Source organism: Pedobacter sp. Leaf41 (assembly GCF_001422545.1).
GTDB lineage: Bacteria > Bacteroidota > Bacteroidia > Sphingobacteriales > Sphingobacteriaceae > Pedobacter.
Genome location: NZ_LMLE01000006.1, coordinates 692,058 through 749,728, shown reverse-complemented (window position 1 = coordinate 749,728; position 57,671 = coordinate 692,058). Strand labels below are relative to the sequence as shown.

General features: G+C 38.6%; 27 protein-coding genes (2 of these 27 cut by a window edge). 10 read left to right on the top strand and 17 right to left on the bottom strand.

The genetic code is table 11. The features are described from left to right. Positions 1-22,951, bottom strand: part of the annotated coding region (locus ASE92_RS21155) for a Calx-beta domain-containing protein (protein ID WP_235527335.1) (this coding region is incomplete at its 3' end). 5,552 nt of the annotated region lie to the left of the window's left edge; 22,951 of its 28,503 annotated nt are in view. Positions 22,952-23,511: 560 nt separating this feature from the next. On the opposite strand from ASE92_RS21155, the gene ASE92_RS10375 reads away from it, so the two are divergent. The 5 genes from ASE92_RS10375 (at position 23,512) to ASE92_RS10355 (ending at position 26,846) form a co-directional block, all read left to right on the top strand. Then, positions 23,512-23,874 carry a hypothetical protein gene (locus ASE92_RS10375; protein WP_056850012.1) on the top strand — a complete coding sequence of 121 codons (363 nt, stop codon included), beginning with the start codon at positions 23,512-23,514 and terminating at the stop codon, positions 23,872-23,874. Beyond that, positions 23,865-24,668, top strand: a complete 804-nt coding sequence (locus ASE92_RS10370; protein ID WP_056850011.1) for an ABC transporter permease — start codon at positions 23,865-23,867, stop codon at positions 24,666-24,668. The genes ASE92_RS10375 and ASE92_RS10370 overlap by 10 nt, the downstream gene beginning before the upstream one ends. A gap of 4 nt (positions 24,669-24,672) precedes the next feature. Next, on the top strand, positions 24,673-25,443 hold the full coding sequence (locus tag ASE92_RS10365; RefSeq protein WP_056850010.1) for an ABC transporter ATP-binding protein: 771 nt from the start codon (positions 24,673-24,675) through the stop codon (positions 25,441-25,443). Positions 25,444-25,445: 2 nt separating this feature from the next. Further along, positions 25,446-26,417 carry an MlaD family protein gene (locus tag ASE92_RS10360; protein ID WP_056850009.1) on the top strand — a complete coding sequence of 324 codons (972 nt, stop codon included), beginning with the start codon at positions 25,446-25,448 and terminating at the stop codon, positions 26,415-26,417. 249 nt (positions 26,418-26,666) lie between these two features. Further along, a complete protein-coding gene (locus ASE92_RS10355; RefSeq protein WP_056850008.1) occupies positions 26,667-26,846 on the top strand; it encodes a hypothetical protein in 180 nt (59 codons plus the stop codon). Positions 26,847-26,864: 18 nt separating this feature from the next. On the opposite strand, the gene ASE92_RS10350 is transcribed toward ASE92_RS10355, so the two are convergent. From ASE92_RS10350 to proS, 9 genes are all read right to left on the bottom strand, one after another. Continuing rightward, positions 26,865-27,512, bottom strand: coding sequence for a response regulator transcription factor (locus ASE92_RS10350; RefSeq protein WP_056850007.1), 648 nt, complete (start codon positions 27,510-27,512; stop codon positions 26,865-26,867). Positions 27,513-27,645: 133 nt separating this feature from the next. Next, positions 27,646-28,617 (bottom strand): type IX secretion system membrane protein PorP/SprF, encoded by a 972-nt coding sequence (locus ASE92_RS10345; protein WP_056850006.1) that lies wholly within the window; start codon positions 28,615-28,617, stop codon positions 27,646-27,648. Between the two features lie 14 nt (positions 28,618-28,631). After that, positions 28,632-29,963, bottom strand: a complete 1,332-nt coding sequence (locus ASE92_RS10340) for a gliding motility-associated C-terminal domain-containing protein (RefSeq protein WP_056850005.1) — start codon at positions 29,961-29,963, stop codon at positions 28,632-28,634. Continuing rightward, positions 29,963-31,417, bottom strand: coding sequence for a CshA/CshB family fibrillar adhesin-related protein (locus tag ASE92_RS10335; RefSeq protein ID WP_056850004.1), 1,455 nt, complete (start codon positions 31,415-31,417; stop codon positions 29,963-29,965). Before ASE92_RS10335 ends, ASE92_RS10340 begins: the two co-directional genes overlap by 1 nt. A gap of 1 nt (position 31,418) precedes the next feature. Then, on the bottom strand, positions 31,419-37,178 hold the full coding sequence (locus ASE92_RS10330) for a hypothetical protein (RefSeq protein WP_056850003.1): 5,760 nt from the start codon (positions 37,176-37,178) through the stop codon (positions 31,419-31,421). Between the two features lie 519 nt (positions 37,179-37,697). Continuing rightward, positions 37,698-38,312, bottom strand: coding sequence for a Crp/Fnr family transcriptional regulator (locus ASE92_RS10325; RefSeq protein ID WP_056850002.1), 615 nt, complete (start codon positions 38,310-38,312; stop codon positions 37,698-37,700). Positions 38,313-38,425: 113 nt separating this feature from the next. Continuing rightward, positions 38,426-39,274 carry a TIGR02757 family protein gene (locus ASE92_RS10320; protein WP_056850001.1) on the bottom strand — a complete coding sequence of 283 codons (849 nt, stop codon included), beginning with the start codon at positions 39,272-39,274 and terminating at the stop codon, positions 38,426-38,428. An 88-nt stretch (positions 39,275-39,362) separates the two neighbouring features. Beyond that, complete coding sequence (locus ASE92_RS10315; protein WP_056850000.1) at positions 39,363-40,502, bottom strand: cystathionine gamma-synthase; 1,140 nt, start codon at positions 40,500-40,502, stop codon at positions 39,363-39,365. 124 nt (positions 40,503-40,626) lie between these two features. Then, positions 40,627-42,099, bottom strand: coding sequence for a proline--tRNA ligase (gene proS / locus ASE92_RS10310; protein ID WP_056849999.1), 1,473 nt, complete (start codon positions 42,097-42,099; stop codon positions 40,627-40,629). Between the two features lie 198 nt (positions 42,100-42,297). Here proS and ASE92_RS10305 point away from each other — a divergent pair, with 198 nt between their 5' ends. Continuing rightward, a complete protein-coding gene (locus ASE92_RS10305) occupies positions 42,298-43,305 on the top strand; it encodes a hypothetical protein (RefSeq protein ID WP_056849998.1) in 1,008 nt (335 codons plus the stop codon). A gap of 24 nt (positions 43,306-43,329) precedes the next feature. Then, positions 43,330-44,853: an OmpP1/FadL family transporter gene (locus ASE92_RS10300; protein ID WP_056849997.1), complete on the top strand. Its 1,524-nt coding sequence runs from the start codon at positions 43,330-43,332 to the stop codon at positions 44,851-44,853. A 50-nt stretch (positions 44,854-44,903) separates the two neighbouring features. On the opposite strand, the gene ASE92_RS10295 is transcribed toward ASE92_RS10300, so the two are convergent. The 3 genes from ASE92_RS10295 to ASE92_RS10285 form a co-directional block, all read right to left on the bottom strand. Continuing rightward, the gene (locus tag ASE92_RS10295; protein WP_056849996.1) at positions 44,904-47,270 is read right to left on the bottom strand and encodes a hypothetical protein; all 2,367 of its coding nucleotides are present in this window, start codon (positions 47,268-47,270) and stop codon (positions 44,904-44,906) included. A 102-nt stretch (positions 47,271-47,372) separates the two neighbouring features. Continuing rightward, positions 47,373-49,208, bottom strand: coding sequence for a UbiD family decarboxylase (locus ASE92_RS10290; RefSeq protein ID WP_056850048.1), 1,836 nt, complete (start codon positions 49,206-49,208; stop codon positions 47,373-47,375). Positions 49,209-49,314: 106 nt separating this feature from the next. After that, a complete protein-coding gene (locus tag ASE92_RS10285) occupies positions 49,315-49,794 on the bottom strand; it encodes a Dps family protein (RefSeq protein WP_056849995.1) in 480 nt (159 codons plus the stop codon). Positions 49,795-50,076: 282 nt separating this feature from the next. Between ASE92_RS10285 and ASE92_RS10280 the strand changes: the two genes are divergently transcribed. Together ASE92_RS10280 and ASE92_RS10275 are read left to right on the top strand one after the other, a co-directional pair. Then, positions 50,077-51,618, top strand: a complete 1,542-nt coding sequence (locus ASE92_RS10280) for a LysM peptidoglycan-binding domain-containing protein (RefSeq protein ID WP_056849994.1) — start codon at positions 50,077-50,079, stop codon at positions 51,616-51,618. 2 nt (positions 51,619-51,620) lie between these two features. After that, positions 51,621-52,265, top strand: coding sequence for a uridine kinase (locus ASE92_RS10275; protein WP_056850047.1), 645 nt, complete (start codon positions 51,621-51,623; stop codon positions 52,263-52,265). A gap of 57 nt (positions 52,266-52,322) precedes the next feature. Here ASE92_RS10275 and ASE92_RS10270 read toward each other — a convergent pair whose 3' ends face one another. The 4 genes from ASE92_RS10270 to ASE92_RS10255 form a co-directional block, all read right to left on the bottom strand. Then, a complete protein-coding gene (locus tag ASE92_RS10270; protein ID WP_056849993.1) occupies positions 52,323-52,982 on the bottom strand; it encodes a CoA transferase subunit B in 660 nt (219 codons plus the stop codon). Between the two features lie 38 nt (positions 52,983-53,020). Next, positions 53,021-53,725 carry a CoA transferase subunit A gene (locus tag ASE92_RS10265; RefSeq protein ID WP_056849992.1) on the bottom strand — a complete coding sequence of 235 codons (705 nt, stop codon included), beginning with the start codon at positions 53,723-53,725 and terminating at the stop codon, positions 53,021-53,023. Between the two features lie 473 nt (positions 53,726-54,198). Further along, positions 54,199-56,577 (bottom strand): endonuclease MutS2, encoded by a 2,379-nt coding sequence (locus ASE92_RS10260; protein WP_056849991.1) that lies wholly within the window; start codon positions 56,575-56,577, stop codon positions 54,199-54,201. Position 56,578: 1 nt separating this feature from the next. Next, positions 56,579-57,136 carry a DUF4296 domain-containing protein gene (locus ASE92_RS10255; RefSeq protein ID WP_082455008.1) on the bottom strand — a complete coding sequence of 186 codons (558 nt, stop codon included), beginning with the start codon at positions 57,134-57,136 and terminating at the stop codon, positions 56,579-56,581. A gap of 70 nt (positions 57,137-57,206) precedes the next feature. On the opposite strand from ASE92_RS10255, the gene ASE92_RS10250 reads away from it, so the two are divergent. Beyond that, a protein-coding gene (locus ASE92_RS10250) for a YggS family pyridoxal phosphate-dependent enzyme (protein WP_056849989.1) crosses the window boundary here: on the top strand, positions 57,207-57,671 show its 5' portion. It continues 234 nt past the right edge of the window; only the first 465 of its 699 coding nucleotides appear in the window; it begins with the start codon at positions 57,207-57,209; its stop codon lies off the right edge, out of view.

Genomic DNA, 57,671 nt, shown 5'->3' with positions numbered 1-57,671 from the left:
TTCCTGCATTTTCGTTAATTGTTGGCGTGGTAGAAATACTAACTGTTGCCGAATTATTATCTAAAATATTTATGCTAGCCGGAGTACTGTTTGTGGTAATGGCAGCATTTTTAGATGAAACTAAAGCTATTACGACTGCTTCAGTTCCCTCGACAATTGCATCTGTTATCACTGGGATAATAATTGTTCCGGTAGTTTGACCTGCTGGAATAGTAATTGTTTTAGCGATTAGACTATAATCAGCACCTTCTGTAGCAGAACCGCCGGTGGTATATGTAATTTCAGTATCAGTTGATGATGGATTACTTAACGTTACCGTAAATGTGCCACTTACATTTCCGTTTTCATTACCGGTTGTTCCTGCTGTTATTGTCGCAACTCCGGTATCATTATCAGTAATATTTATAGTGGCAAGAATTGTACTTGCAGTAATTGCAGTATTATTTGTTGCAGCTACCATAGTTAAAACAACTTTTTCTATTCCTTCTACAATGTTATCTTCCAATACTGGCACCTGAACTGTAGCTGTTGTTTGTCCTGCCGGAATAGTTACTGTAGTACCGATTGAAGTATAGTCAGCTCCACTTGTTGCCGTTCCATTTACCGAATAAGTAATTTGAGTATCAGTTGTAGAAACATTACTTAACGTGAAAGTAAACTGACCTGCAATAGTTGGCTCTGCACCATTTGAAGTAGCGGCTACCGTTACCGTTGCAAGTGTATTGTCAACAATATTGATACTTGCTGGCGTATTACTTACCTTTACCAATGTTTGGTCTGTACCTGTTAAAGTAATTTTAACTGTTTCGTTTCCTTCTACAATTGCATCGCTTAGTACAGGAATTGTAATCGTTCCAGTAATCTCTCCTGCCGGAATTGTGATTGTTTTAACAATTGTTGTGTAATCGCTTCCTTCAGTAGCAGTTCCGTTAACTGTATAACTAATTACTGTTGGCGTTGTAGATGGATTACTTAATGTTACAGTGAACGTACCATTTCCCGGTCCGTTTTCATCTCCTGCAATACCTGTTGTAATGGTTGCAATTGCAGTATCGTTATCAGTAATATTTACTATTGCTGGTGTTGTGTTAGCAGTAATTGCATTATTGCTTGTACCAGAAAGCATAGTTAATGCTACATTTTCTAATCCTTCAATTAGGTTATCGTCTAAAACTGGCACTTGTACTGTTGCAGTTGTTTGTCCTGCCGGGATAGTTACCGTTGTTCCAATTGAGGTGTAATCCAATCCGCTTGTTGCTGTTCCATTTACCAAATAAGTAATTTGCGTATCCGTAGTTGATACATTACTCAACGTGAGAGTGAACAATCCAGCTGTTGTTGGCTCAGCCCCATTTGTGGTAGCTGCAACGGTTACTGTTGCAGTAGTATTATCAACAATGCTAATGCTAGCAGGCGAATTACTAAAGGTTACCAATGGATTTGCAGATGCAGTTAAGGTAGCAATCACCGTTTCAGTTCCTTCTACAATTGCATCAGCTAAAACCGGAATTGTAATTGTTCCAGTCGTTTGTCCTGCCGGAATAGTAATTGTTTTAGTAACGATGTTACTGTAATCAGTTCCCTCAGTTGCCGTTCCGCCCAAGGTATAAGTAATCTCCGTTGGTTGAGATGATGGATTACTTAAGGTTACAATGTAAGTTCCACTAATTAATCCGTTTTCATTACCAGTTGTACCAGCTGTAATTGTAGCAATTGATGTATTACTATCACTAATATTTAAAGTTGCTGGAGTGGTGTTGGCACTAATTGATGTATTATTAGTATTGGCAACCATCGTTAATATTACCGTTTCTAATCCCTCAACGATGTTATCTACTATTACTGGCACTTGTACAGTTGCAGTTGTTTGCCCTGCCGGGATGGTTACTGTTGTTCCGATTGCAGTATAATCCAGGTCGCTAGTTGCAGTTCCGCTTACCGCATAAGTAATTTGGGTATCAGTTGTAGCGACATTACTTAAAGTGAAAGTAAACAATCCAGGTATCGAAGGTTCAGCACCATTAGTGGTGGCTACAACGTTTACGGTTGCTGTTGTTTGATCTATAATATCAATGCTTGCTGTTTGGTTAGGTACTGTTGGTGTAATTGTTACCACCGCACTATTTGTAGCAACAAGTGTAGCTACTATGGTTTCAACACCTTCAACAATCACATCTGTTTTTACAGGAATAGTAATTGATCCGGTTGTTTGCCCTGCCGGGATGATGATGGTTTTGGTATCAATAGCAGTATAATCATCTCCTTCTGTAGCCGTACCACCGAGTGTATACGTAACAACAGTTGCGGTTGATGATGGATTGCTTAAAGTAACGGTAAATGTGCCGTTAACTGGTCCATTTTCATTACCTACAATCGCTGGTACAATTGACACCGTTGCTGCATCATTATCTACAATGGTAGCTGTAGCGGTGGCGTTTGCGATTACCACTACTCCACCAGTAATAGTACTTAAACTGGCCGTAAAGGTTTCAGCAGCTTCCGCAATATTATCATTGTTAATTGGCACTGTAAAAGTTAGCGTTGCACCTGCAGGTGAATTACCAGGAAAATCTAACCTGCCGGTTGTTGCTGTAAAATCAGATCCGCTTAATGCTGTTCCACCATCTGCAGAATAGTTTACGCTAAACGCATCCTGAACCGCATTGTTTAAGGTTACGGTAAAGGTTGCAGTTCCTGCAGCTTCGTTAACCGTTGGTGTGGTAGAAATACTAATACTAGCAGTATTTGCATCGAGAATATTGATGATTACTGGCAATATACCCACCGTAATTTTAGGATTATTTGAACTGACCAAAGTAGCTACAACTGTTTCAACACTTTCTGTAACGGCATCAGTTACAACGGGAATAGTAATTGTTCCTATTAACGAACCTGCCGGAATGGTAATCGTTTTTGTTGGAATTGCAGTGTAATCACTTCCTTCGGTTGCATTGCCACCTAAACTATAGGTGATTTGTGTATCAGTAGCAGATGGATTACTTAACGTTACAATAAATGTTCCGCTCATCGGACCGGTTTCACTACCGTTAATGCCACTAGCAATTGTAGCAATGGCATTATCATTGTCAGTAATTGTTACTGCTGCTGTACTTGTAGCAATAGTTACCAATCCGCCTGTTACATTACTAATTGTTGCATTAAAGCCTTCACTGGCTTCAACCAGGTTATCATCATTTACAGAAACGGTGAAAGTTAAAACGGTACCTGCAGCAGCCCCAGCTGGGAATGTTAAAGTGCCATTTGCAGCAATATAATCTGTTCCTGCAGTTGCAGTACCATTACTCGTAGCATAATCTACTGTAAATGCATTTTGAACAGCTGTATTTAAAGTTACCGTAAAGGTTGCTACCCCATCAGCTTCATTTATACTAGTTGGTGTTGCAGCAATACTAATTGTTGCCGTGTTGTTATCTAAAATATTAATGGTTGCCGTTTTATCTGCAGCTGTTGGCGTTAAGCTTACTAAAGGATTGTTACTAGAAATTAAAGTAGCCACCACATTTTCAGTTCCTTCTACAATTGCATCGGGTACTACAGGAATTGTTATTGTTCCTGTTGTTGCTCCTGCCGGAATAGTGATTGTTTTAGTAGTAATTGCAGTATAATCACTGCCTTCTGTTGCAGTACCATTTAAAGTATAGGTTATTACTGTTGGTTGTGATGAAGGATTACTTAAAGTTACAGTGAAAGTTCCTGCAACTGCTCCATTTTCATTTCCATTAGTGCCAGCAATAACAGTCGCTATCGAAGAATCATCATCTGAGATGTTGACAATTGCTGGTGTAGTAAGCGCAGTAATTGCAGCATTGTTGGTTGCGGCAGCCATTGTTAAAATTACTGTTTCATTTCCGTCAGCAATGTTATCTTCCAATACCGGAACATTAATTTTAACAGTTGTTTGTCCGGCTGGAATAGTTACCGTTGTACCAATTGAAGTATAATCCAATCCACTAATTGCGGTTCCATTTACAGCGTAAGTAATTTGAGTATCGGTAGTGGATACATTACTTAACGTAAAGGTAAACTCGCCAGCAACAGTTGGTTCAGCACCATCTTTTGAAGCGGTAACCGTAACAGTTGCAGTTGTATTATCTGCAATATTAAGGGTTGCTGGTAAACTGTTTACGGTTCCAGCAGTATTTGTGGATGCTGTTAAAGTTGCGATAACTGTTTCTGTTCCCTCTACCAATACATCGCTCAATACAGGAATAGTAATGATTCCTGTAAGTTCGCCTGCAGGGATTGTTATGATTCGTGATGTTATTGTACTATAATCTGTTCCTTCAGTTGCCGTTCCGCTTAAAGTATAGGTTATGGTTGTTGGTGTTGATGATGGATTACTTAAAGTCACCGTAAATGCGCCATCAACAGGACCATTTTCATTACCTGAACTTCGAGGTGTAATGTTAGCGATTGAAGTATCATTATCAGTAATGGTTAATGTAGCTGAATTAGTTGCAATAGTTACCAAACCACCAGTTACATTGCTAATAATTCCTGTTAAGGTTTCACCAGGCTCTACCAGATTATCATTGTTAATTGGAACTGTAAACGTAAGTGTTTGGCCCGCAACAGAACCTCCCGGGAATGTTAATGTCCCACTAGTTGCTGTATAGTCAATACCTGAGCTTGCAGTACCATTCGAAGTTGTGTAATCAACGTTAGTTTCGCTTTGAACTGCGTTATTAAGGGTTACAGTAAAAGTAGCCGTACCCACAGCTTCATCAACACTTGTTGGTGTGGCTGATATACTAACTGTTGCAAGGTCGTTATCGTTAATGGTTCCGATTCCCTCATCCTGTGTAATCGTTACCGGAGCAGTTGCACCACTTAGCGTTACTTTAAAGCTTTCTGCAGCTTCTGTAACATTATCATTATTGATAGGAACAACAATAGTTTGAGTTGCACCAGTTACAGAACCAGCAGGAAAAGTTACTACACCAGTTTTTGCGGTATAATCTGCGCCAGCAATTGCTGTATTGTTTGATGTTGCATAGTTAACCGTTAACTCCTCCTGAACATTTCCTGTTAAGGTAACTGTAAACGTTAGGTTACCCGCACTTTCTAAAACAGCTACACTATTGATGGCTACACTTGCCGCATCATTATCTGTAATAGTTGCAGTTCCGGCAGCTCCAACAACTGGTATCGTTACCACAGAACCAACACTTACACCTGTCAAGGTTGCAGTAAATGTTTCTCCAAGTTCAGTAAAGTTATCATCAATTATTGGAACAGTAAATGTTTGAGTTGATCCTGTTACAGCGCCAGCTGGGAAAGTAACAGAACCTGTTGTTGCGGTATAGTCTGTTCCTGCTAAGGCTGATAAATTTACAGTAGCAAAGTTAACCGTGAACGCCTCCTGCACATTTCCTGTTAAGGTTACTGTGAAAGTTGCATTACCAGCACTTTCGGCAACGGTGATATTGTTTATTGCAACGGTTGCAACATCGTTATCTGTAATGTTTATGGTAGAAGGCGTGGTGTTTGCGGTTATTAAAGCATTGTTAGTTGCAGCAAGCATTGTTAACACTACTGTTTCTGTAGATTCTGAAATCGCATCTTCTAAAACTTGCACTTGAACAGTTGCCGTAGTTTGTCCCGCCGGGATGATAACCGTTGTACCGATAGCGGTATAATCAGGTCCGCTGCTTGCAGTTCCCGTTACACCATAAGTAATTTGCGTATCTGTTGTTGATACATTACTTAAAGTGAAAGTAAATGAACCTGCCGTTGCAGGCTCCGCCCCATTGCTGGTTGCAGAAATAGAAACAGTTGCTGATGTATTATCAAGAATATTAACGGTTGCTGTTTTATCTGTCGGACTTGCCGCAACCGTAACTAAAGTACTATTTGTAGCAATTAAAGTTGCAATTACATTTTCAACCCCTTCTACTATAGCATCAGTTTTTACTGGAATAGTAATCGTGCCAGTTGTTGAACCCGCTGGGATAATTATTGTTTTGGTTGTAATTGAAGTGTAGTCATCTCCTTCGTCGGCAGTGCCACCTAATGCATAGGTAATTTCCGTATCGGTAGACGATGGATTGCTCAACGTAACCGTGAATGTACCTGGTACATTTCCACTCTCATTTCCATTTACACCTGCGGTAATTTTGACCGTTGCTGCATCATTATCAATAATTGTTGCCGTTGCTGTGGCATTGCTGATGATCACCACACCTCCGGTAATTCCACTTAAGGTAGCGCTAAAGGTTTCTGAAACTTCAGCAATGTTATCTACTGTAATTGGAACTGTAAATGTTAATACTGTTCCTGCCGGCGAATTGGCAGGGAATGTTAACGTTCCGTTAGTCGCGGTATAATCTAATCCAGCAGTTGCTGTACCATTACCTGTTGCATAATTAACACTAAAAGCATTTTGAACAGCATTATTTAAGGTTATACTGAAGGTTGCTGTTGCAGCCAATTCATTTACAGTTGGTGTGGTAGCAATACTTACACTTGCAGTATTGGCATCTATAATATCAATTGATGCCGTTCGATCTGCAGGTAAAGTGGTAAGCGTTACCAGAGTACTTGTAGTAGATACAAGATTTGCAATAACGGTCTCTGTACTTTCGGTAAGTGCATCTACTTTTACCGGAATTGTAATTGTTCCGGTAACCTGACCTGCTGGGATAGTAATTGTTTTGGTAGTTATCGCATCGTAATCATCACCTTCTGTAGCTGTTCCGCTTAAAGAATAAGTTATTGTTGTAGGTGTTGATGATGGATTGCTTAATTTAACAATGAATGTTCCATTAACCGCACCAGTTTCATCACCATTTACACCAGAAACAATTGAAGCAACAGCAGTATCATTATCATTAATGGTTACCGTTGTGCTTGCCGTTTCAATGGTTACCAAACCTCCGGTAATATCGCTTAAAGCAGCACTGAAACTTTCATCGATTTCAACTGTGTTATCATTATTAATTGGAACAATAAAGGTTTTGGTTGTTCCAGCGGCAGAACCTGCATCAAAGGTAAATGTACCAGAAGTTGCAGTATAATCTAAACCTGTACCAGCTTTTGCAGTTCCATCTACAGTAGCATATCTAACTGTAAATGAACTTTGAACCGCAGCATTTAAAGTAACTGTAAAAGTAGCCGTACCCGAATTTTCATTAATCACAGGTGTTGTAGAAATGCTTACCGCTGCTGCATTATTGTCGAAAACATCTATACTTGCGGTTTTATTTACCGCACTTGGCGTGATGGCAACAAGTGCATTATTAGTTGCTACTAAAGTTGCAATTACAGTTTCAGTGCCTTCAACACTTGCATCCGCATTAATTGGAATGATAATCGTTCCCGTTGTAGCACCTGCAGGTATAATGATTGTTTTAGTACCGATGATGGTATAATCATCACCCTCTGTTGCAGTACCACTTAAGTTATAGGTTACCTCTGTATCAATAGATGATGGATTGGCTAAAGTAACTATAAATGTTCCATTTGCTGGTCCGCTTTCATTTCCATTTGTACCAGCAGTAATGGTTACTACCGAAGCATCTGTATCTGTAATTGTTGCGGTAGTGGTCGCATTGGCAATAGTTACCAAAGTACCAGTTACATTAATGATGGATGCAGTAAATGATTCAGATTGCTCAACTACATTATCATTGAGAATAGGAACCGTGAAAGTAAAGACTGTTCCCGCTGGCGAACCAGCAGCAAAAATATGATCATTGGTTGTTGAGGTATAATCTGAACCTGCTTTTGCAGTTCCATCTGCCGTTGCATAGGTAACGGTGAAGGCATCTTGAACAGCATTATTCAACACAATGTTAAATGTTGCAGTTCCTGCAGCTTCATCATAACTAATAGGTGTAGCAGAAATACTTACGCTTGCGCTATTGTTATCTAAAATATTAACCGTTGCAGTTGCAGGATTAACCGTAATAGCTCCAGTTGATGGCGTTAATAATTGTGCGATAACCGTTTCTGTTCCTTCTGTCAATAAATCAGGTTTAACATTAACTGTAATTGTGGCGGTAGTTTCACCTGCCGGAATGGTTATCGTTTTAGACGCAATGGCATCGAAATCTGAACCTTCGTTTGCGGTTCCTGTTAAGGCGTAGGTAATTTGTGTATCAGTCGATGATGGATTATTTAATGTAACTGTAAATGTTCCGTTAATTGGTCCATTCTCGTTGCCTTGTATACCTGCTGTAATAGTAGCAATTGAAGTGTCATTATCGGTAATCGCTGTAATTAATGTACTTGTTCCTAAAGAAGCAGGACCAGTGAGCGATCCAATATTAATGGTATAGGTTTCTGCAGTTTCAACGATATTATCATCTGCAATAGTAACTGGGAAATTGATTATTCCACTTGCAGCCCCAACAGTTGCCCCTATTGGGAATGTGATTGTTGATGAAGTGAAGGTGTAATCCGCACTACTAGCGGTATTAGGTGTAATTCCGGTTTGTACGGTAACTGGCGCTGTTAAAACTGTTCCAGGAGTTCCTGTTAAGGTTACCGTGTAATTTACTGTCCCAGCGTTTTCGTTCACTGTTGCCGGACCAGATAATACTACCGATGGAGCAATACTTACATTTACAGTAATTGGATCACTCACAACACCATCTGGCGTACTTAAAGTATAAGTGTAACTATCCAATCCGGTATAACCGGTATTTGGTGTGTAGGTTACTTTTCCACTTGCGTCTACAGCCGTGGTTCCGTGCGCTCCATTTGTCGCAAGAACGCTCGCGTTGCTTGCTGTTGCACCATCATTAGCTTTTACATCAGTATTCACTGGTGTATTGGCCAAAGTAGTCACATCATCAGTTATGCCAACTGGTTTAATTGAGATTACAAAGGTTTGGGTATCACTTTGGTCTACTCCACCATTTGTTACGCCTCCATTATCGTGAATAGCTACGGTTACCGTTGCTTTACCTGCAAAATTACCAGCTGGATTATAGGTTAATGTACCATTTGCAGCAATTGCAGGCTGAGTTGTAAATAAGCTGTTGTTATTATTTGATACAATGAAGTTTAGCGTTTGGGTAGCTACTTCATCTGCCGGACCAGCACTTATTTCACTTGCCCAGGTAGTTAAAGTTTGTGTACCAGCTGTTGCATTTACAATCTGGTCTGCACCTTTAGTAAATGATGGCACATCGTTTACTGGCGTAATGGCTAAGTTCACAGTCGCAGTTGCAGTTCCACCATTTCCATCTGATATGGTATAAGTGAAACTAGTGTTTCCATTAAAATTAACTGCAGATGTGAAACTTACCACACCATTTGCCAAGCTAACCATACCTCCTGTTGCTGGTTGTGTGATAGACGTTACTGTTAACGTTTCGCCTGTATCAGGTCCGCTATTATCATTGGCAAGAACATTGATTAAGGTTGCATTACCATCTTCCAATATTGTTTGGCTATCGTTAGTCGCAATTGGGTTGTCGTTAGTTGGGGTTACACTAACAGGAATGATAACGTTTGTACTTCCACCATTTCCATCACTTACTGTAATGGTAAAGCTATCGTTTCCATTGAAGTTGGCATTTGGTGTATATGTGTATGTTCCGTTTGTATTTACGACTACACTTCCGTATGCAGGTGGAGTTGTAAGGATATAAGTTAATACATCGCCATCAACATCGGTTGCTGTTACAGTTCCGTTTTTTGATGTGTCCTCAGCAGTAGTAATTGCAGGAGAACTTGCCACTGGCGCATCATTAACAGGGGTTACATTTACCGGGATAGTAACTGTTGTACTACCACCGTTACCATCACTCACCGTAACTATGAAACTATCCGCACCATTATAATTAGCAACTGGTGTGTAAGTATATGTTCCGTTTGCATTTACAATTACCGTTCCGTGTAATGAGGCCGTAGTTACCGTATAAAGTGGTGTATCTCCATCAACATCAGTTGCTGTAATTACACCGGTTTTAGGGGTATCTTCACTCACAATAATTGCAGGTGAACTTGCTACAGGTGCATCATTTACAGGTGTTACCGTAATTAAAGTGGTTACGCTAACAATTCCACCATTGCCATCACTTACCCTAGTTACAAAACTATCTGTACCATTGTAATTCGTATTTGGCGTGTAAACATAAGTACCATCTGCATTTACAATTACTGTTCCCTTTGTTGGTACTATAGTTACCGTAAATGTTAATGGGTCGCCATCAGCATCCGTAACAGTAATTGCTCCATTTTTAGGGGTATCCTCAAGCGTTGATACCGCAGGAGAATTAACTACAGGAACATCATTAACTGAAGTTATTGTAACTGGAATAGTTACGGTTGTTGTTCCCCCTTTTCCATCAGAAACAGTTGCAGTGAAGCTATCGCTACCATTATAATTTACATTTGGTGTATAGGCATAAGTACCATCTTGATTTACCACTACGATACCATTTGTTGGCGGTGTCGTAATCGTTATCGTTAATGCGTCTCCATCAGCATCTGAAACGGTAATTAATCCACTTTTAGGGGTATCTTCTGCAGTAGTAATTGCAGGCGATGTTGCTACGGGAATATCATTAACTGCTGTTACCGTAACTGGAATATTTACTGTTGCAATTCCGCCATTGCCATCGTTTACCGTAATGGTGAAACTATCAGACCCGTTATAATTTGCGTTTGGTGTATAAGTATAAGTGCCATCAGTATTTACTACCACAACACCATTTGTTGGAGGCGTGCTCAGGGTATATGTAAGTGAGTTTCCTTCCACATCACTTGCTGTAACCATACCATTTTTAGGGGTATCTTCTGCAGTTGTAATTGCAGGAGAACTGGCAACTGGCGCATCATTAACAGGTGTTACGGTGATAGGAACAGTAATTACCGCTGCTCCGCCGTTACCGTCACTTACAGTTATGGTAAAGCTATCCGGACCGTTGTAATTTGCATTCGGCGTATAAGTATAATTTCCGTTAGGATTTAATAAAATAGTTCCGTTAGCTGGAGGTGTTGTTAAAGTAAATGTTAATGGATCGCCGTCTGCATCTGCTGCATTAATTAATCCATTTTGTGGGGTATCTTCTGGTGTTGTGATAGATATTGGTATGGCAGAAGCAGTTGGTGCATCATTCACAGAAGCAATATTTATTGATAACGATGCTGTGGCTGTTGCCCCATTTGTATCACTTACTGTATAAGAGATAATTGGAACCGCACCAAAGTAATTTGCTGCAGGTGTGAAGGTGAAACTACCATTTGCCAAAATGCTGATTGTACCAACAGCTACACCGCCTTGACCAGTGATTGCGACAGGCGTTGTACCTACAGCCTGAACACCAGCCATACCAGCAATGGTAAAGCTAGTTACACTAAATGCATCCCCGTCAATATCTAAATCATTTGCCAATAATCCATTGGCAGCTGTTCTGGTTAAAGTCTCATCCTCGTTAATGTTAGCTGCATCATTTGTTGCAGTTGGGGCATCGTTTACAGGTGTTACCGTAAATATTAAAGTTGCCGAAGCCGTTCCGCCATTACCATCGCTAATGTTGTATGTAATTGTTGGTGTAGTTCCATTATAGTTTTGAGCAGGTGTAAAACTATAACTACCATCTGCACTGATCGTAATGATACCTACATTCGGAATTTCAAATGGTCCATCTACAGGTTGAGTTCCGACAATTCCCGCTACTGTAAAACCAGTAACAGTTAAAGTTTGACCTTCTGCATCTGTATCGTTAGCTAACAATCCATTATTTGCTGTTGTAATAACAATAACATCTTCTAACAATGTCGCTGTATCATTTGCTGCAACTGGCGCATCATTGATTGCATTAATAGTTAAGGTAAGTGTTGCAGTTGCGGTTAATGTGCCATCAGTTAAAGTGTAAACGATTACTGGTACAACTCCGCTATAATTAGCTGCTGGTGCAAATACATAACTACCATTTGCATTAATCGTAATGTTACCCACATTCGGAATTGTAAATGGAGTACCAATAATTGGCGTACCTGTTACCCCGGAAACTGAATAAGCGGTAACGGTATTTGTTGGTCCATCTATATCTGTATCGTTTTCTATTAAACCATTGTCTGCTGTTACCGTTAAGGTAGCATCTTCATCAACATTACCAGTATCATTATCGGCAACTGGTGCATCATTTACCGCAGTAACGTTAATGGTTAAAGTGCCCGTTATAGTTGAGTTTAGCTGACCCTGACCATCTGTAACCGTATAAGTAATTACCGGAACTGAACCATTATAGTTCGCCAGTGGAGCAAATGAATAACTTCCATCGCCACTAATATTAATTGTACCTACATTTGGAATAATAAATGGCGCTCCCAAAGTTGGAGTTCCAGTGCCTGGATTACCAGCAATGGTATAACCTGTTATCGCAAGTGAATTACCATCCACATCACTATCGTTAGATAAAAGTCCGTTTGCAACAGTTTTAACAATACCGGTTTCATCTTCTAGAATAGTCTCAACTTCATTATTAACCAAAGGCTGGTCGTTAACCGGAGAAATGCTGATGTTTACATTTGCATCAACCACTGCATATAATGTGCCATCAGAGCCGTTCCATTTAAAGCTTGTAGAACCATTAAAATTAGTATTAGGTTCAAATGTGATGTTAGCTAAATTTGCAGCACTAATTACTTGATTTGCAGTGATCGCTATTCCGCTCAACTTCAATGTTCCGCTTGCAGGCAAAGTAATTACTTTAATTTCGGCTAATGGATTAGTATCTACATCACTAAATTGAGCGGTGAAATCTGCTGCTGCAAAAGTAATAACTGCATCCTCTAAACCAGATTTAGCTATATCAGCTACTATTGGAGCATCATTAACTGCATTAATCGTAATATTTAATGTACCACTTGCCGTTGCATTTCCTGTTCCACTTTGGTCGCTTACGGTATAAGTTATAGTTGGTACAGTACCATTTTTATTGGCATCTGGCACGAAAGTATAATTACCGTTTTGGTTAATGGTGATGATCCCAAAATTAGGAATAGCGAAAGTTCCAGGAGTTGCTGTTACCGGAATTGTATTTCCGTTTACCACGAAGCTGGTAATTATTAAAGTGGTTCCAGCATCAACATCACTATCATTGGCTAATAAATTTTTAGAAATACCCGGAGAATCTTCTTCGGTTGTTTCTGTTTCGCCAACAATTACAGGTGTATCATTTACAGGAATAACCGTAATTTTTAAAGTTGCAGCTGTTTCTGCGGCAGTTGCCGAAGCATTTCTTGGCAATGGATTATCTACCAAAGTATAAGTTATGGTAGGTACAATTCCATTGAAATTAGTTATTGGTGTGAAAGTATAACTTCCATCAGCATTGACTACAATTTGCCCAACGTTTGGAATAGTTGCGGTATTGCCCGGTAAATATAAAGTCGGGCTTCCATCAATACTAAAGTTTTTAATTGAAACTGGGTCGTTGTCTGGGTCAGAATCTGGCGTACCATCCGTTCTTACATTTCCAGTTGCAACTACATCTTCATTTGTGATTTTTGTATCGTTTGTCGCAATTGGTGCCCGGTTATCTATCGCTACAGAAATAGATAATGTAGCTGTAGCTGATAATGAACCATCGGTTACTGTGTAGGTAATTAATGGAACAGCACCGCTGTAACCTGGCAATGCCATAAACATTAAACTGCCATTTGTATTGATGGTAATGCTTCCCACGCCCGGAATAATTACTGCATTTCCTGGAGTTTGCGTACCTGCAATGCCTGCAATAGTATAACCGCTAATGGTTAGGGTTTGTCCGTCTACATCAATATCATTTGATAATAACCCTGGCGTTGCAATGGTTAATTGTTCACCTTGTTTAATACTGGCAACGTCATTACCTGCAATCGGGGCATCATTTACTGGCGTGATGGTGATGTTTACATTTGCATCTAAATCTGCATAGGTTGTGCCATCAAAACCATTCCACTTAAAAGCTGTATTTCCATTAAAATTAGCAGATGGCACAAAAGTGATATTCGCTAAATCGGTAAGATTTATTTCCTGGTTTACGGTAATGTTAACACCCGCTAATTTTAAATCGCCATTGGCAGGTAAACTCACGATCTTAATTTTTGTAAGTGAATTACCTTCAACGTCTATATATTTGCTTATAAAATCTGTGGCAACAAAGCTGATGGTTGCATCTTCTGCCCCTGTTTTAGGCACATCAGAAACAACTGGCGGATCATTTACAGGAGTAACCGTAATGGTTAAAGTTGCTGTTGCTGTTCCGCCGCTACCATCACTTATAGTATAGGTAATTACTGGAACTTCACCATCAAAATTAGCAACTGGAACAAATGTGTAGCTACCATCTGCATTAATGGTAATGCTCCCTACACCTGGAATTGAGAATTCAGAACCAATAGTTGGCATACCCACGATTCCTGTATAGGCAAAGCCTGTAACTGCCAAAGTTGTTCCAGCATCAACATCACTATCGTTTGCCAGTAATCCATTTACAGCTGTTCTTGCTAAGGTTGCATCTTCTAAAATAGTGGCCGCATCATTAACAGCTATCGGATTATCATTTACCGGTGTAACTGTTAAAGTTAAGTTTGCTGTAGTACTTAATGAACCATCTGTAACTGTATAATTAATTATTGGAACTGTGCCATTAAAGTTGGCTACAGGTATGAAAACATATCCACCATTTGCCGAAATATTAATACTACCAACATTTGGAATAATTACTGGTGTTCCTAAGATTTGTATACCTGAAATACCTGCAATTGTATAACCAGTAACTGTTAATATATTTCCATCAACATCTGTATCATTAGCCAATAAACCTGTTGTTGGCGATGCCGTAACTGTTAAAGTTGCATCTTCCGGAATAGCGTTTGTATCATTAACCGCAACTGGCGCATCATTTACGGGAGTAATTGAAATGGTTAAAGTCGCTGTCGCTGTTCCGCCGCTACCATCACTTATACTATAGGTAATTACTGGTACTGCACCACTGTAGTTCGCTAACGGAGTAAATAGATAACTTCCATTTGCATTAATGGTAATTGAGCCAATGCCTGGAATAGTAAATGGTGTACCAACTGTTGGTGTGCTCGCTATGCCTGTATAGGTATAACCAGTAACTATTAAAGTTGTTCCTGCGTCAACATCACTATCATTTGATAACAGACCAGCGCCAGCAGCAACATTTAATACATTATCTTCTACAACTGTGGCGATATCGTTTGCCGCAACCGGTGCATCGTTAACCGGGTTGATGGTAATATTTACATTATCAGTAGCAACTGCATAAGTTGTTCCATCAAAGCCATTCCATTTAAATGTTGCTATACCATTATAGTTAGCATCTGGTACAAAAGTAATATCAGCTAAAGCTGCCAAAGCAATTTCCTGACCGGCGGTAACATTAACGCCACTCAATTTTAGCAAGCCATTTGCTGGTAAGGTTACAACCTGGATTTTAGTTAAAGTATTACCATCAACATCTGTAAAACTATTGGTAAAATCTGCGGCAGTAAAACCAATGGTTGTATCTTCATTTACGGATTTTGCAACGCTTGTTACAACTGGTGCATCATTTACCGGGGTAATTGTGATGTTCACGTTTGCAGGCATGGTATAACCAATTCCGTCATTTGCATTCCATCTGAAAGATGTACTACCATTAAAATTACTACCCGGTACAAATACCAAATTCGGAATATCAGCAGCTTGTATTTCTTGTCCGGCAGTAACCAAAGCTCCGTTTAATAATAAAACACCTTGCGCTGTTGGTGGTAAATTGCTAATCTGGATTTTATTTAATGCATCCCCCTCTGGATCTGAATAATTATTGGTAAAATCATTTAAGGTGAAGGTAATTTGAACATCTTCTGCGGTAGTTTTATTAATTGGAGAAATTGTAGGCAAATCGTTAACAGATGTTAAAACGATGTTTACATTGTTATTAGTTGCCGCATATTCAGTTCCATCATTTCCGTTCCACTTAAAGGTAACCGGTCCGTTGTAATTAGCGAAAGGCTCAAAAGTAAGCTGAGCTAAATTAGCTACCAGGATTTCTTGATTTGCAGTTACTGCAACGCCATTCAATTTTAAAATACCTTGCGAAACCGGAGGCAATGTTTCAATTCTAACTTTGGTTAGTGCGTCTCCGTCTGCATCGGTAAATTGACTGGTAAAATCTGTTGCTGTAAAGGTTAAAATCACATCTTCCGCTCCTGTTTTGCCAACAACCCCAACCAGCGGTTTATCATTAACAGCCGCTATCGAGAGGATAATATTTGCAGGCGAAGCAGCGTAATCCACGCCATCATTTCCATTGTAACTAAACGTTACATTACCATTAAAATTAGCGGTTGGTACAAAAGTGATCAGCGCTAAATCGGCAACTGATATTTCCTGATTAGCGGTAACATTTACGCCATTCAGTTTTAATAAACCTTGGGCTGGCGTTGGTAAAGTATTGATCCTAACTTTAGCCAAAGTACCATCTACATCTGTGAATTGATTGGTAAAATCTGCAGCTGCAAATGGAACCGTCGTATCTTCTGTTCCTGTTTTATTGATATCTGCAACTACTGGAATATCGTTAACTGCCTGAATATTTAATGTTGTTGTTTTGATATCTGTTAAAGGTGCACCACCTGTATTGCCTAAATCATTTATCAACGTAGTTAAAGCAATGTTTCCATTTAGGTTGGCAAACGGGGTAAATGTTACTTTATTGGCAGCAATAAAGGCGTTAATATTTGCAATGGTTCCAGTAATGGTAACTGACCTTGTACCCGCCCCTCCGATTACAATACCTGTTTCACTTGTTGCAGCAAAGGTACCCTGATTTGCAGGAACGCTTAGTGTAGCTGTTACTGAATTATTACCCGCATCACGATCTACAAAACTAATTCCTGTGATTGCTTTTGGCGTATCTTCCGTTAGAACAATAGTTGCTGGTACGGTTGCTACCGGAGCGATGTTATAATCTTCTCTCCAATCTCTTTGTGGTGTACCAGGTGTGTCTAAATTTGGGAACGAAGTAGGCGTTTGTCCGTTAGTTGGATTAAATGCGGCATCGTTGTTATCGAAGTTATTATCTAAACCATCTTTATCAGCATCAGCACCTGATGCAACAATATTTGCTACACCATCATTGTCTGTATCGTATGCTTCAATGGTATCGCTATCGCCATCGTTATCAGAATCTAAGTCTAAATAATCTGGCTGATCTGTGCCATCACTATTTACCGGAGTTAAACCATTTGTTGCTTCATAAGCATTATCCAAACCATCACCATCTGAATCAATTCCAGTCGGCGCGATATAGTTTGCTGTAGCTTGTGCCTCGATGTTATCGGGAATACCATCACCATCAGAATCTAAATCTAAGAAATTAGGGATTCCATCTCCATCAAGGTCGCCGGCACCTTCAACAGTATCCAAAATACCATCATTATCAGAATCGATATCTAAATAATTCGGAATGCCATCACCATCCGCATCTTTCACTGTCATTGGTGTTCCAGAAGGTTCACCAGTTAAACTACCCGTATTGTTATTATAATCATCAACCAAGTCGTTGATTCCATCATTATCAAAATCATTTGTAAAACCGATACCAGCTTTTCCGTCACCGTCGGGGTCTGGTCCGCCATTTTCAATTACGTCATTAATACCATCATTATCAGAATCCAGGTCTAAGAAATCTGGAACACCATCACCATCTTTATCTCTCGGTGTATAACCGCCATTTGCAGCTAAAGGAATTCCGTTTGCATCAACCTTGTTTCCAACTAAACCAATTCCTGGTAAACCATTATTATCTGGGTCAGAACCACCAGCTTCAATCACATCTGGAATACCATCACCATCAGAATCAAGATCATGATAATTTGGCAAACCGTCTCTACCACCTGTATCCAATATGCCATCTACTGTATCTAAAATCCCGTCGTTATCATCATCTAAATCTACTCCATCTGGCACCCCATCTTTATCATAATCTGTTGAAGCTCTCCAATCTTTTTCGCCACCTGGAACTTGTGTATTTGGCATGCTGGCTGGTGTTTGACCACCATTTGTAGCATACCTGGTTACATTCGGATTTCCATTATCATTATCATAGATATCTGCTAAACCATCGTTATCTGCATCTGGCAAAACATCCATTATTCCATCGGCACCGTTTGCACCGGTTTGGTTATTTTTTACGTCAACTTCCAGCGGACTTACTACCGCGTTTTCCAACCAATCTCTAAACCCGTCATTCTCCGAATCAGTATCTACATAATCTGGGGCACTACCTCCATCAATATTTGAATAACCAGAAGCAACACCACCATTATTAATGTCATAAGCATTATCAATACCATCACCATCGGTATCAATACCTGTTGGCGCAACATACACTGTAGTTGGTAAACCTTCAATATTGTCAATGATACCATCGTTATCTGCATCAATATCTAAATAATTAGAAAGACCATCAAAATCACGATCCTGATTAAACAAACTGCTAATGGCTACAAAATCTGGATCATTTAAATCTGATAAACCATCTCCATCAGCATCTACTATCGGTCCAGTTCCAATGATACCATCGTTATCACCGTCTACAATGTAGAAAGCGGCTTCGTAATTATCAGGAATACCATCTGCGTCGGAATCAAGATCTAAATAATTGGGTTTTCCATCTTTATCTTTATCCTGAATGACTAAAGCTGTTCCGCCTGCTGCCGGATCCAATGAATCCAATAAGCCATTTCCATTTACATCTACAAATGTTCCTATTCCAAATCTTCCATCTTTATTAGGGTCGTTTGCAGGATTTCCATTCGATTCAATTGCATCAACAATGCCGTCATTATCAGAATCAACATCTAAATAATTTGGTATGCCATCACCATCTTTGTCAGTATTGCCTTCAACGATATCTGTTATACCGTCGTTGTCATCATCCAAATCAATTGTATCCGGCACACCATCTCGGTCTGAATCTATGGTCAAATTAATAGCGGTGGAATTTACTGCCGCACAAGCATTATCAGATTGTGTGATAGCCGCCCTGTACTTATAACCTTCCATAGTTTGGTTAACCCTGGTTATGGTTAGTGCAGTAGTTGTAGCACCACTGTAAGTTGCGTTATTGGTAATGTTGGTAAAGTTTACACCATTATCTGTACTCACTTGCCATTGAATTTGGCGTGTACCAGAACCTCCGGTTGCCGCTACTGTAATGGTTACATTACTTAAAGCTTTTACATTTTGATTAACGGGTTGAGTAGAAATCGTACTTGCAGTACCAACTGTTATAACCACTGGAGTTGTAGGTGCAGATTGACAAGTTACCGCTCCGGTTGTTGATATTGTTGTTCTACGGTATTGGGTAGTTTGAGTTAAAACACCTGGCGAATAGCCTGCTGAATTTGCTCCGGAAATGATTGTCCAGCTGGTACTGTTTGTAGAGCTTTCCCATAAGTAAGATAATGTACCTCCACCTGTACCATTAGCGGTTGAAGTTATTGGCGCAGCAGCAGTATTTGCACAAATGGTTTGATTAGCTGCAATTGTTCCGGCAGTGATAACACTTTGAACAGTTACATCAATATTAAAGGCAGTTCCCGAACAGTTATCCAACACTGGCGTTACCACATATCTAACTACAGCATTTATCGATGAAGAATTTGTTAACGTTTGGCTGATTGGAGCTGAAACCGAAGTGGCTTGATTGCTAAAACCAGTAACATCAGTACCATTTAAGAGGCTGGCTGTCCAGGTATATTTTAGATTAGCATTTGACGTAGTTGGAGAAACAGAGAATGAATTACCACTACAAATAGCAGCCGGATTAGATGCTGACGCGGTGATTGTTGGTCCAATGGTAACGGTAATGGTAAACGCATTTCCACTACAAATTCCATTGGTTGGTGTTACGGTATAAATAACTGTGGCAGTTGTTGATCCTGTATTGGTTAAGGTTTGATTAACTGATGTTGCTGCTGTACCGCTGGATGTTCCTGAAACTGTACCTCCTGAAGTTGAAGGTGCCGACCAGGTATAAGTTGTTCCTGCAGGCGCTTCAACTGGCCGAAAATTGAAATTACCGGCAACGCACAAATTATAATTTTGATTAGCGATAACTGGTCGTTGCGTAACACTAACGGTAAATGGTGAAGATGGCGCTTCAGCGCAACCACCGCCTGTAACTATTGCCCTGTAGGTTGTGGTTACATTTAGGTTGGTATAGTTTAAAGTTGTTGTTGTATTTGCAGGCGTGTAGGTAATCCAGGTTGTACCCCCATCTGTAGAATATTCCCATCTCACTACAGATGCGGTTGTTGCACTCAAAATCAAGGTACCACTGCTTCCACTACAAACATTTGCCGTACCCGTAATTGTACCGGTTGATGTAATTACAATGGTATGTGTAGCTGTTTTAGAAGAACATCCTGCAGCTGTAGCAGTTACTATTGCGGTTCCGGAATATAATGGAGAAAATGTTACTTCTCCAGTAGCCGGATCGATAACCGCTTGCTGACTGGTTGTGTTAATGCTATAAGTTATCCCAGTTGAGTTGGTAGCTGTTGCTGAATAGGTTTGAGTTCCCGCACCCTGGCACCTGGTTGAAGCCAAACCAGCTGCAAATACCGGCGTTGCGACTATTCCATTTACCTGAATGGTTCCAGATGCTGATACATTCGGATTTCCACCCGTTGAAGTAACAACATAAGCTTTTGGTCCTGTTGTAGTGGCTGTGGGTGTACCAGAAATAGTTAAAACTTTTGTAGCGCTATTATAATTTGCTGTAACGCCAGCAGGCAAACCTGTTACATTTGCACCGGTTGCCGTTCCTCCAATGGCATAGGTAATATTGGTCATAGCCGTGTTGATACACACAGTTTGTGCATCACTTGGCGGCGTGGTAGAAGAGGTTAAAGAAATAGAAGTAATAGGAACAACAGTAACCGAACTTACATCATTCGCGGTATTCGCATCTGATTGTGACCCGGTTATGGTGGCGGTATTGGTATAATTGCCTGAGGAATTCACCTTTGCAGTAACCACTAAAGTTGCTGAACCATTTGGCCCTAATGAACCAATATTCCAAACTCCAGTTGTACCACTATAAGAGGTTCCTGTAGAGGCTACACTACTGATAAAAGTATAACCAGACGGCAATAAATCGTTAACCGAAACCCCAAGAGCAGTACCCACACCACTATTTAACGCAGTTAAGGTGAAACGAACCGTACCATTTATAGGCGGATTTGGATCATCAACTGTTTTGGTAATATTTCGGTCTACATTACAAAGTGCAACCGTAATTGGAACTGATTGTGCTGATGTACCACAACCTAAATTCGTGGTTAATGTGTAAGAACCAGATTCTGTTGGTGAATATGTTCGGTTAGTTGCACCTGTTATTGGAACACCATTTAAAAACCATTGATATGGACCAACAGCACCTGGATCTGCTGAAAGTGTTGCAGTAGCACAACTCCCCTGTGTTAAAATTGGTTTAATTGATTGTTCTGGTAATGGCGTGATAAAACTCGACATAGAATAACCTTGTCCATTCTGAACTAATACTGCATTAACCCTAGAGCCACTTGTAAAAGTGATGGCTGCCGGTGTACCAAGTTCTGTATTGGTAAAATCTATTAAATACAACCCAGTACTTCCCAATTGCCTTCTTACACCAACCCCTGCGACTGTTTCAAGATCACGATTTGTGTAATTTACTGTGCCACCAGTAGTTGTCAATAATATTTTTTCTGTTGCACTTTTCGTAGTAATATATCCGAAATACGAGAGATCCGCCTCGCCATTAGTGCGAAATTTAAAAGTTTTTGCAATCAAACTTCCACCACAATTGGCAATCGGAGCCAATGTCAGCATGTCAACCTCACAATTATCTGCAGTACCAGAATATGCCGCTACATTTTTTGTTGCCGTGATTTTTGAGCTTGAATACTGAATACCAACCTGACTGGTACCATTAGCTACAGCACCAGGAATACCATTTGGAAAAGTGACAAAACTACCTGCGGCAACGAGTGTATAACTGTTTGTTGAGTTTACCGTACCATTCAAATTAAAGTTTGTAACGGTAATTGTGGTATTGGGTAATGTGGCTACCACTGTTGTTTGTTCTGCCACATTGTTACCAGCACTTCTAATTACAACATATTCGTTTCCTAAAGAATTAACTGGTGGAACCGGATTATATACACCATCCCCGCAACCAAGCGGTGTATCGATATGTGCGCCTGCATTCATTACTGCAGGGGCAGATGTTTCTACCAAAGCCCCCAGGGTAGTTTGAAATAAATAACTTTGGCCCGCGTTCAACGTTACTAATGCCGTACCATTTAGCTTAACCGTAGTATTATTTTCTATAGCCATTACACTATACCTTGGCCTTTGAGTAGGCCCATTTAAATCACCATCACGGTAGTAACCCACACGGAAAGCAGTACCAATTGCCGCATCCCCAAAACTAAATAAAGCAGCATTACCTTTGATAAAAGCATCACCTCCGTTCCCAATTGCATCAGATGCTATATTCCGAATATTAACAGTTATGGGATTATTCCCTTCTACAATCATTCCCCTATCAGAAAGCACTGTATTTAAGGCGTTTAATGGCGTTCCGTTGGGTTCGCCAAGAAACCGATAGACTGCTGGCGCAGTAGGTGTTGGCGCAAGAGTCGTTACTACAGCGCCGTTACTCTTCCTTATCGTTACGGCAGTATTAGCCACATTGGTTGTGACTACAATTTCATTCGCACTCGTCCAGTATTGCCAAGGCGCTGGTGCAATATAATGGGTTTTGTAGGTTTGAGCGGAAGCTGTACCCAAAACTAACAGTAGTGAAAAAAATAAAAAAATGAGTAAATGAGTAAAACATTTAACAAACTTATTCGTTAAATAATTGTTAATACCAGAAGCATTTTGTGTGAATCCACACAAAGCGAGTAAATTTTTATTCATACACGGGACGATATGTTCTACAACAATTGGGTGATGTAGTATTTATTTAAGCTTGTCTGTTAGTTAAGCCTACATACGTAGTTCTAACCACTATGGTTTTGGAAGACAAACTTTCATATCCTTAGTTTACAGGGTGGGCATTAGGTCGCGAAGATATTACATTCCTTTGTCAGAATAATGTAACATATATTTATTTTGTAGTATTAATTAGACTCAACTCACAATGTTTTATTTATGTCATTAAACTTATTCGATTAGACAGACTCAGACGGTGTTTTCAAAATCCAAATTCTTGATAAATGTTGATCTAAATCAAATTTTTTCTAACAACTAAAGGTTGTATCATTTTTGAACTCCAGTATTATCCAACTATTTGGTTTTTAAATATTCAGCAATATAATATTTTCAATCACCAATTAGAGGCATTTTAATTATTCGTGAGAAGATTTGCGCTATTTCTATCGATCAAGAATTGATATAATGCTTAAGTTTAAATTCAAAAATATTTCCAATACTTTCCATCTAAACAAACAATTTCCCTAGCTATCTGTATTCTTAAAATGAGAATAATTTTGGCGCTTCCAATTGCTCTTTTAGTCATCGCTTGTCACAACACCAATCCAGAAAAGGGTTCTGGCGGGAATAAGGTTGATAAACAGGTCACATTATCAAATGATGCGATTGTAGATTCCACCAAAGCACTGCTCGATCAATCTTTCGAATTGGACCAGAAACATATCGACGGAATGATCTCGAATACTGAATATGATCAAAATAAAAAATCTTTAATGACTACCTTTAACGTGCTTTATAAAAGTTTGTCTCCAGCCGATACGCTAAAAGTGACGGAGTATCGCATTCAAAAAGAGGCAACAATTAAAGAAGATTCTACCAAAAAGACTAAAGCATCAAGATGGGAATAGAAAAGGTGGAAGATCCCAAAGATCAATCAAAACCTGTTAAAAAATTCGCTCAAACATTCATAAACCTCTACGAGGTTTTCCGTTTTATTGGCCGTTTTTTTAAGGAAGCATTCTTGCCTCCATATGAGTTCAAGGAATTAATGCGTCAATGTTATGAAATTGGTTATCGTTCCGCATTACTGATTTCTACCACTGGCTTTATTACAGGCTTAGTTTTTACAAAACAATCGCGTCCATCTTTGTCAGAATTTGGCGCAACATCCTGGCTCCCATCGTTGGTGGGCATTGCCTTACTAAGAACCCTTGCTCCATTACTTACCGGCCTAATTGCCGCTGGTAAAGTAGGTTCGAGCATTGGTGCAGAACTTGGCTCAATGAAAGTGAGCGAACAAATTGATGCCATGGAGGTTTCAGCAACAAATCCATTCAAATTCCTGGTATCAACCCGGGTAATGGCCGCCACCATCACCATGCCTATACTCACCTTTTATACAGCAATGGTTGGCATGTTGGGTGCGTTACTTAACGTTTCCGTTAACGAAGGCACCAGTGCTACTACATTTTTTCAAAGCGCCTTAGAAAGCATCACTTTTCTTGATATTATTGCATCAACCTTCAAAGCCATTCTCTTTGGTTTCACTATTGCAATAGTTGGTTGTTATCAGGGTTACAATTCATCAAAAGGCACTGAAGGTGTAGGTAAAGCAGCTAATTCATCGGTAGTAACGGCAATGTTCCTTATTTTTATTGAGGAAGTAGTTTGCGTACAAATTTTCAGTCTGTTTAACAGCTAATCGCATGGTACAAAAAGAAATCTTAAATAGCACCGAAAAGGTGATTGAGATAAAAAATCTCTATAAGGCTTTCGGCAGCTATCAGGTACTGGAAAATGCTTCCCTCGATCTTTACAAGGGAGAAAATCTGGTGGTTTTGGGTAAATCCGGAACAGGAAAATCAGTGTTGATTAAAATCATCATCGGTCTGCTCAAACCAGATTCGGGCTTAGTAAATGTGTTGGATCATGTTGTAGACGATATCTCTTACGAACAATTATTGGCACTCCGTCTTCGGGTAGGTTTTTCTTTTCAAAACAGTGCGCTTTATGATAGCATGACGGTAAGGGAAAACCTGGAGTTTCCCTTAGTAAGAAATCGCAGGGATTTGAGCAAACAGGAAGTTAAAGATTTAGTGGAAGAAATGCTGGATGCAGTTGGGTTATCTCAAACTATCAACCAAATGCCTTCCGAGCTCTCTGGGGGACAACGAAAACGAATTGGGATTGCTCGAACGTTGATTTTGAAACCAGAAATTATGCTCTATGATGAGCCTACCGCAGGGCTGGATCCCATTACATCTAAAGAAATAAACAAATTGATCAATACCGTACAGAAACGTTACCATACCAGCGCAATCGTAATTACCCACGATTTAACCTGTGCTAAAGAAACAGGGAACAGGGTAGCCATGTTGGTCGAACGTAGTTTCGAACGTCAGGGATCTTTCGACGATATTTTCAACTCAGGAGATCCGCAAGCACAACCATTTTTTGATTATAATTTTATACAGTAACCATGAACGATAATAAAAAGAAAATAACTGTCGGAATATTTATTGCCATTGGCATTTTGATATTCGTTTTTGCCATTTTTACTTTGGGTAGCCAAAAGAAAACCTTTGTTAAAAGCTTTACGTTGAGTGTTGTTTTCAACGATATCCAGGGATTGAAAAAGGGAAACAATGTATGGTTTTCTGGTGTTAAAATCGGCACAATCAAAAAGATTGAATTTTTTGGAACCTCACAGGTACGTGTATTTCTGAGCATAGAAGAAGATGTGCATAAGTATATACATAAAGATGCTGGTGCAAGCATAGGTGCCGATGGTTTAATCGGAAATAAAATTGTGGTGATCACTGGTGGAAATCCAAAATTTCCTTTCGTTGAAGACGGCGACGTGCTGAAGGTAAATAATTCCTTATCTACTGATGACATTATGAAAACCCTCCAGGTGAACAATAAAAACTTAGTCGATGTAACCGGCGACTTCAAGATTCTTGCCCATAACCTGGTAGATGGAAAAGGTGCCGCTGGCGCACTGCTTTCTGATGAAAAGTTGGCCCAGGATTTTAAAACGATGGTTGCTAATCTAAATAGGATAACAGCATCAACTGCGCAAACAGCACAAAGCTTAAATACATTCGGGAAAACACTGAATACCAAAAACGGCTTGATGGATAAAATGATGACGGATACAGCAGTATTTGCCAAGTTGGAACGCTCTGCCAGCACACTGCAAAAAACTGCACAATCGGCATCTGTAATGGCGGCTAACTTAGAAAAGGCTTCTGGAAAATTAAATAGTAATGATAACGCGGCAGGTTTACTGCTTAATGACGCTAAAACTGCCGATCAGGTAAGGGCGATCATGATCAATCTGGAAAAAAGCAGCAAGAAGCTTGATGAAGATTTAGAAGCTTTACAAAGCAACTTCCTGCTTCGCGGTTTCTTTAAAAAACGTGCCCGTGATTCAGTAAAAAACAAGTAAGAGATACTTCAATCGTTCATTATCCCAAACGCTGGCAAAATGATGAAGAAATGGCTAACGATTATTGGAGCAATTCTGATCCTTCTAGTCTGCTTGTTCTTTACCCAAAAAAAGCAATTACTGGAAATTGGAACAAGTCATGGAACATCTAAAAGTCCATTAAAAAGATAAGCTTTCCATACATGAATCGCAATTAGCTAAAACTTTTAACTTTCGAGCTTTGTTAAACAGTTAAATAAAAGAATTATCATGGAAACGAAGGAAAAAGATCAAGAAAAGGGGAAAGCTAAAACTTCAGGCACATCGAAAGAGAAAGCAAGTTTTGACCAGAATGGAAAAGGTGCTTCCGAAAAATATGGCCAGGCAGGAGATAGTCCTAATGAATCTGGCGAAGAATCTACTGGAACAACAAATGAAAATAAAAAATAAGGATGCTTGGAGCAATCCTTATTTTTCGTAGATGCTCATCTTCTCGGCAAGTTCAATAATACTTTTGATTTTCAACTTTTGGAATAACCTTAATTTATAAGTACTTACGGTTCCCATTTGCAAGTTAAGTTGATTGGAAATTTCCAATACTCCAACACCTTTGGTCAGCAATTCGGCAACTTCCAGCTCTCTGCCAGATAATTTTGTAAACGGATTATCTGCATCGTTACCTAAAATACTATTAAACATATTTTCCTTTACGTTGCGGCTAGAGTAACGGCTGCCCGCTAAAATGGTGGTAATAGCTGTTACAATTTCAGACTCTTCAGCGTTTTTAGCTAAATAACCCGAAGCTCCTGATTTTAGGTAAGGTACCGCGTAAATGTTTTCATTCAGGGAGGAGAACACCAATATTTTAGCATTGGGTTGAACCATTTTAATTTGATCTATTACCTTTAGATTATTGCCTCCAGGCAGATTCACATCGATAATGATTAGATTGGGTGCTTTCTCGGTTTCTAAAAGCGCTTGCTCTAGTGTTGCTGCATGGATAATTTCTACTCCAGCCCAAAAATCAGATATTAAGCTTTTTAAACCTCTGCGAATAATCTCGTGGTCATCGGCAATTAGCACAGTAAAGGTACTTCCAGTATTCTTTGATTTCATGTTAATTAGATATTTTGCAATTTAATAAATTGTTTCGTTTTTTTAGTATTTTGTCTGTTTTTTTATTCATAAAAAGACACTTTTCTGTCAGTTAAATCTGTAAATCTTATCTTACAGATTTCTGGATATGTATCTAAAACACCCTTGGTGTCGCCATTCTGATATTCGCCCTGATGAAGGAATATGCAATCGACATTTCATGTGTTCCTCCGCTATAGCCTTGCAACGGACCGATTGAAAAATCGTAACCATAACCTATTCTTAACCTTTCGGATGGAAAAATCTGAATTGCGGCTACTGCCGAATTTCGTTGAGATAAATCTTTTTGAAGATAACTTTTATCATAAAGCTTCACGCCTGTACGATATGATCCGCCAACCCACAAAAATTCTTTAACCATTAAAAAAGCATTTACATCTAAACTAGTTGGTCCGCCCCTATCATCTTTTAAAAGAAAAGATGGCTTAATCAGGAAATTCTCATTTATCGGGAACAAAGCACCAGCAGTTAAATAAAAATGTGGTTTTGGCTGTGGTATAAACGCATAACGATCAATATCAATATAGGCAGCAACTAAATTATCAGCAGAAAAACCTGCATAAAATTTGTCGTTTGCAAAATATACACCTGCTCTGGCATCGGGCAAAATGGTACTCTGTACGCCAACTGGCTGAAAAGGCTCTGGATCGTTTGGATTTAGCATCGAACCATCAATACCCAATTGAACCATACCAACCCCTAAACCTAAAGCCAACCTTGAGCTACCATCATTATTCAATCTGATACGGTAAGCATAGTTTCCATATAGGGCCAAATTGGTTTGTGCACCCAGTTTATCGCTAGATACCTGAAGCGCCAAACCTACATTTCCATCGTTGGCAATAGCATCTACCGCCAACGACATACTTTTAGGTGCGCCGGTAATCCCTGTCCATTGGCTGCGGTAAAAGCTGTGAACATTCAAAACCTCTTTATAGCCCGCATAAGCCGGATTGATATAGATTCCGTTGAACATATATTGACTGTACTGTGCGTCTTGCTGGGCAGAAACTGGTTTTACAAAAAACAAGAGGGAACACCCGATTAACAACAATATTTTTTTCATCTTCACGATATCTATTAGTTTTTAAATGCACGAATTAACGTGATGTACCCCTTAAAAACCTGCCAAGGCGAAGAAGCATTTTCTTTAACTCTCAACAAATAATAGTAAGTACCTTCATTCAGGCCTTCGCCAGTCCAGTTGTTTTGATAGTTGCTTGATTTATAAACTTCGTTACCCCAACGGTTTACAATAACCAGATCGTTTTGCGAGAATAAATTAAGACCACGGATTTCGAATATCTCGTTGGTACCATCACCATTAGGTGTAAATAAATTTGGTATAAATAGATTGCTTCCGGAAATAGAATGCTTGGTAAAAAAAGCACCATTTGCAGCCATATCTGCTTCAATAAGCAAATTCGAACGGGTATGAACACCTAGCGATGGATTTGTCCCGGTTACGATATCCCAATTGGAATTGCCTAAATAGCGGGCAATGGTTGCGGTCGCATCAACGAATTTTGAGCCGTTTGTATTTTGATTGTGTTGAAGTGTAATCGTGGTTTGAACAGGTACTGATGAATAAATATTCCAGGTACGATCTATTCCCTGTACAGTCGTTATTCCTGGAAGGTTAGCGCCAGAATAGTTTTGTACGCTTACATAAAGTTTGCCTGGTGCCTGAGGAGTTAACGTTGCAGGAGTATAATCGCCTTCAGCAATACCAACTGGAAAAACGAAGGTTGAACTTCCTAAAAACTCTTTCACCATGTGCCCGGAGATACTGTTACCGGTGACTACCATTCTATTTTGGCTATAATTGATAATTTTTCCAGCATCGTTAAAAACGAGGTTGCTGCCATTCAAGATAATGTTGGCATTGTTTTGAGTCAAATCTAAGGTACCCCCAATATTAAGCGTGGCTGCAAGCACACCCGACGGATTAGCTGTTCCATAACCTGGATCAGCAATATCACTCAGCGTAACACTGTTTCTATTGTGGTGCTCGATTAATAGATTGATAAAATTACTATTGTTTCCATCAATCATCGTTGAACTCGATGGCATATCAGCATAAAATGGATTGTCTCCAGGATTATAAATTACAATCTTACCCGAGCCAGAGAATTTTGCGCCAGGTGCAATCCAAATGTTTTTACTGTAAATTTCTAATGTTCCATCGATAACCCAATTTGCATTCGGACCGAAATAAGTACCTTCCGCATAACGGCTTTCCGTATTTCCCACCGAAACAATTACAGCAGAATTATCTACTGTTTTACTTCCTGCGCCAGTTTGCGCATCTGAACTTATGTTGCAAAATAGAAATATGATCAGGACAGTCAGCGTCTTCCAGAAGCCAACAGCTTTGTTGTTCTTGATATGTGTTAAATTAAATTTGTCCATTATTTCTTCTTTCCTTTACCTGGAAGCATTGGATTTGTTATAGTTGGACCTTGTATATATATTTTGTGATCTTCCACTTCACCTCCGGGTGTTGCCGATGTTGGAGATTGAAGATCTTTTAAATTCCTGCCATACCTCAGTCGCACATAAGTGCTTCTGATAATTCTTGAAACCGGAACTTTCCATTTGAGGGTAACAGATGTACCGGATTGTGGTGCTTTTTCAGTTATTCTTTCACTATCCTCAAAAACACCATTCTGATTAAAATCAATCCAACCAGAAATGTAGCCATCGAAAGTTCCTTTATACGTAATTTCTGCATTAATACTGTAGCCGGGCATATAATTTGCCTTGTAAGAAAAGCTTTTATACTCTGTAGGCCATGCATCTTCTTCGTTTACTCCGGCACTTCCATTATTGTTATCGCCCATGGCATCTTTGGTAAACAACGACCCAGCATCTACATCTGGTCCTCCCGAGCCCAGGTAACCTGAGGTGGATGCTAATAAAGCTCCAGACATATAGCCTAAAGTATTTAAATTTGTTACAGGACCGTTATCAGCGCCTGCAACAATATTATCACTTGAAACGGTTACATTATCTACGGCATGCAGCGGAGCACCGTAGGTTGCAGGAGCATCACCCCCATCAACTCCAGGGGGAAGAAGCCCAAGCGTAATAGCTGTTAATCCAGACCCCTTTAACGTCACATCGAAAGTTACTGCATAATCATTGCCAATAAATGCGGATTCTCTAAAGGTCAAAAATGATACGGCACCGGTATTCTGATCGTTTCCTTTTAAAAATTCGATACGTTGTGCAGTTGCATTAACGTTTACTTTTCGTACTTCGTAGGGATTAATATTCAAAAGGTTCTTTTGAAGTTCTACAATATTCCAGTCGCCATCGGCGGTAGCATTAAAATACTCCGTTGGTGCCAGTGATTCACCATCTCCTAAAACCATACCTGTCAGTTTTACCGGTTTTCCTTCCAGTGTTGCTTTACAGGTAATACGAAAGCTGCTAAGACCACCCGTTATTCCGTTTCTAATACCATTAACCAATTTATTAGACGTACCAATCCCGCCGATATTGTAACGATCATCCATTGAGTCGCCAACAAAATTACCGGGTGCATAACTTCTGATTTCACTACCTGAGAGATTCGAAAGTACGGCTTCCACACATAAAAACCTTCCACCTCCCAAATCAATCGAAGCGTAGGACGATGATCCGTTTACTAAAACTACATCATGTTTACCGTACGGGTTTTGAGCAACATTACTATTACTTGCCCCCCAGGTAAGCCATAATACCTGGTTTTTATAGGGACTCGTACCACCAGTAGCAAAAGCTGCTGTTTTAGGCTGCGAGATAAAACACTGTGAAAACGAAAGCTCACTTACAGCGCTCAGTCTGAAAATACAGATCAGGATAACTATTAATTTTTTCATACTATTTTACTGCAAAAACGATATTCATGAAAGAACCAACAGTTACATCTGCGTTTTTTATAACATCATAAGTTAAGATACCTTCTGCAGATACTTTAACATTAGCAAAAACGGTATTATCATACCAGGTTATGTAATAATATAGTTCATTACTCGGTAGCGTTGGGAGTGCGGGAGCACCAGTACTACTTGCCAGCGGGGTAGCAAATTGCTTAATATAGCGGGCATATACATTAATTACACCAAAGCTTTCACCAGAAATACCGGCTTCAGCTACAACCTGATCAGCAGCAGTAGGAATAATTACTGATGGCATATAAAAGAATTTTGGCATTGCTGCTTTAACTTGCTTTATTATGCTTGTTGTTGGGTCTACAACCATAATTCGATCTTTTAAGGCACCAGTTTGTAATCCTGCTACAGCGAGGGTATTGGTTGCTGAGGCGGTAATTATTGTTGCTTGCGTTAATACACCACCCAATTGAATGTTATTAGCCGTTTTCGTTAAGCCGTTATCTGCCGTTGTGTTATCTGCTAAGGTAGCCTGATCTACCCATTGTGTAGTTGTACCATCAGCCTTAGTAATTAAAACCTGCCCGGTTGTTCCAGTTGTAATTTGATTATTAGTCACTTTACCACCAATATTCGCAAGTGTTAGATTTGCCTCCGCAACATCAACAGAAAATGCTTTCAAGGCAGCCCCTACCGGAGTTCCACCTAATGCCACCCTATTACTTCCAGCAGTAACATTTGCGCCAGTTGTAATCGCAGCAGCATTTACTGAAAGTGCACCATCTGTAGCAACAACTACTGAACCATTACCTTGTTTAACTACTCCTGAAGCAGCACCATTTGCTGTAGCAACGCTAACCGTATAAGCAGCATTCCCAGTTGCATTTGGTGCAGGTGGGGTTACCGAGACATTAGTACCTGCAACAACTGTTGTTGTTTTTTGTGCAGCCTGTATTGCAGGAGTTAAATCTAAAGCTGGCGTTGTGGCTTGACCATTTACGGTACTGATTAATTTATTATTTGCATCAAGTGTTAAGGTATTGGAATTGATAATCGTAACACCTGATCCTGTTGTTCCATTTACGGTTGTAGTTAATGTATTAAGGTTTGAGCTATTGCTCACAACAGTCGGTGGAATAAGAATAGATTTATCTACCCATGAACCAACATTGCCTGCACCTACAACCATCACTTGGCCGGCTGTGCCACCTTTAATCTGGCTTGCATTCAAGTTTAATTTTGTTTCATCAACATCTATTGAGAAAGCTTTCAAAGCTGCTCCTGCCGGAGTACCGCCTAATTTTATTTTATCGCTGCCAATAGTAACATTTTTCCCTGTAATAATTGTATTTGCATCAACAGTTAAAGTACCAGTTGCATCGATAGCCAAACCTGTACCAGGCTTAACTGCACCAACAACCGAAATGCTAGCAATATTAGTATTCACTACATAGTTGGTATTTTTTCCAGCTGTGCTTGAAGTAACTGTAGTATTCACACCATTCGATAAAGAAGTTGTGAACTGTCCGGCCTGTATCGCTCCATCGTTTACTTCTACTTTGTATGCTGTATTATTTCCAGCTAAAATTGAACTAACCGTAGTCGTTGTTCCATTCACTACCGAACTTGTTTTCTGAGCAGCAGCAATTGCTGGGGCTAAATCTAAAGCTGGTGTAGTAGCAATTCCGTTAACCGTACTGATCAATTTTTTGTCAACATCTAGTGTTAATATATTTGAATTAATAATATTTACTGCCGCTCCTGTCTTGCCATTTACAGTTGTAGTTAAGCTATTCAAATTTGAAGTATTGCTTACTGTGGTTGCATCAACTTTATTAACCCACTCCGTAGCTGTTCCAGCAGCATTTGTAGTTAATAATTGTCCAGCTGTTCCTGGCTTAATAGAAAGACTAACGTCTTTTAGCGTTGCTTCGTTACCACCTGTTACATTAATATCAGTACCAGTGATTGCTTTTGTGCTGACTACACTTGCATCGGTAATGGCTTTATAAGTTACGTTGCCAGCGGCATCTGCAGTGGCTACTTTGTTTGCATCAGTTCCATCAGTTGCTGCGCCAAGTTTTGTCGCCGTCACCGCTTTATCTTTTATGTTGATGGTTACATCTTTTAATAATGAAGTAGCAGCATTTGCCGATAAAGATAAATCCGTAGAACTTAAAGCTTTACCGGTTGTAATTGCAGCAGCATCAACCCAAAGCGCACCATCTGTAGCTACTACAACAGAACCGTTACCTTGTTTCACCACACCTAATGTTGTACCATTTGCAGTAGCAACGTTTACTTTATATTGATCGGCTACAGAGCCAGAACCGGTAACAGTTGTGTTGGTACCGTTCACCAATTTAGTCTCAGCACCAGTTACCAACGTAGTTAAATCAGTGTAAGTTACATTTCCAGCTGCATCAGCTGTCGCGATACGATTTACAATGGTACTTGTTCCAGCTGTTAACTTAGCTGCCGTAACATTTTTATCTTTGATATCTGAAGTTTCAACCGCATCAGTTGCAATTTTAGCAGCTGTGATTGCATTGTCTGCGATCCCTAACTTCACGTCTTTCAAAACCGCATCTGTTCCGTCGCCGGCCGGACTATTAACTGTAATTCCCTCACCGGTAATCGATTTTTTATTTGCAAGCGATGTTGCATCGAACGTTTTGTAAATTACACCATCTGTTCCATCGGCTGTGGCCAACTGACCAGCAGTAGCACCATCAGAATTTAACATAGCCGTTGTAATTGATTTTGATTTAACAGTGGCAACTACATTTTTTAAAGTTGCACCGGTACCATCAGCAAATGTAATTTGATCAGAAGTTAAGTTACCAGCATTCAAAACATCGGTAGCGCCCACTATAGGTTTTTTACCTATCCAGGCTCCGTTTTCGAAAGTTAATACCTGGCTAGCCGTTGGTACTGTAGCACTCACAGGCGTCCCTTGCAATTTTTCAACTTTGGTTGCATTTGCTGCTCCTATTACGTCTCCTGCTAAAATAATATTAGCCAGATCAGCTGCGACAGTATATGTTGTTACAGCTCCAGTAGTTACAGGTGTTACAATTGTACCTGTACCAGTAGCTACAACTGTAGTTTTTTGACCAGTCTGAATAGCGTCCTTTAAGTCAACTGCATCACCAGTTACACCATTTACAGTCGTTATTAATGAAGTACCTGTTACCTTATTACTTACTGTTGTACTTCCTGCAATTCCATCAATTGTTGACCAAACCACATTTCCAGCTCCATCATATCCTAAAACAAGTTTACTGGTACCTGCAGGTGCATTGATTTTTTTAGTTGTGATGGAGTTATCGTTAATTTTAAGCTCAGTAGTTTCTAAAACGGCTCCAGGTAAAGAATTTGCGTTGTTAACGCTAATGATTCCATCTGTAGTGATGTCTTTTTTGTCAGTTAAAGTAGCTCGCGTAAGATTTTGATAAGTCACCACGCCACTTGCATCAGCAACCCCTACTCTTCCAACTGTTCCGGCTCCGGCATCAAGTTTTGCCGCAGTAACCGCTTTATCTACTACCTTTTCAGTTGTCACTACATTATTTGCAAGTTTAGCTGTCGTAATCGCAGCATCTTTCACTTCAACCTTGTATTCTGTATTTCGTGGACTTCCAATACTTGCAACAGATGTTACGCTAGTAGTAATACCCTCGACAACGCTAGCCGTTAATTGATTGGCTTCAACCAGATCTTTGATGGCAATCGTTGTTGCAACGCCTTTTGAATCGGTATAGGTTAAAACATTGTTGGTTTTATCATAAACTAAAGCAGTAGTGTTCAATGGCAATGATGTCACCAAACCTTTTCCATCTGTATAGTTTAAAGTATTCGTGGCTTTATCATACGCCAAGGCGCCATTGTTCAGATCAAGATCGGCTTTCAAACCTTTCTCATCTGTGTAGCTTAACTTGTTACTAACCTTGTCATAGGCAAGAACTGTTAAAGTCTCGTTCGCTGCAACCAGATCTTTGATCGAGATGGTGGTTGCATTACCTTTTGAATCCGTATAAGTTAAAACATTATTGGTTTTATCATAAACTAAAGCGGTCGTGTTCAATGGTAATGAAGTCACCAAACCTTTTCCGTCTGTGTAGTTTAAGGCGTTAGTTGCTTTGTCATAAGCCAAAGCGCCGTTGTTCAAATCAAGATCGGTTTTCAAACCTTTCTCATCTGTATAACTTACCTTGTTAGTAACCTTATCGTAGGCAAGAACAGTCAGAGTTTCGTTCGCAGCAACCAGATCTTTGATTGCGATGGTCGTCGCGTTACCTTTTGAATCCGTATAAGTTAAAACATTATTTGTTTTATCATAAACCAGAGCAGTGGTATTTAATGGTAATGAAGTCACCAAACCTTTTCCATCTGTATAGTTTAAAGTGTTCGTAATTTTATCGTAAGCCAAAGCGCCATTGTTCAGATCAAGATCGGTTTTCAAACCTTTCTCATCTGTGTAGCTTAACTTGTTAGTAACCTTATCGTAGGCAAGAACAGTCAGAGTTTCGTTCGCTGCAACCAGATCTTTAATGGCAATTGTTATTGAAACGCCTTTTGAATCGGTATAGGTTAAAACATTATTGGTTCTATCGTAAACTAAAGCAGTAGTGTTCAATGGCAATGATGTCACCAAACCTTTTCCATCTGTATAGTTTAAAGTGTTCGTGGCTTTATCATACGCCAAGGCGCCATTGTTCAGATCAAGATCGGCTTTCAAACCTTTCTCATCTGTGTAGCTTAACTTGTTAGTAACCTTGTCATAGGCAAGAACGGTTAACGTTTCGTTCGCCTTCACAATTTGCGCAATGTTTATGGTTTGCTTTACTCCGCTATTATCGATAAAAGTAAAATTGGCTCCATCATAAAAAACATTACCGCCAGTATTTTTAACAATATTTTCAATTATTGTTCTTACTGTATTATCGTTTGCAATGGTTTGAAAATTATTAACAACATTAGCTGGAATGTTGATCAAAGTTGTCTTCCCGTCTTCTGCAGTGTAAGTGTAAGTTCCGTTTTTATTATCAATTAAAGTAGTGATTGTTTCATTCGCCTTTACAATTTGGGCAATGTTGATGGTTTGCTTTACGCCGTTATTATCAACGTAAGTAAAATTGGCTCCATCGTAAAAAACATTTCCACCATTATTTTTAAAGATACTCTCTAAAATCGTCCTGACAGAGTTATCGTTAACAATCGATTGGAAATTATTAATTACATCGGCTGGAACATTAATCGTGGTGGTTTTGCCACTTTCTGATGTATATAAATAAGTTCCCTTTTCTTGTTTTACCAAAGAAGTCACAGTTTCATTTTTCTTAATAACATCTTTCAAATCGATATTGACCGGTAAATTGGTTGCAGGATCGACGTAGGTGATCGTATAGGTTACAGGGTTGTATGTAATACCTGACGCCTGGCCTTGACGAGCTAAAATCCACTGTGTTCCGTCGTTAAAGTAAATACCTGGAACAAGATCAGCAATCTTTTGTGTGTTGTAAACCATCATACCTGCAGCATGAGCAGAAAGCGGAGCTGGATTTTTCGAATCCTTCAACATCACTCTCGAAAACAACAAACCCTTGTTATTACTCTCCAGTTCAAGAATAGCATCTTTATTTGGTAAATTACTTTGTACAACTGTACCGTCTTTCATTTTTTGCTGAGCAACAGCGCTAAAAATGCTTAATGTAAGAACTAAAACAAGCAGTAGATTTTTTTTCATTTTGATTAGAAATTGTGAGCGTTTTAAATATTCTCAGTTTGTGGTTTAATCAGCTTTAATCCGATTAAAAATTCTTCTTAAAATTTAATTTATCTTTACAAAATTTCAATTTTAAATATGCTTGTATCTCGTTGATTTAAAATCAGTTTAAACACAGAATACAACTTAAAATTGCTCCTTTTTTAAGGGCCGCAAAACTAGTCTAATTTTTTGATATTCGCAAGCACATAATTAGGTGAATTTTAGCGCTACTATTTATTCTTTTTTTGTCAAAAACTGTATTATCAATACTACAAGACAGATAGAAACTGTCAATCGTTTTCTAGAGCGAAATTTTTGGGCGAAATTGAGGATGGATTATTTGACAATAATCAACAACATAATAACAATATGTCGTATTTATATTACAAAAATTGATTGACTTTACACTTATCGACAAAACAAAAAGGGCCAAGTTTTTGTATCAAAACTTAACCCTTTATAAAGATATTTGAGGAATTTATTCGTTTAACGAGCTTACTAAATTTTTGCTCTTATTCTGCTTAAAGTTTCCAATCGTATGGCTAAAAAAGATGCAATATGTTTCAATGAAACACGATTGATTAAATCAGGGAAAGACAACAAGAATCGCTTGTATCGTTTTTCGGCAGACGAAATGCGGCATAAGAATGCACGCTCTTCAGCAGAACGGTAATAAAGCTCCATCATCTTTCGCCCAACAACGTTGGCCTCGGCAAAATTTTCATATAAATACTCTGAAAGCACATGAGGAATAGCAATGAGATCAACATCTTCTAGTGCCTGCAAATATTCTTCTGAATCTCCATCAATCCATAAATTCCTAATCGTGCCCACAATTTCATTCTCCATAGCAATCCATGTAGTGATTTCAGAAGCCCCATCTTTAATAAACCCTCTTACCACTCCTTTAACTATTAAAAAAAGGTATTTATTTCGATCGACAGGAGAAACCAGGAATTTATTTTTCTTATAACTTATTGGAAAAGTATGCTGATTAATGCGCTTTTCAATTTCATCATTGAGTGGATGAAATTTTTTAAATATTGAAATTAATGGAGAAAAATTGTTATATTTCTTCCATCTATCTTGCTCAGATAAATTAACTGCAATCATTTATAAAATATGGGGACAGATAAATTGTAATATCTATCGACATTACTATGTAAGTATAGGAAGATAGATTGTAAAAAAGAAGCTTTTCTTGACTTTTCTAAATTATAAAGGCATCAAAGCACCTTCTCTACTCCTAACCCGAATAAAGCGAAATCATATTTCACTGGATCGCTGTGATCAAACTGTTTTAAATGGTTGGTTAGTTCAGTTGCCGTCAGCCAATCGGTTTGTTTTCTAGTGATTAAACCCAGCAATCGCCCCACCCTATCAACATGAACATCACAAGGACAGATCAAATGCTCAGGCTTTAAAGTTTCCCAAACCCCAAAGTCAACTCCCTTAGTATCCTTACGCACCATCCATCGTAAAAACATATTTAGTCGCTTACAAGTTGACTTTTGTGCCGGTGAAGAAATGTGTTTTTTAGTTCGGTGAGGAAAATCTTCAAGAGAAAAAAAGTAGCGTCTGAAGTAGTTTAATGATTGTTCAATCGTGAAATTCAAATCACTTGCAAAACACACAGCTGAAGACATTTCAACGGAAGGCAAATCAGATATTGTTTCCAAATAATCATTTCGCAGTTGGCTTTCGGGAATAAAAGCTTGTTCTAAACTATTAAATTTAGAATAATGTGCCTTAAAAAACGCTATAAAATAGAGTAAATCTGTATCGTTAAATGTTCTGTGCTTAAATTGCAGCAGCTGTTTCAAATCAGTACCACTGTGATTCAAAACAAAATCATACGGCGAGTTATCCATTCTATCCAACAACTCCCTGCATTTATTAATGATGGTTTTACGTTGTCCCCATGCCAAAATAGAAGCAAAAAAACCCGCAATTTCGATGTCTTGCTTTCTCGCAAATAGGTGAGGAATACATATCGGATCGTTAGCAATAAACTCTGGTCGATTATACTGTTCTACCTTACTGTCCAGAAAGTTTTGAAGTGCTAAGAAATCCATTCCTTTTACGCTAAAAAGTCATCCATTTGACCGTTTGAAAACCGGTCAAATGGATGACTAAAATTATTAATTGCTTTTTTTCAAATGCTTATTTTAAAGCAGTTTCTAAATCTTCAAGCAAATCATCGATATCTTCAACCCCTACACTTAAACGCAAAAGGCTATCGATAACGCCCACTTTTTCTCTTTCCTCTTTCGGAATTGATCCATGGGTCATCGTTGCAGGATGATTAATCAAAGATTCTACACCACCTAATGACTCTGCCAAAGTAAATACTTTAAAATTTGATGCAATTCTAAAAGTTTCCTGTAAATCAGCTCCCTTTAATGAAATCGAAATCATACCGCCGAAACCTCTCATTTGTTTTTTAGCGACATCATGGTTTGGATGATCTTCAAATCCTGGCCAGTAAATTTTGTCTACTTTTGGATGTGTTTTGAGGTAATGGGCAATGCGTTCGCCATTTTCACAATGCGCTTTCATCCGCAAATGCAGTGTTTTTATTCCACGTAAAACCAAAAATGAATCTTGTGGCCCAGGCGTTGCACCACAAGCATTATAGATAAACCATAAATCTTTGTACAATTGATCATCATTGGTAACCAATGCACCCATCACTACATCCGAATGGCCACCAATGTATTTTGTAACCGAATGCATCACGATATCTGCTCCCAAATCGATAGGGTTTTGCAAATAAGGCGAAGCGAAAGTGTTATCAACTGTTAATAGGATCTTTTTCTCTTTGGTAATCTTTGCTACACCTTCAATATCAACAACTTGCATGGTAGGATTTGTGGGTGTTTCAATCCAAACCAACTTAGTTTTATCGTTAATATAGGGTATAATATTTTCTGGTTTGGATAAATCTAAAAAGTGGAATTTAATTCCATATTTAGTGAAGATTTTAGTGAATATCCTGTAAGAGCCACCATATAAATCATTTCCGGTAATCACTTCATCACCCGGCTGAAGCAGTTTTAAAACTGCGTCTGTAGCCCCCATACCGCTAGAAAAAGCCAAACCATATTTAGCATTTTCCAAAGCGGCTAAGCAATCTTCTAATGCCTTACGTGTAGGGTTTGTACCCCGAGAGTACTCATAACCTTTGTTATCGCCTGGCGATTTTTGCCAATAAGTAGAAGTTTGGTAAATTGGTGTCATTACAGCACCAGTTGTTGGATCAGGTTCTTGACCTGCGTGTATGGCTTTTGTTCCGAATTTCATTTTTTCTTTTGAGATGTGCGCTTCAAGTATCGAGATAAGATTGAGATTTCCCAATCTTATCTAAACAGTTTTACATTAATATTTCAATCATTAAGAAGACTCAGGACTATCGACTGAAGACTTTTTAGTATGCTCTCGCAAATAAAACACGTTGTATTGATGGTTTCCCAGAATAAATACAAAGCCCATCTTCCAATTTATTATCTAAAGGAATACAACGAATGGTTGCTTTGGTTTCTTCTTTAATTTTTTGTTCTGTTTCTGGAGTTCCATCCCAATGGGCTGAAATAAAACCAGCTTTGCCATCCAACAACTCCTTAAACTCTTCATAGCTGTTCGCTTCGGTAATATGCTCATCACGATAAGCTAGCGCCTTGTTAAACATACTGGTTTGAATATCTTCCAGTAACTTCACAATGTATATATCTAAACCCTCCTGTGGAACAGTTTGTTTAACTTTCGTATCTCTACGGGCAATTTCCACTGTTTTATTTTCTAAGTCGCGGCCACCAATAGCAATACGTACTGGTACGCCTTTCAATTCATAATCAGCAAATTTAAAGCCCGGACGTTGTGTATCTCTGTCATCGTATTTTACCGAAACACCCATTCCTTTTAAGCGCATTGTTAACTCATTTACATAAGCCGAAATTTTCGCTAAGTCATCATCTCCCTTGTAAATTGGAACAATTACCACTTGAATTGGCGCCAATTTAGGTGGGATAATAAGTCCTGAATCATCGCTGTGTGCCATAATGAGAGCCCCCATCAAACGCGTAGAAACGCCCCATGATGTTGCCCAAACATGATCTAGCTTACCATCTTTTCCAGTAAACTTTACATCAAAAGCTTTGGCAAAATTCTGACCTAAGAAATGGGAAGTACCCGCCTGTAACGCCTTTCCATCTTGCATTAGGGCTTCAATACAATAGGTATCTAAAGCACCGGCAAATCTTTCATTTGGGGATTTTCTTCCCCTAACTACTGGAACGGCCAACCAATTTTCAGCAAAATCGGCATAGATGTGCAACATACGTTCTGTTTCTTCAATCGCTTCTTCAGCAGTTGCATGAGCGGTATGCCCTTCCTGCCATAAAAATTCGGCTGTACGAAGAAACAACCTGGTGCGCATTTCCCATCTAACTACGTTAGCCCATTGATTAATTAAAATTGGCAAATCACGATAAGATTGAATCCATCCTCTATAAGTATTCCAGATGATAGTCTCCGAGGTTGGGCGAACGATAAGCTCCTCTTCTAATTTGGCAGTTTCATCCACCACAATATTGCCATTATCGTCATTTTTTAGACGGTAATGTGTCACTACAGCACATTCTGTGGCAAAACCCTCAACGTGAGAGGCTTCCTTTGAAAAAAATGACTTCGGAATGAACAATGGAAAATAGGCATTCTGATGACCAGTATCTTTAAACATTTTATCCAATACTGCCTGCATTTTTTCCCATATAGCATAACCATTAGGTTTAATTACCATGCAGCCTCTAACTGCCGAATGCTCAGCCAGATCGGCTTTTATAACGATATCATTATACCATTGAGAATAATCTGCTTCTCTGCTTGTAATTTCTTTGCTCATCTTATGTATTTGGAACGTAATTTGTGTATTAAAAAGGTGAAATTAGATCACAAATTTATAAATTTATGCCTACAAAACGATTATAGAGAGAAAGCATTTGCATTAATACATAAATCTGACTAATTAAATAGTTGATTTTTAGTAGATTTGATCCATTTTTAGTAAATTAGTGAACACACACAACTAAATATAAACACAATGAAACCAATTAAATTTTTACCCATTGTAATGATTGCTGCTGCAGGGTTGGTGGCATCATGCTCTACAACAAAATTGGCCCAAACCAAAGCCAATGATGATGTATATAATTCCGTGGCAAAGGCGAGAGAGGTAGAAGCTTACGTTCCTCCTCAAAATCAAGTTCAGGCACAGGTACAAGGACAAACCGAAGATTACGATGAATATTATGGCACCAGCAATCCTTATTACGATATGGACTACTCTTCCAGAATTAATCGTTTCTACAACGGCAGTAGCTTTCGTGGCTATTACGATCCGTATTACGAAAACTTTAATTATGGCAACAGTTATGGCGCAACCACTTATTTAGGTTATGGCATGGGTTGGAATAATGGCTATGGATTAGGTGGCTGGGGTGGTGGTTTCGGTTGGGGCGGTGGCTTCGGCTACGGCAGCATCTGGAATAATCCTTTTTACTATGGTAACATGGGCTACGGTTGGAATAACTGGGGCTGGAACAATTGGGGGCCATATTCATATTACGATCGCTTCGGTTGGGGCGGCGGTGGCTGGTACGGTGGTGGCTGGGGCCTAGGCGGCGGCTATTATGGCGGCGGCGTTATTACCAATAACAATTACAGACCTAGACCAGGAAGTAGCGATAGAGGTATTCCAAGATCTTATGGAAATGGTACTGCAGGGAATGTTGGAAGACCAAGTAGATCGGGTATTGCAAATCCAAACGGCCAAACAGGTCAAAGCTATGCACCAAATTATAACGCAGGAAGACCTTCCCGTAATCAAGGACCAGTTAGTAATAATGCTGGAAGAGGCTACACTCCGCAAGGAACACAAGGTAGTAGACCGACCAGAAACGAAAATTACACACCTCAACAACCTCAAAGAACTGAAATGAGCAGACCAACATATTCTCCACCTCCATCAAGTAGTGGAAGCAGCGGCGGCGGTTCTAATGGCGGTGGCGGCGGTGGTGGTTCCAGACCATCAAGAGCAGGACGAGGTTAATATCTTACAAATAAAGCACATTAAATGAAAAAATATATATTGGCTTCCATGGTAGCTACAGTAGCTACCATTGGTTCAGCATACGCACAGAGTTATGCCCCTGACGCGTTCCGATTTTCGCAAACAAATTATGGGAGTTCATCACGTTTTAAAGGAATGGCTGGTGCTCAAATTGGTGTCGGTGGCGACATAGGATCAATCAATGCGAATCCTGCAGGCCTTGGGTTATTCACCAAATCTGAATTTAACATCACTCCTGAATTTAATAGCGTTTCCAACGAAAGTTCTTATTTAGGCAACAACATTAAATCCAACAAAAGTCAAATCAATCTAAATAACCTAGGCGTTGTATTTTATAATCCAGCCGCAAAACTTAAAGGTTCTGATGTTAATAAAGGCTTGGTTAGTACTGTGTTCGGCCTTAGTTATACAAGAAACAATGATTTTCTCAATAACATCGACTATAATGGCATTAATACCAATAGTTCAATAAGAGACTCTTATGTTGATCAGGCTAATGGTTTTGGTACTGAAAATTCAGTTGCGGGTGATGCTTACGATAGTTATCTAATCAATAAAAATGCCCCAAACTATCCAAATGGTTTCTCGGCAGAACCTTATAATAATGCAAACTTCAATCAAAATTGGACAGAAAGCAGACTGGGATCTACTTCAGAATTTAATATAGCCGGAGCACTTAATTTTTCGAATAAATTATATATAGGTGGAACAGCGAGTTTTGTGAATGTTAAATATACTAGTGATGCTTCTTTTACAGAGTCAGGTATTGTTAATTCTTATGACGACGCAATTCCTGCTTACACTGGCAACGAAAATTACACCTTAACTCATCTTAGATATCAACAGTCTCGGGGTAATGGATTCAATTTAAAGTTAGGAATGATTTATCGCCCGGTTCCAGAGTTGAGGATTGGATTAAACTTCCAGACTCCAACATGGCTTAATATTCAGGATAATACAACCGAAACTTTGCAAGCAAGATTAGCAGGAAATGCAACTAATGCAGCTTCATCAATTAATAGCCCAAGCAGGTATTACGATTTCACTTATAATTTGCGTACGCCATTAAAAGCGTCGGCAGGTTTAAGCTATGTAATCAGTAACATTGCTTTGATCTCCGCAGATGTTGATTATATTGACTATTCATCGATGCGTTTCTCAGCAGATGGCGGCGCAAGTTCATCAACAATTAGCGACAATAATGCGTTTGTGAAAGCATCGTACAAAGAAGCTATAAACTATAGAGTTGGTGCAGAAGTTAAAGTGAGCAATGAAGTAAGTTTGAGAGGTGGTTATGGTGTAAACGGAAATGGTATTCAAGGTGGATCGAATTCTTTTTACCAAGGCCAGTTTTTAACTGGCGGTATTGGTTACCGTGTTGATAACTACTATTTCGATTTGGCTTATCAGAATTATAAAACGAATTTCAATTCTAGTCCTTATTTACTAGATGATTATTCTGAACCTGTTGCAGATGTTAAGAGCAATAGAAACAATGTATTCTTAACTTTCGGAGTTAGATTTTAAGAATAGATGACACTTTATTAAAAGCTCTCGATGAAATTCGGGAGCTTTTTTTATGGCCGCTTGACTGTGATGTAATGTTCGCCATAAATTGGTCCATTGGCAGTAACACCTTGCACTACAATCTTGAAACGGCCTGTTAAATCACCTGTAGTAAAATTTAGGTTAGCTTTCCCTTCAGAATCTAAAACTTGTTGATAATCCCAAAATATAGTTGACATATTAATAGGTTCATCCTTATTATCCAACTCGAATTTATAAAACTCCTTCCCGAGTTTTATCCCCCTCAAAATAGAAATATTGGCATCTTTCTTACGCTCTGCACAACCATGATAAATGGTAATTCCACCATTTTGCTTCCGATACTGACCTCCCTCTATAGGGCTTGTGTTATCAGAATTTCCAAAATGATTTACACAATTTAAAATGTGATTAGGACAGACATAATCACCACAATTATTCATATAACCATTATTGGCAAAATCAATTTTTTCGCCTTTATCACTCTTGATCACTACTTCTTTTAGATTTATACCACCAGGATCAGGAAAAACTTGATTAATAACTGGTTTTAATAAGTTTGCAACTACTTCTTCATAATGCTCCGCTCTAATATTTTTTTTAAGCTCTTCAGCCGGGTCATGAATTTCTAATGTATAATAGGATGCGTTTTTATGGTTAAGGTTCACCCATACATCATCTTTATCATCCGTAATTAAACTAGAATAAGGAATTTTGAATTTTCCGGTACTATCTGATGAAATGTTATGAACAGTACTCTTGGCGATCGCAAATAATTCCATAGGTAGCATTACGTTTTTCTTCCCTTTTCTGATCTGGCCGCTAACTTCCTCATTAATTATTTTCTTTTGCGCAAATAAGCTATCCCTTAACAGGGGCCAATGATACCGCCTCCACCCTTTCACCAGCAGAATATTATTTAAATACTCGCGATCCGTAACTTTGATTCCCATCGGGTTAGCCGGTAAGTTTACCAATTCTCTTTCTAGCAATGCATAGTCTACAATATTTATATTATTTAATTCAGAGAATCGGTTAGCTTGTGTACATGAAATAGATACCAAACCTTGAAGGGAGTTTGTGCTTCTGGTAATCGTATGGATATCCAATCGAACACTATCCCTCGTACCATATACATCCTTATCAGTTGAAATTTGCAATTGGTACGTTTGATCGTAATGGCTAAAAAAAATTCGTTCCGCAAGAGGCTTGAAATCACTATCTAATAAGGTTATGGCATTTAATCCCATCGGTACAGAATCTAGATCAAGTCTAACATTTTGAGTAACACCATGTTTTAAGGCAATCTCGCTGTGCAAATAGAGATCGTTATAATTATGAACCACAACATGAACTTCAGTATCAAAACTACTTTGTAATTTTAAACGAAAGTCTTTTTCAGCGATTACATTATTGGCATGCATCGTCACACCCGCACTCAAAATAGGTGGCAAATCATAATGATCTCCTTCAATATCACCAGTTAATACTTTTAGGCTGTATTTCAATTTGATATTGGGAATGAGAGAGAAAAAGCTAAGCCCGGTAGAATTCGTATTGACAGTATCGATAGCTTTACCATTTTCATACAAAACTGCCTTTGTAAGAAGAGGAGTATGGATTAAGTCTTTAATTTCAATCCCCACATTACTAAACAATCCATTAACCAAATAGCCACTTTCAGGATAGAAATTAATTTGAAATTTTTTTCCGTTGATTATTGGCAATTCGTGCTTGAGATATTTAACCTGATGATCTTTTTTTATTGCAATGCTTAATAAATTGTTCTTCGCGTTAATTTTGTTTGCTGGGAAATCAATCATCATTTCTCCAATCACGCTCGTTTTTGACGAAGCTCTTTTCAAAATCGAATCACGACCAATGGTGTACTTCACTTCAGCATTTTCAACAAAACGATTATCACTCGTCAAAACTTTAAGCAACATGGTTCCATTTTGAGTTTGATCATTGTAAGATTTAAAAATGGAAATACTGGGTTGCAAAAGATTTTTTGTGGTCGATTTTATGGTAATTGGCTGAATAAAATCAGAAACGTTAAAGCCAGCTACCCTAATATTGGTATTCACTACAAAACGGTAAGATCCGCCTGGCAGCGAATCTGGCAAAACTAAATCTCCGAATGCAAATCCTTCATGAATTAAAAATTTCTTTTGAAGAACTACCGAACTATCAGCATTGTTTACCAATGCAAGATGTAAAGTATGGTAATCGGCTATTGGGGCAACACCTTCGAGTAAATATCCGGTAAACCAAACCTGATCGTTATTGGAATAAACGTTTTTATCAAAGTGAACAAAGATGCTAGAGGTTGCATTCTGCTGTCCATACTGACGAATTACCTTTATCAAACTGTCAACCTCTTGAGCGGACAACTTCATCCAGCAACAAAGTATTAATAAAATGATAGCGAAGGCACGCGAAAGTTGAGGTAAAACGCAAAACATGTACCTAAAAATGGGCAAATATTTTCAAATATTCAACTAAATTATTCCATGGAGCGGCATTCCTGTCTTAGCCAAAGCATCAATTTTTTCCTCCACATTTTTGTCTTTAATAAGTTCAGGAGCATGATGAGCCTTTTTCCTTGCATCAATAATCATTGGGCCTTTGCAACCCCAGTGTTTATTGATAGTAAAGTCATTAATACCATAAATATCGGCAGCGGGATTACTTCGGGTAAAAGTAATCCAAACTAGATTATCAATATTTGCTGCTGTAAATTCAGAATCATCGGCTAATACAATTAATGGTAATCCGGAAAGATCCTGATCGATTAAGGTGATGTTTAACAAAGCAATTTCTGCTGCTGTTTTTTCGGCACTGATATATTTGTCGCATTCAATAACTAAAACACCAGGGATAGCAAGATGAGATTGATAGCAACCATCCCCTAACTTTAAGCTTTCAGGCTTTTTATCCCACAAATTTCGTTTCTTCTCCCCCGCTGCCGCAATAACAACCTTCGATCCACTATTTAAACCATCGCCACTGTAATCCAACGTATCGATGGTGGTGTTGGTATAGAAATGGATATCTCTGGTTAAATCTACCCTTTCCAAAATATGAGTAATAAAATCCTGAATGTGATGTGTACTTAATTTTTCATCATCCTCTTTAGCGGCGATGAAAACATATTTAGCTAAACTGAGTTGATTTTTACCCAGGATATGGTTGGCAATAGTCAAAATTTCCTGTGGTCTTCGTTCTTTTAAATATGGCGTATAACGTTCGCTTCCGATTGCAAACAGTAAAGGATGAACACCAGCTGCATCAACAGCATGTACCTCTTTCAATCCATGAATTTCTTGTGGAATGGCCGATCCTGTAATTTCGTGAATTAATGCGCCGAAGCTTGTGTCTTCCTGCGGCGGCCTTCCAACAACTGTGAACGACCAGATGGCATCTTTTTTATGGTATACGTTATGCACCTTCATCAAGGGAAAAGGGTGCGTAAGGCTATAATAACCTAAATGATCGCCGAAAGGGCCTTCTGGCTTGTTTTCATTTGGATAAACAGTTCCCGTGATAATAAAATCGGCATCAGCAGAGATGCAAAATCCTTCATCATCGTAAAAGTAGCGGAATCTTCTATCGCCTAATGCTCCGGCAAAAGTCATTTCTGATAAACCTTCTGGCAATGGCATTACCGCAGCCAGAGGATGAGATGGCGGACCACCCACAAAAATGCTTACCTTAAGTGGTAAACCTGCTTTATTCGCTTTAGATTGGTGAACACCAATGCCCCGGTGAATTTGATAATGGAGACCGATCTCCTTGTCTTGAATATAATCGTTCCCGCCCAATTGAATGCGGTACATCCCTAAATTTGCATTTAAAACTCCAGGCTTATCAATGTCTTCAGTATAAACCTGTGGCATCGTTACAAAAGGCCCTCCATCCATGGGCCAGTTTACAATTTGCGGCAATTTACTGATAGAGGTTTTCAGAAAGTTGTTTTTCGTAGATGGCGTTTTCATAGGCAACGCCGACAATGCCGACATTGCTGATCCAGCATACTTGAAAGGATTTTTCAATGCTTTTATTGGATCATTTCGCAAAGAAACCAATTGCTGCACTTTTGGCAAAGTCTCTCTGAATATGAATTTCGACCGCTCCAAAGTTCCAAACAAATTAGAAACCGCCGGAAAAGGACTACCCTTCACATTCTCAAACAACAAAGCAGGGCCTTGTTTCTCATAAACCCTTAAATGGATGGCGGCCATTTCTAAATGAGGATCTACTTCTTCTTTAATCCTGATTAGATGACCGTGTTTTTCAAGATCGGAAACACATTCTGCTAAACTTTTATATGCCATGCCCAAAGATAAATAAATAGCTATTTTATAACACAAAAAAGCCTCAGATAAACAGATTTGACAATTCATCCATTTAACTGAAGCTTTTAAAACCTACTTCAAAGTATTATTTCTTTCCAGCGAAAGAACGTAACATCCAGGTATTTTTTTCTTTAAACTGCATGAACCGATTTACCATATCATTCGACCCATCATCGCCAGCTTTATCTGTAGCTTCTAATAGTTCTCTTTCAATTTCAATCAACTTAGCCATATCATCCAATAACGCATCAACCATATCTAAATCTTTCATGCCAATGGTGTCGATTTCTTTGATTTCAGATTCACTGATATAATCTGCAAAACGACTATGCGGTGGTTTACCTAAAGTTAAAACACGCTCAGCAATTTCATCGATGGTAAGTTGTGCATTGGTATATAATTCTTCAAACTTAACATGAAGGGTAAAAAAATTCTGACCTTTTATATTCCAGTGACAACCTCTTAATTTCTGATAATGAATATGATAATTTGCCAAATAATCGTTCAAAAGATCAACCACTGGTTTTACTTCTTTTTCATTTAAGCTTATTTCTTTAGCGTCCATTTTATTAATTTTTATGTGATATTAATGTGTACGTAACAACCCAGATTTATAAATGTTTTAATCTAAATTCTCATCTGTACAATACCTTATTTATTAGTTCGTTTATTAATCAACACGAAGCCAATTGTTTTTTTTCACAAGATATTGTGAATGAATATTATGACCATTTTTTTGAAATAAAGTTATCTTATTTTTACTCAAAAACGGGTTAATTAACTCCACAGGGTTAAATATTTTATTCGTATAATTGCTTCCTTTGACTAAGAAATTTATAGAAAATAAATGCACAAAATATACTTATCTGCTTTTGTTCTATTTGCTCTAAATATCGCAAATGCTAAAGCAAACACACTTAGAGACTCTATCGGCGTTGAAAATAATAACGGAAAGAAACTTATCGTTCATCAAATTGTAGCAAAAGACACGTATTATTCTGTTGGAAGAAGATATAACGTTTCGCCAAAAGATATTATGAGCTACAACGAGAACAAATACCTTCAAGTTGGGGTCATTATAAAAGTTCCAACCAATATTCCCTGGGGAACAACAAGCAGCACGGCCCCTGTTTCTTCAGGCAAAGATGGCGGTATCATTGAGCATACTGTTAAAGCAAAAGAAAATTTAAATATGCTCGCCGAAAAGTATGGAACAACTATTAATGAAATTAAAAAGCTGAACAACCTTACCGGAAATAATTTAAGTATTGGGCAGGTTTTAAAGATCGCTACCAAAAACAATACAGATGTTCCTCCTACGAGCGAGCCAGTAAAACCAGCAAAAACCACGGTAACCACTCCTGCTATTGAAAATACTGTTGCAGAGCAAACCATGATTGAGCATACGGTAGCGCCTAAAGAGTTTCTTGGGAAAATAGCAGAAAAATACGGAACCACCGTAGAAGAAGTTAAAAAGGCAAATAATTTATTAAACAATAATCTCAGAATTGGTCAGAAATTAAAGATTCCGGCTACAAAAAATGTTGATGAAAATAAAGTAATCAGCACTGCAGAACCAACTCCAACCGAAGTTGCCAAAACGCCAACCGACGCGGCCAACACTTCAGATGCTGCAACTACCCATACGGTTTTGCGTAACGAAACTATCTTTACGGTTGCAAAGCAATATGGTATTACTGCTTACCAATTAAGGAAATTAAATAATTTGCCAGATAACGCGATTACGATTGGGCAAGTTTTAAAAGTGCCCGGAGGAGTAGTTGCTGAAGTAGAAGTACCGAAAGAAAAACAAGCTGAACCGGTAAAAACGTCGTCTGCTTCACCTTCAAAAGAAGAAAGTTTTATTCATACTGTAGCAGCTGGAGAAAATATTTTCAGCATTGCGAAGAAATATAATTTAACGGCTTATCAAATCAGAACAGCTAACAAACTGGATGATAACGCCATTAAAGTAGATCAGAAATTAATTATTCCCAAGCCACCTCAACCAAAATCTGTAAATGAGGCATCTAAAGAAGAGCAGGAAAGTGAACCAGATAGCACAATGGTTAAAGATCCAAAACTCCGTCGCGACCCAAGCGTTTATGGCCTAAGCCAAATCGAGGAAAAAGGTGCAGCTGTTTGGATTGCTGACGCAGATTTAGACGGCTCAAAAATGTTAGTTTTGCACCGTACAGCACCAGTAGGCAGAGTTATAAAAATCACAAACCCAATGACTAACAAAACAACATTCGCAAAGGTTGTTGGTAAATTTACAGAGAACGAATCCACAAAAGATGTTATCATTGTAATGACTAAAGCAGTAGCCGATTCATTAGGTGCTTTAGACAAACGTTTTTTCTGCAATCTAACATATAGTGCTCAATGAGTTTGAATAAAAAACCTTTTATAATCGGTATTGCCGGTGGAAGTGGATCGGGTAAAACATTTTTCTTAAACTGCTTTTTACATCATTTTAAGCAAGATGAAGTAACTTTGGTATCCCAGGATGATTATTACATTCCTGCAGGCGATATGACCCAGGAAGAGAATAAATTGTACAATTTTGATCTTCCATCAACCATTGATAGTGAACAGTTTTTAAGGGATATAAAACAACTTACAAGCGGAGAGGTTGTCTATAAAAAGGAATATAATTTCAATAATCCCCTTGCTGTAGTTAAAATTTTAGAGATTAAATCAGCACCTATAATCATTGTTGAAGGCCTTTTTATTTTGCATTTCAAAGAAATTGCAGCCTTGCTAGATCATACCATTTTCGTTGATGCTGATGAACAAGTTGCGTTAGATCGCCGGATAAAAAGAGATGGCCTGGAACGTGGATACCCAGAGGATGACGTACTTTACAAGTGGCATAACCATGTGGTGCCTGCCTACAAGGAATATTTATTGCCTTACAGAGAGCAATGCAATAAGGTGATTATGAATAACACCAATGAGCCTGATGAAATCATCGCCATAACTGAAGATATTTCGAATGACTTAAGGAACAGTATTCTGGTTGATATAAATTAAAATAATAGATGTAAACAAAAAGGGGTCAAGCTTTAAAAACTTGACCCCATTTTTGTTTTAATCCAATCGCATTTCCGGAATATCGCCTTCAGCAATTAATCTTCCTGCTGTAGATTGTTTAATAAAATCAACGCTCACTCCTGGTGCTCGTTCTAAAAGTTTGAAACCTCCTTCTGGCAGAATATCTAAAACAGCTAATTCAGTGACAATTTTTTTAATACACTTTACCCCAGTCAACGGAAGCGTACATTTGGATAGCAACTTGCTCTCTCCTGCTTTATTTACATGTTGCATGGCTACAATGATATTTTTTGCTGATGCCACTAAATCCATTGCACCACCCATTCCTTTAACCATTTTACCAGGAATTTTCCAATTGGCGATATCACCACTCTCTGAAACTTCCATTGCTCCTAAAATGGTTAAATCAACCTTTTGCGCCCTGATCATTCCAAAGCTCATTGCCGAATCGAAAATTGAGGAGCCTGGTAAAGTAGTGATGGTTTGCTTACCCGCATTAATTAAATCGGCATCTTCTTCGCCTTCAAATGGAAATGGTCCCATTCCGAGCAGTCCATTTTCGGATTGCAATACAACATTTATTCCGTTTGGAATATAATTGGCCACCAAGGTTGGGATACCAATGCCAAGGTTAACATAGTAACCATCTTTTATTTCTTGCGCTATACGTTGCGCTATTTCTTCTTTAGTAAACATAGATATTTGATGTGATATTGAGGGATAGACTAACGACTTCAGACTCCGGACTTCCTAACCGTTCTTTGCTCAATTCTTTTCTCGTAATCTTTACCTTGAAAAATTCTATGAACATAAATTCCCGGTGTATGGATATAATCGGGATCCAGTTCACCTGCCTCAACCAATTCTTCAACCTCTGCGATGGTTATCTTTCCAGCCATTGCCATTACTGGATTAAAGTTTCTGCTGGTCGATCTAAAAATCAAATTCCCAGCGGTATCGCCCTTCCAAGCTTTTACAATTGCAAAATCAGCGTCGAACGCATATTCCATCAAATAATCTTTACCATTAAAATTTCTGATTTCTTTTCCTTCTGCAACTTCTGTTCCTACTCCTGCTGGTGTAAAAATAGCCGGCATACCATAACCAGCTGCTAAACATCGTGTTGCTAAAGTTCCTTGCGGAATCAAATCGACCTCTAATTCGCCACTTAGTAATTGCCGTTCGAACTCTGCATTTTCGCCGACATAAGAAGAGATCATTTTTTTAACCTGACGCTGTTTTAACATCAATCCGATGCCAAAGTCGTCAACCCCAGCATTATTCGAAATACAGGTTAAATTCTTTACGCCTTTTTCTACTAAAGCATTTATACAATTCTCAGGAATTCCGCAAAGTCCAAAACCACCAAGCATTAAGGTTGCGCCATCTGATATATCATCAATCGCCTCTTTAGCGCCTGATACCACTTTATTAATCATTATATGAATTTTTGGTTAGTTCGCTAATTTACAAATTGCGACTACAAACCCAGCATGAAATCAGTTTAAATCTTCTACGAATAACTTTTAATTGGAATTGATCTAAACAAGCATTACCTTTGTACTGCAATGATTTACGAGAGAGAAGAAAACAATTTTATCCTACCTACCGATCCTGAGTTTCAAAAGGGAATGGGTTTCATTTTAAGCTGCACTGCGGAACATAAGAAATGCTGTGAGAAGTTTAAAAAAGGTAAACGCTGTAAGAAATGTCCTGGGAATAAAAAGTAATAATTTTTCATTCCATCATTTACAAAGCTTAACTTAACAATCCTTCCAGCAATTCACATTAATGTGAGCATACCAAAAACATTAGCCATGAAGAATCGCAAAATGTTTTCGTAATGACGGCAAGAGAGTGGTATTAAAACTTCGAAAGCTATCTTCTTAAAATAAAAAATTAAAGAGAAACCTTAATTCAGATAAACATAGGTTATCCCATCACCGCCTCTATCTGCGTGTTCGTCTTCCATCCTATTGACCTGACTATATTTCCTCAAATACTCCCGAATCATTCTCCTCAATATTCCATCGCCTTTACCATGAATAAGTTTTATAGATGGAAAGCCTAACATAATCGCTTTATCTAAATATTTCTCTACTTCAAATAAAGCGTCTTCCGTTCTTTTGCCACGAAGATCTAATTCAGCTCTAAAGCCCGACACAGCATCATTCATTCTCCCCGCAAACGAACTGGCACTGCTTTGAATCACTTTTTTCGCTTCCTTATTGCTGATCTTTTGAACACGATTTTTTTTCACGTTCGAGCGTAAATCGCCGATAGCCAAAACCAGTTCGTTTCTGTTAATTTCCAGCACTTGCCCGGTTGTTTCGCTGTCCGTAAATTTTACCCAATCTCCAACAACTATTTCGCCACCAACTATTACTTGAACAGGTTTTGGCTTTTCTTTTGGAATGGTGTTCTTAACTAACTCCTGATGTAAATTTTGCCTTAGTTGTTTGGTTACTTCTTTATCAGCCTGCTTTTCTTTAATTTCAGCAATCGTATTTTCTACCAGTTTATTGGCATTTTTAATAATGTTTTGTGCCTCTTGTTTTGCTTCTTTGATTAAAACCCTTCTGTTTTCATCCAAAAACGCTCTTAATTTTTCGTTTTCAGCAACCAAATTTTTAGCCTTATTTTGTTGATTGGCCAGGCTCACTTTTGCATCGTAAATTGTTTTCTTTTCTCGCTCTAAATCTACTAACATGGTATCGACGCGATTTTGATTCGAACCAGTTTTTTCCCTGGCAAGCTGAATCACTTCTTTAGGCAAACCGATGTTTTGAGCAATTTCAAACGCGTAAGAACTTCCGGGTTTACCCATTTCTAAAATGTATAAAGGTTTCATTTTAGCGTTATCGAAAAGCATCGACGCATTTTCTAAACCAGGCGTGTTGCCAGCAAAAAGTTTCAAATTGGAATAATGTGTGGTAATTACGCCACGCACTTTTTTATTGTTGAGTACTTCCAATACTGCCTCGGCCATCGGACCTCCAAATTGTGGATCAGTACCCGTACCAAACTCATCAATCAAAACCATCGTTTTTGGCGAAGCATGCTCAACGAAATAACGCATTTTCTTTAAGTGGGCGCTGTAAGTACTTAAATCACTTTCTATCGATTGATCATCACCAATATCAGCAAATATATTTTCAAAAATACCCACTTCACTATTCGCATCGACCGGGATTAGTAAGCCCGTTTGCAACATAATCTGGAGTAAACCAACGGTTTTCATGCAAACAGATTTACCTCCAGCATTTGGACCGGAAACTAAAACTACACGTGTTTCAGCATCAATATGGATATTTAATGGCGTTACTGTCTTCTTTTCGGCTGCGAAAGAAATAGATAACAGCGGGTGCCTTGCATTTATTAATTTGGTTTTTGGTTCTTTTAGTAAACCAGGCATTTCCGCTTCAATATCCAAAGCAAACAAAGCCTTCGCCCTAACAAAATCAAGTTTGGTTAAAAAACCATGATAGGAAAGCAATAGTGGCGAATAAGGGCGTAATTCATCAGTCAATGAAATCAGAATTTTGATAATTTCTCTGCGCTTATCAAATTCTAAATCACGAAGTTTATTGTTAAGGGTAAAAACTTCTTCTGGCTCTATATAAACAGTTTGACCAGTAGCCGACTCATCATGAATAAATCCTTTAAGCTTTCTTTTATTTTCGGCTAAAACAGGAATACACATTCTACCATCGCGAATGGTCAAGCTACCATCTGCTACCCAATTATTTGCAATAGCTTGTTTGTAAATGGAGTCCATCCGCTTGCGAACATCTTGCTCGGCTTTAGCTATAGCAGAAGTGATTTCTTGCAATTCTTTAGATGCATTTGGTTTGATTTTACCTTTCGCATCAATAATTGTCTCTATCTTTCGAAGGATATCTTTCTCGATCGGCAAATGTTCAAATAAGGCCTCGAGTGTCGGATACACTTCTGCTCTTTCTTCAAAAAAACGCAAAACAGAAAAAACGGTCTGCAGGGAAGTATAAACCTGAAACCACTCATCTTCCAAAAGGTAAGTACCTTCCACTCTAATCTTTTCGACTAGCGATTTGATATCAAAAAAAGTATTGATTTGTAGCGGTTCCTGATTTTGCAGGATGCTTTTAAATTCGTTGGTTTGGCGTAAAAATTTATCGATCTGGTCAAAACGACTCATCACCTGCATCTTTTGCACCATTGCCTGACCCATTGGGCTTAAGCAATGTTTGCTAATCAGCTGTCTTATCTCTACAAATCCTAAACGTTCTAAACAATTATCAGGGTATAACATATTATTGTACTGCAGTGGGCACTAGTTGCAATGCTCCACTAAAATTTCTTTTTGTATTTAATACCGAATCAGCCTTGGCTTTCTTCTTTTTAATTTGGTTTTCTGCTGCCGCTTTCGATACAGAATCAGGTTTCATCTTTTTTCTGATGGCCAGAGAATCAGCTTTGAAGGCTTTAGTAATTTTAACAGAATCTTTAACAAAGGCTTTTCGTAGCATTAACGAGTCTGCTTTTTTTAAGCTTACTTTTTGATTCTCCAATTTTTTGGAAATCGCTTTATAGATCTCCTGTAATTGATCTGGGTTGCTGTTGTAATAATTTAAGCTTTTTGTATATTGAACAGAATCCGTATTGTACTTTTTATAAATGCCGTTATAGTAAGCTGCACCAACTCTTCTTGCCGAATCTTGTATGTAAATGGTCGATAGATAGCCATCTACCAAATGTACATCATACAATATCTGCTCCATCTTTTCTCTATCAATAATGCCCTCTGGCGCTTTTGGCTTGCAACCGAACATAAAAAACAGGACTACTAAAACCCAGACTAATCTCCTCATTATTAATTAAACATTATTTTTTTGCCCAAATTGCAGCAAGGTTGTTAATTTTACCCAAAAATAGTTATAAATGAGCATAGCTGATAATCTTAAACAATATAAAAGCGAAGTAGAGTCTGTCGGAGTTAAGCTGATTGCTGTTTCAAAAACACAAACAGTGGAAGTTGTCCAAGAGGCTTACAATGCCGGACAACGTATTTTTGGCGAAAACCATGTACAGGAAATGGTGGAAAAGGAAGAAAAGCTTCCAAAGGATATTGAATGGCATTTAATTGGTCATCTTCAAACCAATAAGGTGAAATATATTGCACCCTTTGTAAAGATGATACACGGTGTCGACAGTCTTAAACTTCTTCAGGAAATTAATAAGCAAGCTTTGAAGAACAAACGAGTAATTGATTGTTTATTACAAGTTTACATTGCTGATGAAGATACTAAATTTGGCTTGGGCTATGATGAAGTGATTGAACTATTAAGGTCTGATGAATATCAGCAGCTTAAAAATATTCGCATAGTTGGTTTGATGGGTATTGCT

What these genes read in the sequence shown, in the direction of transcription:
- ASE92_RS10375 (WP_056850012.1), top strand. Translation starts at nt 23,512, where the DNA reads ATGAGAATAATTTTGGCGCTTCCAATTGCTCTTTTAGTCATCGCTTGT.
- ASE92_RS10370 (WP_056850011.1), top strand. Translation starts at nt 23,865, where the DNA reads ATGGGAATAGAAAAGGTGGAAGATCCCAAAGATCAATCAAAACCTGTT.
- ASE92_RS10365 (WP_056850010.1), top strand. Translation starts at nt 24,673, where the DNA reads ATGGTACAAAAAGAAATCTTAAATAGCACCGAAAAGGTGATTGAGATA.
- ASE92_RS10360 (WP_056850009.1), top strand. Translation starts at nt 25,446, where the DNA reads ATGAACGATAATAAAAAGAAAATAACTGTCGGAATATTTATTGCCATT.
- ASE92_RS10355 (WP_056850008.1), top strand. Translation starts at nt 26,667, where the DNA reads ATGGAAACGAAGGAAAAAGATCAAGAAAAGGGGAAAGCTAAAACTTCA.
- ASE92_RS10350 (WP_056850007.1), bottom strand. Translation starts at nt 27,512, where the DNA reads ATGAAATCAAAGAATACTGGAAGTACCTTTACTGTGCTAATTGCCGAT.
- ASE92_RS10345 (WP_056850006.1), bottom strand. Translation starts at nt 28,617, where the DNA reads ATGAAAAAAATATTGTTGTTAATCGGGTGTTCCCTCTTGTTTTTTGTA.
- ASE92_RS10340 (WP_056850005.1), bottom strand. Translation starts at nt 29,963, where the DNA reads ATGGACAAATTTAATTTAACACATATCAAGAACAACAAAGCTGTTGGC.
- ASE92_RS10335 (WP_056850004.1), bottom strand. Translation starts at nt 31,417, where the DNA reads ATGAAAAAATTAATAGTTATCCTGATCTGTATTTTCAGACTGAGCGCT.
- ASE92_RS10330 (WP_056850003.1), bottom strand. Translation starts at nt 37,178, where the DNA reads ATGAAAAAAAATCTACTGCTTGTTTTAGTTCTTACATTAAGCATTTTT.
- ASE92_RS10325 (WP_056850002.1), bottom strand. Translation starts at nt 38,312, where the DNA reads ATGATTGCAGTTAATTTATCTGAGCAAGATAGATGGAAGAAATATAAC.
- ASE92_RS10320 (WP_056850001.1), bottom strand. Translation starts at nt 39,274, where the DNA reads ATGGATTTCTTAGCACTTCAAAACTTTCTGGACAGTAAGGTAGAACAG.
- ASE92_RS10315 (WP_056850000.1), bottom strand. Translation starts at nt 40,502, where the DNA reads ATGAAATTCGGAACAAAAGCCATACACGCAGGTCAAGAACCTGATCCA.
- proS (WP_056849999.1), bottom strand. Translation starts at nt 42,099, where the DNA reads ATGAGCAAAGAAATTACAAGCAGAGAAGCAGATTATTCTCAATGGTAT.
- ASE92_RS10305 (WP_056849998.1), top strand. Translation starts at nt 42,298, where the DNA reads ATGAAACCAATTAAATTTTTACCCATTGTAATGATTGCTGCTGCAGGG.
- ASE92_RS10300 (WP_056849997.1), top strand. Translation starts at nt 43,330, where the DNA reads ATGAAAAAATATATATTGGCTTCCATGGTAGCTACAGTAGCTACCATT.
- ASE92_RS10295 (WP_056849996.1), bottom strand. Translation starts at nt 47,270, where the DNA reads ATGAAGTTGTCCGCTCAAGAGGTTGACAGTTTGATAAAGGTAATTCGT.
- ASE92_RS10290 (WP_056850048.1), bottom strand. Translation starts at nt 49,208, where the DNA reads ATGGCATATAAAAGTTTAGCAGAATGTGTTTCCGATCTTGAAAAACAC.
- ASE92_RS10285 (WP_056849995.1), bottom strand. Translation starts at nt 49,794, where the DNA reads ATGGACGCTAAAGAAATAAGCTTAAATGAAAAAGAAGTAAAACCAGTG.
- ASE92_RS10280 (WP_056849994.1), top strand. Translation starts at nt 50,077, where the DNA reads ATGCACAAAATATACTTATCTGCTTTTGTTCTATTTGCTCTAAATATC.
- ASE92_RS10270 (WP_056849993.1), bottom strand. Translation starts at nt 52,982, where the DNA reads ATGTTTACTAAAGAAGAAATAGCGCAACGTATAGCGCAAGAAATAAAA.
- ASE92_RS10265 (WP_056849992.1), bottom strand. Translation starts at nt 53,725, where the DNA reads ATGATTAATAAAGTGGTATCAGGCGCTAAAGAGGCGATTGATGATATA.
- ASE92_RS10260 (WP_056849991.1), bottom strand. Translation starts at nt 56,577, where the DNA reads ATGTTATACCCTGATAATTGTTTAGAACGTTTAGGATTTGTAGAGATA.
- ASE92_RS10255 (WP_082455008.1), bottom strand. Translation starts at nt 57,136, where the DNA reads ATGAGGAGATTAGTCTGGGTTTTAGTAGTCCTGTTTTTTATGTTCGGT.